We start from the raw sequence: 57,671 nt of genomic DNA, 5'->3' as shown, positions 1-57,671 counted from the left end.
GTTCGTCAACGCTGTCGTGCCGCTGCTTCCGCCCCACCTGACCATCGCCGTCGCCGGCCAGATCGCCGTGCCGCCGGTCTCGACCCATCCGGGCCTCTCCTTCGTCGGCCGTGTGGCCGATGCCGGCGAATTCCTGGCCTCCGTCCGTCTCGTGCCGCTCATCGCGCGCGCCGGCAGCGGCGTGCAGCTGAAGACGATCGAGACCTTCGAACGGGGCCTGCCCTGCGTCGCGACACCGGCGTCCGTGCGGGGCATCGATGCGCTTCCGTCCTTCTGCCGGCTGGCCGACACGCCGGAGGCTTTCGCAGCCGCCATTCTGTCCGTCCTCGCCGGCACGGATCTCAGCGCCGATGCTGAGGCGGGCCGCCACTTCCATTCGGCCCAGAAGGCACGCCTCCAGGCCGTCCTCGGCGATGGCCTTGCCCATCTCGGTCAACCGGCCGACCGGCGCGCCGCCGCCTTGCAGCTTTCCACCTCTCCGGCCGCCTCTGCGTCCGGTGTTTCCTTCGCCACCCCCGCACCCTTCGGAGGACAGTGATCATGAAGATCCCGCCCACCACCTCCATCACCGCCTCGCAGCGCGAGATCCTCGGTCTCAATGTCTGCGATCTCGGCTGGGCCGATGCTCTGGCCTTTGCCGATGAACTCCTGTCCATGCCGATTGGCCAGACAGTCGTCTCGTTCCTGAATGCCAACAACGCCAACCTGATGATGAAGAACCCCGACTACCGGGTCATTCTCGAGCGTCAGCTGGTGTTTCCGGATGGCTATGGCGTCGATATCGCCAGCTGGATGCGTTACGGATCCATGTTCCCGGCCAATCTGAACGGCACGGATTTCGTGCCGGCGCTTCTGACCTATGTGTCGCGCCCGCTGAAGGTCGCCATGATCGGCGCCCGCCCAGAGGTGCTGGCCCGCGCCGCAGAAGCCTTCCGTCAACACGCGCCGTGGCATGAGTTCATCCCGGTTTCCGACGGCTTTTTCGCCGAGGAGGAATCCGATGCGGTCATGGCGAAGGTTCGCGACGTCCGCCCCGATCTCCTGCTGATCGCCATGGGCAGCCCGAAGCAGGAAAAATGGGTCGATACCTATGTCGGTCCGGGTCATGCGCGTCTCGTCATGACGGTTGGCGCACTGTTCGATTTCGTCGGCGGTGCCTTCCCGCGCGCGCCGGCCATGGTGCGTCGCCTGCGGCTCGAATGGCTTTACCGTCTCGTGCAGGAGCCTAGCCGTCTGTGGCGGCGTTATCTTCTGGGCAACCCCCTTTTCCTGCTCAACGCCCTGAGGCATTCTCTGCTGGGCGGTGAACCCGGCCGCCTGCCGGAAGCCAATCTGCGTCGGTGAAGCCGGCGCCCATCTCCTCGCCCGCCATCGGCGGCCCGTACAACCGGAAACGACCGCATGAACCCGATGCGAACCGCCATCGTCACGGCGTCTTACTCTCGTGATTTCGAGCGCTGCCGCATGCTGTGCGCCAGCATGGATCGCCACATGCAGGGCGACTGGGTGCATTACCTCCTCGTCGCCTCCTTCGATGTCGCCCTCTTTCGCGAACTGGAAGGACCGCGCCGTCGTGTCATCGATGAGCGCGAGATCCTGCCCTTCTGGGTGCAGGCCGTCACCGATCCCTTCTCCGGCGGCGGGCGGAAGATGTGGCTGACACCGTTTTCGCTGCCCCTGCGCGGCTGGCACGTCCAGCAGCTGCGCCGTCTCGGCCTTGCCCGGATCATCGAGGAACCGGCCATGCTGGCGCTCGATTCCGATGTCGTGCTCCTCCGCCCCTTCGATCCTGCCACGCTCTGGCAGGATGGCGACCTGCGCTTCTATCGCAAGGACAATGCCATCACGGCCTCGGCCCGCTCCAACCATCTGGCATGGCTTGCCCACACCGACCGCCTCTTCGGCATCGGCCCCCACCGCCTGCCTGCCCACGACTACGTCAACACCATGATCGCCTGGCGCACCGATACGAGCCGCGCTCTGCTCGATTACGTCGAGCAACGCAGCGGACGGCACTGGGTGCGGGCCATCACCGCCAGCCGCGCCTATTCCGAATGCATCATCTATGGCCGGTTCGTGGATGAGGTGCTGGGCGGGAAGGGCCATGCGCGCAATGATCGCCCGCTTTGCCACGTGCTGTGGGAAGCCGGCGACTATCCGAAGGGGCCGGAAGGGCTGCGTCTCTTCATGGCCGATCTCGCGCCCGACCAGTATGCCGTCGGCATCCAGTCCTTCATCGACCATGATCTGGGTGCAATCGACGCGGTGGTCCGCGAGGCGGCCTGATTGGCCGGAGGCTTGAGGCAGGCTGGACGCTGTCCGAGCGTGTCAGATGACCCGGCGAACAGGCCGCCTCAGCGCTTCATAGGTCAGCAGGAAGGAGAGTGCGTAGACCGCGCCATAAAGACCGTTCAACGCCGGCGCCCAGGTCGCGACATCGCTGCTGGCGGACAGAAGAAGCGCCAACAGCCCGATCTTTGCGCCGCCGGCAAAGACGAGATTGACCATGCGCCGCGCCGTCCGGCCGGTCGCATAAAGCAGCTCCGACTGGTACTCCACCAGATTGCGGAAGGCCGGTACGAGCAGGATCAGCGCCACATAGGGCGAGGCTTCTGCCACGTTGCGGCCGAGCCCGGCCGGGAAGATGTGCAGATAGATCGCCATGGAGGCAATGGCCGCCAGCGATACGCCGAAGACGCCCGCCTCGATCAACAGCCGCGTACGCCAGCTGGCGATCGTCTGCGGCGCGCGCATGATGCGCTGGACCAGCAGCGTGTTGAACGAGCGCACGGGCAGGGCCGTGAGGTCGGCAAGCCGCATGAGGATGGCGTAGAGCCCCGATACCGCCGGTCCGCCGATCGCCAGCACGACGATCTTGTCGAATTCCGACTGCACGTAGAACAGAACCTCGGCGCCCGCGACAGTGACGGAGTCCTTCCAGCGCCTCAGATAGAGTTCGGGCCGCCAGCGCAGCCGCACGCGCGGGTAAAAGGCGATGAGCCCTACGGCGAGGCTGGCGATATTGGCCGCGAGATAATGCAGCGACCAGCCGGCGAGATCGTGGGTGGCCGAGAGGCTGAAGGCAAGCGCTGCCAGCGTGCGCAGCCCCGTGCCGATGATGACGAGCCATGCGCCGGCCCCGAACCGTCCGGTGCCGTTCAGCACGATCACGACCGTTTCGAAGCCGCGCCAGAAGATCACTTCCGACAGCATGAAGGTGACGAAGACGGTGGGCGACATATCACCCGAAAAAGTCAGCCAGTAGATCAGGGCGCCGAACGGCACGAGCAGCGGCAGCGATACGGCCGCCCCTGCCAGAAAACCGAGACTGTAGGTGCCGATGAGATGCGGCTTGACGGTCGCGACCCGGTAGAGCGGCGACATGAAGCCGAAGGCAAGCCCGCGGGACAGAATGATGCCGGCTGCCGATGCCGTCGCGAAAAGGCCGAACTGGTCGATCGGAAGCGTGTTGGCCACCGAAATAAAGTAGACAAGCGACAGCACCAGCCGGCCAGCAGAGCCGCCCGTCATGGAGATGTATGCCCGGATAACGCTCCGGTTGCGCTCGTAGGCCGTGGTCAGGAAGGACAGCATCATCAATCGCTTGGCAAGATTGCGACGTTCTATCCGCAAATGCTTAACGTCGCGTTTGGCGCCACGCGCCATCCGCATGGGAAAAGCCGTGTCGGAAAGCTGCGGTTAACGGTTTGTTTTCCATAAAAATCTACAGTGCGTAAACGAATGGCCGGGAATGCCGGCGGCACAGGTGCGTGAATGAGAGAACTGCCACCGAACAGGACGAAGCCGGCGCGCGGTTCGCTGCTGGACAGCGTGGAGGCCGCAGGCGTGTCCGCAGACGCGCCTGCGCCATCCCTGCTCGATGCCGCCCTGCGTCCGAAGCGCACGCCCCGTCTTGACGTCGGGTCCTATGCGCCGCGAAGCCGCCCCGATCCTGTCGAAGAGCCAGCGCCTCAGCGAGCCGCCTATGGCCGTGAACGGCAAGAGGGTTGGGACGATCACCGCTTGCCGCCGCTCACCACCCGCGCCACCCGCGAGCGCCAGACCCGCTATGCCGAGGAGCAGCGCGACGACTGGCGGGCGGAAAGCCGCAACGAAGACGCCTATGCCGATGAAGGGGCCGCTGGCCGCAAGCCCTCCTGGTTCGGCCGCCTGTCCGCACGGTTCTCCAGCCAGGATCGAGAGGATGAGCGGGCAGCCGAAGCCGAACGCCGCCCGGTCATGCCGGAGCGTCGCGCGATCCAGGCCACTATGGAGCGCCGCGCGACCCAGGCCGCCACGGAGCACCGCCAGTCATCGCCGCTGTCGGACGAGACGCCCACGGTCGAAGCGCCCGCTGCGAGCGCCGACCGCCCGCTGGTCGATTTGCGGGTCGTCATCTCCTCCGTCTGGAAACTGCGCTATGTCATCCTCGCCACCACGTTGCTCGGCGCGATCGGTGGCGTCATGCTCGCCGTCGCGACCCCGAACAAATACGTCGCGACGAGCAAGCTCTATGTCGATCCGCGCGAGGTGCGCCTGACCGATTCCGACCTCTCCAAGCAGAGCCTGGCGACTGAGGGCATTCTGGCCCTCGTGGACAGCCAGCTTGAGGTGCTGCGCTCGCGCGGCGTGCTGGAAAAGGTCGTCACCGATCTCGGTCTCGAACGCGACCCGGAGTTCGGCGCAACGGGCAGCGGTCTCCTTGGCAAGCTGACGGGCCAGTCGTCTGCCCCGGCGCCCTCCAGCAGCGCGGTTGCCAACCGCAGCCTCGATGCGCTCGCCAAAGCCATCGCCGTCGGCCGCGATCCGAAGACCTTCATCATCACCGTGGATGTGGCCAGCCGCGATCCCGCCAAGTCGGCGCTGATTGCCAACCGGCTGGTCGATACCTTCCTGGCGGAGGAACAGTCCGCCCAGTCCGCTTTCTACCGCCGCACCACCGAAGCGCTCGATGCGCGGCTGGAGGAACTGCGCAAGGAGCTCGACACGGCCGAGAATGCCGTCGAGGACTTCAAGGCCACGAACGACATCGTCGGCGCCAATGGCCAGCTGATCTCGGAAAAGGAGCTCTTTTCGCTGAATGACCAGGTGTCGGCCGCCAGAAGCCGCATTGCCGATGCCAAGGCCAAGGTCGAGGTCGCGAGCCGCGTGAGCCCGAGCGCGGTCATCGGCGGCAACTTCCCCGAAGAGGTCAACTCCCTGACGCTGACCGAGTTGCGCAAGCAATATGCGAGCGCAAAGACGAGCCTTGGCGCGCTCGAGGCCAATCTCGGTCCCCGCCACCCGCAGCGTCTGGCCGCCGCGCAATCGGTCGAGACGGCGCGCAACGAGATCGCCAACGAACTGAACCGCATCGCCGCCAATGCTCGCGCCGAACTGGCCCGTGCCGAACAGGCCGAACGCGACCTCGTCAACCAGCTCAACACCCAGAAGAACCGCCAGATCACGGCGTCCTCGTCCTATGTCGAACTGCGCGAGCTGGAACGCACTGCCAGCGCCACCCGGGCCATCTACGAAAGCTTCCTGAAGCGTGCGCGCGAGACGAGCGAGGAACAGAAGCTTTCCGACCGCAATATCCGCGTCATCTCCAAGGCCGAGCCGCCGCTGCAGCCGGTCGGTCCCTCGCGCAAGCTGATCGCCATCGCCGGCGTCATCGGCGGCCTGTTCCTCGGCATCGGAATCGGCATCCTGCTGGGTGTCGTCCGGTCCATCCGCCCACTCTTCGACCCCGCCACGCCCGGTGGCCGACGCTCCGAAAGGCGCGCCGCGCCGGATCGCGCCCGCCATCGTGATCCGACACCCCGCGACCGGGCAGAGCGCGAGCCCTACCATCCGCGTGACGCCTACGCCCGGCAGTCCGCTCCGCCGGAAACGCGCGAAGAGCGCATCCCGTCGCATCGCCGCACGACCGCCCCGTATCGCGATGACCTTCACCGGGAGGACGAGGCAACGCACTGGCGTAACCACGACGGGCGCGACCGCGATCCCCGCGATGCCCATCAGCGCGATCTCCACTCCCGTGACCCCTATGCAAGGGACTGGCAGGATGACCCCCGCGATCCCTATCGCGCCGATACCCGCCGCTTCGATCGGCCCGCCCCGCAGGCCGTGGCATCGCAGGATGCCGTCGAGGCACTGATGGCGGCCCGCCGCATCGTGGAGGCCGAGCGTCTGCGCGAAGACGCGGCCTACCGCCCGGGCGCGCGCCAGAACGAGCCGCTGGATGGCGTGGAAGATGGCATGCGGGCCCTGCGCCACCGTGTCGAGGCCTTCGTCAGACGCAAGGCAGGCGGCCGCGGCTAGCACATCATCCGATCGGCTCGACACGAGGATCGACAGGATTCTGCTTCAAACAGAAGAGCTTGGGGTGCCGATCCGATGATGTCGGATCGAACGGCGCGCCACGCTCCGGCATCCCGATTTAACCCTCATTTTCATCGTCATGCGGTTCGCGCTTGCATTTGCTCGCGCTGGACAGCATAGGGCGCAGAAAGGCCATCCTGCCGGCCATGCCCGGTGAGAGTGTGGCCGCGGGTCGAGACCTGAACGGGGAGAAATGCCATGGCCACCCTCATTGATGGCAAGACGGTTGCGAAGTCGGTCACGGATGCGGTGAAGACCGCCGCCACGACGCTGGAGGCGGAAGCCGGCGTCAAGACGGGTCTTGCCGTCGTCATCGTCGGCGATGATCCGGCCAGTCACGCCTATGTCGGCGCCAAGAGCAAGATGGCCAAGGAATGCGGCTTCACCTCCGTCCAGCACACGCTGCCGGAAGAGACCACGCAGGAGGAACTGGCCGCTCTCGTCGAGACGCTGAACGCCGATCCTTCGATCCACGGCATCCTCGTGCAGCTCCCGCTGCCGAAGCACCTGAAATCCGATCCGATCATCCAGTCCATATTGCCGGAAAAGGACGTGGACGGCCTGCACGTCGTCAATGCCGGCAAGGTCGCGACCGGGGATCTCGATGGCGGTCTCGTCTCCTGCACGCCGGCCGGCGCCATGGTCTTCGTGCGCCGCACCCATGGCGAGGACCTATCAGGCCTGAACGCCGTCGTCATCGGCCGCTCCAACCTCTTCGGCAAGCCCATGTCGGCCCTGCTGCTTGCGGCGAACGCGACCGTCACCACGGCCCACTCCCGCACGAAGGATCTGGCTGCGGTCTGCCGCAATGCCGATATCCTCGTCGCGGCGGTCGGTCGTCCCGAGATGGTGAAGGCCGACTGGGTGAAATCTGGCGCGACCGTCATCGATGTCGGCATCAACCGCGTGCCCGCGCCGGTAAAGGGCGAGGGCAAGTTCCGCCTCGTCGGCGACGTCGCCTTTGCCGAATGCGAGAAGGTCGCGGGCGTGATCACACCGGTGCCCGGCGGCGTCGGTCCGATGACGATTGCCATGCTGATGGCCAACACCGTGATCGCCGCCTATCGCAAGGCCGGCCGCAAGCCGCCGAAGTTCTGAGCTTCGGCGCTTCAGGGAGCAGGGCAGGGCGCGCGCGTCTCCCGCGACCGTGCCTGTCAGGCGCTGCGGATTGTCTTGCCGCCGCGCCCCGGTGCCGCGCCGGTCGAGGCGCGCACAATCAGTTCCGTCTTCCACAATTCCTGGATCGGCGTCTTCTGCTGACGCGAGACCGAGGCGATCAGGTGCTGCGCTACCCGCGCACCGGCGGCCCGCAGCGATGAGCGCGTGGTGGTCAGCGGCACCGAGAAGTTCTCCGGCTTCAACATGGGCAGCACGTCGTCATGGGCGATCAGCGAGATATCGCGCCCGAGCACCAAACCGGCCTGGTTGATCGCGCGCACCGCGCCGAGCGCCAGCACAGTACTGGAACACAGGACGGCCGTCGGCGGGTTCGCCGAGGACAGGAACCGCTGCATGCTGCGATAGCCATGCTCGTCGGTCATCGGCACGTGATCCTGCAGGGCGGAATCGAGGCTGATGCCGGCCTCGCCGAGCGCCCGTTCCATGCCCTTTCGCCGGCGAATGGCAAAGGTCAGGTAATCGGGACCGTTGATCAGCGCGAAATCCCGGTGCCCGAGCTGCAGCAGAAGCCTCGTTGCGTCGTAGAAGGCGCCGGTATTGTCGATGTCGATGAAGGGATAGTCGAGCTCGACCCCGATCGTGCGCCCGTGCACGATGAAGGGAATGGACAGCGACTTCAGGATATCGATGCGCGGATCTTCGGCCCGCATATAGGCGATGAAGATCGCGTCCACATTGCCGCTCGCCGCCAGCCGCCGGAAGGTCGCTTCCTCGTCGGCCGGCGAGGCCGGATTGATGACGAAGTGGAAGTCGTGGCGCACGGACTCCTCGGCAAGACCGGCCAGGAACTCGCCGAAATGGATGTCGGAATCCATGCCCGGCGCAATCGGCATCACGAGCCCGATGGAATACGCACGTCCCGTGGCCAGCCGCTGGGCGGCGCGGTTCGGCCGGTAGCCGGTTTCCCGCACGGCCGCCAGCACGCGCTTTCGCGTCTCCGCATTGACCTCAGGATAGCCGTTCAGCGCCCGGCTGACCGTGGTCTGCGAGAGGCCGAGCAGTTCTGACAATTGGCGCAGATTGACCGCCATTTCGGAACGCCCCTCCCCAAAGCGCTTTGATGTTTGCTTCAAACCGGCCGCAATCCGGTTACGGCCGATAGCTGTAACACTCCCGTTATTGATCCCCAAAGCGAAATTTTGTCTGCTGCGCCGCAGAAATTTCGCCGCAGAGCAGCATTCTACGCGGGCATGTGCGCAAGTTTTCGAAAGCTCTTGACTCCTCTTCGGCCTTGATGATTTGTAAGGGCAACCAAAGCGCTTTGAAAATGAAGCGCTGACGGTGGGAGATCATGGGGTTTGTTCGGCTGTGCCGACAGCTTTTCGGGAGGAAGACATGAAGAAGGCATTCCTGATGGGAGTGGCTGCGCTGGCGCTGTGCGCCGGCGTCGCGCATGCGCAGGAACTGAAGTTCAAGCCGGGTGAGGATGCCCGCTTCAACTGGGCGAGCTACGAAGATTTCAAGAAGGCGCATGGCGACCTCAAGGGCCAGAAGCTGACGATCTTCGGACCGTGGCGCGGCGAAGACCAGGCGCTGGTCGAATCCATGCTCGCCTATTTCAAGGACGCCACCGGCATCGAGGTTTCCTACTCCTCGTCGGAAAACTACGAGCAGCAGATCGTCATCGACACCCAGGCCGGCAGCCCGCCGGATATCGCGGTTCTCCCGCAGCCGGGTCTCTTCGCCGACCTCGCCTCCAAGGGCTTCCTCGTGTCGCTCGGTGACGACACCGGCAAGTGGATCGAGGACAACTATGCGGCCGGCTCCAGCTGGCGCAAGCTCGGCACCTACAAGGGCAAGGACGGCAAGGAACAGTTCTTCGCCTTCCCCTACAAGGCCGACCTGAAGTCGCTCGTCTGGTACTCGCCCGAAAACTTCGAGGACGCCGGCTACGAAGTGCCGAAGACCATGGAAGAGCTGAAGGCGCTGACCGAGAAGATCGCCGCCGACGGCGAGAAGCCCTGGTGCATCGGTCTCGGCTCCGGCGGTGCGACCGGCTGGCCGGCGACCGACTGGGTCGAAGACATGATGCTGCGCACGCAGACGCCGGAAACCTACGACAAGTGGGTTACCAACGAGATCAAGTTCAACGATCCGGCCGTCACCGGCGCGATCGACGAATTCGGCTGGTTCGCCCGCAATGACGCCTATGTCGATGGCGGTGCGGCGGCCGTTGCCTCCACCGACTTCCGCGACAGCCCGAAGGGTCTCTTCTCCTCGCCGCCGAAGTGCTACATGCACCGCCAGGCGTCGTTCATCCCGTCCTTCTTCCCGGAAGGCACGAAGCTCGGCGAAGATGCCGACTTCTTCTACCTGCCGCCCTACGCCTCCAAGCCGGAACTCGGCAATCCGGTTCTCGGCGCCGGCACGCTCGTCGCCATGACCAAGGACACGGCTCCGGCCCGCGCCTTCATCGCCTGGCTCGAAACGCCGATCGCGCATGAAGTCTGGATGGCCCAGTCGGGCTTCCTGACGCCCTTCAAGGCTGCCAATCCGGAAGCCTATGCCAATGCGCCGTCCAAGAAGATGGGCTCAATCCTCACCAGCGCCACGACCTTCCGTTTCGACGGTTCGGACCTGATGCCGGGTAAGATCGGTGCCGGCGCTTTCTGGACGGGCATGGTCGATTATGCCGGTGGCAAGTCGTCGGCCGATGTCGGCGCCGAAATCCAGAAGGCCTGGGACGCCATCAAGTAAGATCGGCAGATCCGATGATGACATCCGGGGGGACCGCAAGGTCCTCCCGGCTCTATCCGCAGGTCTTCGGCCAGCGGCAGACTGCTTCTTGATACTGGCGGCCAAATACGGAAGGCGCAAAGCCCATCCGGCCGCACCTGGGGGAGGGCCAATCATGCAGCAATTGTTCGTCGCCATCGCGACCATGGTCGCGGGGGTTCTGGGATGCGCCGCCTATTTCTGGGGCACGAATTTCATCCTCGACCGGATCTTCCCGTCAAACGGGCCGAGCGCCGTCAAGGCCTCGCAAAATCTGCGCATCGCCAATTCCATCCGCCCCTGGCTCTTTCTCGCGCCCGCGATCTTTGCCCTCGGCATCTATCTCGTCTACCCCGTGATCGAATCCGTCTGGCTGAGCTTCCATGACAAGTCCGGCATCAATTTCGTCGGCGTTTCCAACTATCTCTGGCTCGTCAACGACGGCGAATTCCGCCAGTCGATCTTCAACAATTTCCTCTGGCTGCTGGTCGTTCCCGCCGCCGCCACCTTCTTCGGCCTGATCATCGCCGCGCTCACCGACCGCATCTGGTGGGGCAACATCGCCAAGACGCTGATCTTCATGCCGATGGCGATCTCCTTCGTCGGCGCCGCCGTCATCTGGAAGTTCATCTACGACTACCGCGCCGCCGGGCAGGAGCAGATCGGCATCCTCAATGCCATCGTCGTCTATTTCGGCGGCGATCCGCAGGCCTGGATCACGCTGCCCTTCTGGAACAACTTCTTCCTGATGGTCATCCTCATCTGGATCCAGACCGGCTTTGCCATGGTCATCCTCTCCGCGGCACTCCGCGGTATTCCGGAAGAGACGATCGAGGCCGCCGTCATCGATGGCGCCAATGGCTGGCAGATCTTCTTCAAGATCATGGTCCCGCAGATCTGGGGCACCATCGCCGTCGTCTGGACGACGATCACCATTCTCGTCCTCAAGGTCTTCGACATCGTGCTCGCCATGACCAACGGCCAGTGGCAGAGCCAAGTTCTGGCCAATCTCATGTTCGACTGGATGTTCCGCGGTGGCGGCGATTTCGGACGCGGAGCGACGATCGCCGTCGTCATCATGCTGCTCGTCGTTCCCATCATGGTCTGGAACATCCGCAACGCCCGCCGCGAGATGGGAGGTCACTGAGATGATCGGTTCGAAGCGCTCGCCCCTTGCCTGGGCCGTCCACCTCTCCGTCGCCCTTCTCGTCATCCTCTGGACCCTGCCGACCGCGGGCCTCCTGATCTCCTCGCTGCGCGACAAGGACCAACTCGCCGTCTCAGGCTGGTGGACGGCTTTGTCCACCTCCTCGCAGAACCGCCAGACGCGTGCCGCCGGCCCTGAAACCCAGCGTGAGGAAAACGGCAAGTTCGTCATTTCCGGCAATGTGCTGGAGGGCGATAGCGCCAAGGTTTCCGCCTTCGGCTTCAACAGCCGCGAGCCGGCCGCCTTCCTGCCGGGCTCCACCGCCACCATGAATGACGGCGAACAGCTGACCGTTCAGGAAAACGGCGACTACACCATCGTCTCCGATACGAAGATGGAAGGGTCGCGCGGCCAGCGCATCTTCTTCACCGCCTCCGTGCCACCCCGCTTCACCTTCGACAATTACCGCGAAGTGCTGAATGCGGAAGGCATCGGCCAGTCCTTCATCAACTCGCTGACGGTGGCCATCCCGGCCACCATCATCCCCATCCTGGTTGCGGCCTTCGCGGCCTATGCGCTGGCCTGGATGCCGTTTCCGGGACGCTCGCTGCTCATCGCCATCGTCGTCGGCCTTCTGGTCGTTCCGCTCCAGATGTCGCTGATCCCGCTTCTGAAGCTCTATAACGGCGTCGGCGCCTTCCTCGGCGTTCCCGCCAAGACCTATGTCGGCATCTGGCTTGCCCATATGGGCTTCGGCCTGCCGCTCGCCATCTATCTCCTGCGCAACTACATGGCCGGCCTGCCGCGCGAAATCATGGAGTCGGCCCGTGTCGATGGCGCCAGCGACTTCGAAATTTTCGTCAAGATCATCCTGCCGCTCTCCTTCCCGGCGCTCGCCTCCTTCGCGATCTTCCAGTTCCTGTGGACCTGGAACGACCTGCTCGTCGCCATGGTCTTCCTCGGCACGGGCAACAACGAGCTGGTGCTGACGGGACGCCTCGTGAACCTGCTCGGCTCGCGCGGCGGCAACTGGGAAATCCTGACGGCCTCCGCCTTCATCACCATCATCGTGCCCCTGATCGTGTTCTTCAGCCTGCAGCGCTACCTCGTGCGCGGTCTGCTCGCTGGCTCCGTCAAGGGCGGTTGATCCAGACAACAAGGACGCAAAGACTTCCATGAGCATGACCGAGGCAACCGGCTCGATCCTGACCCCCGACCGTGACTGGTGGCGCGGCGCCGTGATCTATCAGATCTATCCGCGCTCCTATCAGGACAGCAACGGCGACGGCATTGGCGACCTGGCGGGCATTACCCGCCGGCTGCCTTACGTCGCCTCGCTCGGCGTGGATGCGATCTGGATCTCGCCCTTCTTCACCTCGCCCATGCGCGACTACGGCTACGACGTCTCGAACTACCGCGATGTCGATCCGATCTTCGGAACGCTGGCCGACTTCGACGCCCTGATCGCCGAAGCCCACCGCCTTGGCTTGCGCGTGATGATCGACCTCGTCATCTCGCATACCTCCGACCAGCACCCCTGGTTCGTCGAAAGCCGCTCCAGCCGCTTCAACGCCAAGGCCGACTGGTATGTCTGGGCCGATGCCAAGCCCGATGGCTCGCCGCCCAACAACTGGCTCTCCATCTTCGGCGGTTCCGCCTGGCAGTGGGACCCGACCCGCCTGCAATACTACATGCACAACTTTCTGACTTCGCAGCCGGATCTCAACCTGCACAATCCGGAAGTCCAGGAAGAACTGCTCGCCGTCGAGCGCTTCTGGCTGGAGCGCGGCGTCGATGGCTTCCGCCTCGACACGATCAACTTCTACTTCCACGACCAGCTTTTGCGCGACAATCCGGCGCTCGCGCCTGAACGGCGTAACGCCAACACCGCGCCGGCCGTCAACCCCTACAACTACCAGGAACATCTCTACGACAAGAACCGCCCGGAAAACCTCGCCTTCCTGAAGCGCTTCCGCGCCGTGATGAACGAGTTTCCGGCCATCGCCGCCGTGGGCGAGGTGGGCGACAGCCAGCGCGGTCTCGAGATCGTCGGCGAATACACCTCCGGCGGCGACAAGATGCACATGTGCTACGCCTTCGAGTTCCTGGCGCCCGATCCGCTGACGCCGAAGCGTGTCGCCGAGGTCATGCACGACTTCGAGCGCGCCGCTCCGGAAGGCTGGGCCTGCTGGGCCTTCTCCAACCATGACGTGACCCGCCATGTCAGCCGCTGGGGCGAGCATGTCGCCGACACGGACGCCTTCGCCAAGGGCCTGGCGAGCCTGCTGATGTCGCTGCGCGGCTCGGTCTGCATCTATCAGGGCGAGGAGCTCGCGCTGCCCGAAGCCGAGATCGCGTTTGAGGATTTGCGTGACCCCTATGGCATCCAGTTCTGGCCCGACTACAAGGGCCGTGACGGCTGCCGCACGCCGATGGTCTGGGAAAAGGATGCGTTGAACGGCGGCTTCGGCGCCGGCCGACCCTGGCTGCCGGTGCCGGCCGCACATCTGCCGCGCGCGGTGGATCAGCAGGAGACGGACATGCGCTCCGTCCTGCACCACTATCGCCGCTTCCTGGCCTTCCGCGCCGAGCATCCTGTCTTCGCCAAGGGCGAGATCGAGTTCCTGGGCGTCGAGGCGCCGATGCTGGCTTTCATCCGCAGCCACGGCAATGAGAAGATCGTCTGTGTCTTCAACATGGGCGGCGAGCCGCATGCGGCTCCCGTGCCGGCCGATCTCGGCACCATCGAGCCGCTTGGCGGCCACGGCTTCGATTCGTATCTCAGCGACGGAAGCATCGTGCTGCCGGCCTGGAGCGGCTTCTTCGCGCGGCTGCTGTAAGGCAACCGGTGACATAACAAGACAAGAGGGAAGGGGAGAGAACCGATGACCGGGCTTCAACTCAAGCAGATCCGCAAGTCCTACGGCGCCGTGGATGTCATCCACGGCATCGACCTGGAGATCAGGGAGGGCGAGTTCGTCGTCTTCGTCGGCCCCTCCGGCTGCGGCAAGTCTACGCTGCTGCGCATGATCGCGGGTCTCGAGGATATCACCGGCGGCGACATGTTCATCGACGGCGAGAAGGTCAACGATGTCCCGCCATCGAAGCGCGGCATCGCCATGGTCTTCCAGTCCTACGCGCTCTACCCGCACATGACGGTCTACGACAACATGGCCTTCGGCATGCGCATCGCCAAGGAAAGCAAGGAGGAGATCGACCGCCGCGTGCGCGCCGCAGCCGATATCCTCCAGCTCACCAAATATCTCGATCGCCTGCCGAAGGCGCTCTCGGGCGGCCAGCGCCAACGCGTGGCCATCGGCCGCGCCATCTGCCGCAATCCCAAGGTCTTCCTCTTCGACGAGCCCTTGTCGAACCTCGATGCGGCCCTGCGCGTCGCGACCCGCATCGAGATCGCCAAGCTCCACGAGCAGATGTCGGATACGACGATGATCTACGTCACCCACGATCAGGTCGAGGCCATGACGCTCGCCGACCGCATCGTGGTGCTCTCCGGCGGCCATATCGAGCAGGTGGGTGCGCCGCTCGACCTCTACGAGCGTCCCGCCAATCTCTTCGTCGCCCAGTTCATCGGCTCTCCCGCCATGAATATCATCCCGTCCACCATCCGCGCCACCGGCGCCCAGACAACGGTCGAACTGTCCGGCGGCAAGTCAGTCACCCTCGACATCCCGACCGCCGTCGGCGACATGGGCAAGGCGGCAAGCTTCGGCGTGCGCCCTGAAGACCTCGAAGTCAGCACCGGCGAAGACTTCCTTTTCGAAGGCACCGTTGCCATCGTCGAGGCGCTCGGCGAAGTGACGCTGCTCTACATCGAAGGTCTCGTGAAGGACCAGCCGATCATCGCCAAGATCCCCGGCATCCTGAAGGTCGCCCGCGGCGAAAAGGTGCGCTTCACCGCGCCGCGCGCCAAGCTCCATCTCTTCAACGCGGACGGCAAGACCTACCGCGTCTGATCGCTGTGCTTGAATTTGTGGGTAGCTTTGCTATTCTGCCGGAGTGATGCCGGGCTGCTGTCACAGCCCGGCATCTACGTTTAGCTCATCAGATTGACCCGCACGGTGATTGACCACGTCGTGCGGGTTTTCTGTATCCTAAACGTGACGCTGATGGGGATGAACCACATCGTCGACACCTCCGGTTCGCAAAGCGAGGCTTTCGCCCAAGCCGGCGCAGCCCATCCCCGCCGGTGCGCCCCGTGGCCCGGGCGCATGCTGCTTCCGCTTGCGAACTCTGCGGCGGCCCTTCTGACCGCCGTCTTGAAATTGTAGGCCTTTCTGTTACTCTACTGGAGTGATGTCGGGCTGTTCCAGCAGCCCGACATCGGTTGCTTAGGCTATCAGTTGGACCCGCACGGTGATTGACCACGTCGTGCGGGTTTTCTGTATCCTAAACGTGACGCTGATGGGGATGAACCACATCGTCGACACCTCCGGTTCGCAAAGCGAGGCTTTCGCCCAAGCCGGCGCAGCCCATCCCCGCCGGTGCGCCCCGTGGCCCGGGCGCATGCTGCTTCCGCTTGCGAACTCTGCGGCGGCCCTTCTGACCGCCGTCTTGAAATTGTAGGCCTTTCTGTTACTCTACTGGAGTGATGTCGGGCTGTTCCAGCAGCCCGACATCGGTTGCTTAGGCTATCAGTTGGACCCGCACGGTGATTGACCACGTCGTGCGGGTTTTCTGTATCCTAAACGTGACGCTGATGGGGATGAACCACATCGTCGGCACCTCCGGTTCGCAGAGCGAGGCTTTCGCCCAAGCCGGCGCGGCCCATCCCCGCCGGTGCGCCCCGTGGTCCGGGCGCCTGCTGCTTCCGCCTGCGGACGGCACGACGATAGATTTGCAGCTTTCGGTTGTCCATGGGGTGTGCGTCTGAATTCTCAGGCGTCTTTGCCTGCCAACCATTCGCGCCGCAGGATCGACATGACGACGAGATCCGCGCGGTGGCCGTCGGGGAGCGGGTAGTGCTCGCGCAGGATGCCGTCCTCGCTCATCCCGCAGGCGGCATAGACGTGGCGGGCGCGGCTGTTCGTCACGAAGGCGTCGAGCCAGAATTTGGCAGCGCCGAACTCTTCGAAGGCCATCCGGATCAGCGACAGCAGGAAGCGCTTGCCGGAGCCCTGTCCCGGCGAAGCCACCGCGATGCGTTTCAGATAGACGAGGCCGTTCGCATGGCCGATGCCTTGCAGGATCGCAAAGGCGAGCAGCGTGCCTGCCGCGTCCTCAAGGAGAAAATAGCGGTTCTCGCCGCTGTCGATATTGGCCGCGTGCTGCTCGGCGCTGGAGCGGCCGACGAGATCTGCGTAACCGGGCCTGCGCTCGATGGCCATGATGGCCGGGATGTCCTCCCGGCCGGCTGGACGGAGCGTGAAATCCGTCACGGGCGCGCGTCAGTGGAAGAAGACGCTGGCGCCGTTGTCGGCCGTGCCGGTCGCGGCGCGGAAGGGCTGAAAGAGTTCGCGGCCCATGCCGAATTCATTGCCGGAAAGGTCCGCCGTCGCGGCCGGGCGTGCGGCAAGCTCTTCCGCCGGCACCAGCACCTCGATCGTGCCGGCGGTGGCATCGAGCCGGACGATGTCGCCTTCCCGGATGCGGGCGATCGGTCCGCCATCGACGGCTTCCGGCGTCAGGTGGATCGCGGACGGCACCTTGCCCGAAGCGCCCGACATGCGCCCGTCGGTGACGAGCGCCACCCGCTGGCCGCGGTCCTGGAGAATGCCGAGCACGGTGGTCAGCTTGTGCAGTTCCGGCATGCCGTTCGCCTTCGGCCCCTGGAAACGCACGACGGCGATGAAATCCCCTTCGAGCGTGCCGGCCTTGAAGGCGGCCTGCAACTCGCCCTGATCGTGGAAGATCTTGGCTGGGGCTTCGATGACATGGCGGTCGGCCTTGACGGCGGAGATCTTGATGACGGCCTTGCCGAGATTGCCGGTCAGCATCTTCAGGCCGCCGGTGGGTTGGAAGGGCTTGTCGACTGTGGTCAGCACCTTCGGGTCAGCGCTTTCGGCCGGGATTGGCTCGCGCCGCACGGTGCCGTTCTCGCCGAGCTTCACGTCGATGGCGTAGGCGTCGAGCCCCTGGCCGAAGACGGTGCGCACATCCTGGTGCAGATAGCCGGCCTTCAGGAGCTGAGCGATCAGGAAGCCCATGCCGCCGGCGGCGTGGAAGTGGTTCACATCCGCAAGCCCGTTCGGATAGACGCGGGCGAGCAGCGGCACCACGTCGGAAAGCTCGGAAATATCCTGCCACGTCAGCGCGATGCCGGCCGAACGCGCCATGGCGACGAGGTGCATCGTGTGGTTGGTCGAGCCGCCGGTGGCGTGCAGGCCGACGACGCCATTGACGATCGAGCGCTCGTCGATCATCTCCCCGGCCGGCGTGAACTCGTTGCCGAGCGCGGTGATCGCGAGTGCACGCTTGGTCGCTTCCCTGGTCAAAGCGTCGCGCAGCGGCGTGTTGGGGTTGATGAAGGAGGCGCCCGGCATGTGCAGGCCCATGATCTCCATCAGCATCTGGTTGGAATTGGCCGTGCCGTAGAAGGTGCAGGTGCCCGGCCCGTGATAGGACTTCGATTCCGCCACCAGCAGTTCGTCGCGGCCGACCTTGCCTTCGGCAAAGAGCTGGCGCACCCGCGCCTTCTCGTCGTTCGGCAGGCCCGATGTCATCGGTCCTGCCGGGATAAAGATCGCCGGCAGGTGGCCGAAGGTCATGGCGGCGATCATCAGGCCGGGCACGATCTTGTCGCAGACGCCGAGGTAGACGGCCGCGTCGAACATGTTGTGCGACAGGCCGACGCCGGCCGCCATGGCGATCAGGTCGCGGGAAAAGAGCGAGAGTTCCATGCCCGGCTGTCCCTGGGTCACGCCGTCGCACATGGCCGGCACGCCGCCGGCCACCTGCGCCACGCCGCCGGCTTCCTTGGCCGCCTCGCGGATCAGGGCCGGATAGGTTTCGAAGGGCTGGTGGGCCGAGAGCATGTCGTTATAGGAGGTGATGATGCCAAGGTTCGGCACCTGGTCGCCGGCCAGCGCTTCCTTTTCGGCGGGGGAACAGACCGCAAAGCCGTGGGCGAGATTGCCACAGCCGAGCACCGAGCGATGCACCGATTTCGAGGCCGCATTGCGCAGGCGCTCCAGATAGGGCTCGCGATAGGGCTTCGAACGCTCGACGATGCGGGCGGTGATCGCGGCAATACGGCTATCGACGGACATGATCCAACCTTTCCGGAAGCGATCGGCGCTTCCTCAGACATCAGAAACAGGCAAATGCGGGCTCAGGCGCCGAAGGCGCTCAGGGAGCCCAGTAAATTTCGACCGGCGAGGCGGCGCGCCTGAGCACGGCCCGGATCGGCATCTCGGCTTCCGGCCCATCAGTCTCGGCCTTTTCCAGCACGTCCTTCTTGCCGTTGCCTTCGATGTGCAGCACCAGAAGGCGGGCATCGGCAAGGGCGCTGAAGGTAAAGGTCAGGCGCGGCTCACCGGCGCCTTCGGCTTCCATGGTGATCACGCCGCGTGCCGTCGTCGGGTCGAGCGCTTCGGCAAGGCGCGATCCGCCGGGGAAGAAGGACGCGGTGTGCCCGTCCGTCCCCATGCCAAGGATCGCCACATCGAAGGGATGGGAGATATCGGCCGTCGCCCCGCTGGCGTCGGCTGCGGCTTCCTCTGCCGTCTCGCCGGCATGGTAGAGCGGCACGAACACGGCGGCGCCGGCGGCATTCTGCAGCAGGTTTTCGGCCACCAGCTTGTGGTTGGAGCGGTCGCTGTCCGGCGGCACGAAGCGTTCGTCCACCAACGTCACCGTCACCTTCGGCCAGTCGATGCCGGCCGAAGAGAGCGCCTTGAAGAAGGCTTTGGGCGTGGAGCCGCCGGAAACGGCGAGCGAAGCGCGGCCGCGGGCGGCGATGCCGGCCGACAGCGCTTCCGCCACGCGGGTGGCCAGAGCATCCGCGAGCGCCGCTCCCGTATCGAAAGAATTCAGCTTCGCCGTCATTGTCCCTGCCTCAGATCACTTCATGCCATGTGCGGCCGTCGCGCTCGATGAGCGCGATCGACTGGCTGGGGCCCCAGGTGCCGGCCGTATAGCCCTGCACCTTCTGCCCGGTTTCGTCCCAGGCCTTCAGGATCGGATCGATCCACTTCCACGCGGCTTCCACTTCGTCGCGGCGCATGAAGAGCGTCTGGTTGTTTCGGATGACATCGAGCAGCAGCCGCTCATAGGCGTCCGCATTGCGGGCCGCGAAGGCCTCCGCAAAGCTCATGTCGAGCGAGACGTTGCGCAGGCGCATGCCACCCGGGCCCGGATCCTTGATCATCAGCGACTGTTTGACGCCTTCGTCCGGCTGCAGGCGGATGATCAGCTGGTTGCTCTCGATGCGGCCGGCCGCCGCATCGAAGATCGAATGCGGGATCTGCTTGAAGGTGATGACGATTTCCGACATGCGGCCCGTCATGCGCTTGCCGGTGCGGATGTAAAAGGGCACGCCCGCCCAGCGCCAGTTGCCGATCTCGGCCTTGATGGCGACGAACGTCTCCGTGTTGGAAACACCGCCCTCCAGCTCGTCCAGATAGCCCTTGACCGCGCCGCCCGAAGACGCGCCGGCGCGATACTGGCCGCGCACCGTCAGGCGCTCGACATTTTCGGCCGTGATCGGCTTCAGCGCCCGCAGCACTTTCAGCTTCTCGTCGCGCACGGCGTCGGCAGCCATGGAGGAGGGGGTTTCCATGGCGACAAGGCAGACGAGCTGCAGAATGTGGTTCTGCACCATGTCGCGCAGCGCCCCGGCCTTGTCGTAATAGCCGGCCCGGCTTTCGAGGCCGACGGATTCGGCAACGGTGATCTGCACGTGGTCGATATACTGTGCGTTCCACAGCGGCTCGTAGAGCGCGTTCGCAAAGCGCAGCGCCATCAGGTTCTGCACCGTCTCCTTGCCGAGATAGTGGTCGATGCGGAAGATCTGCTCTTCCTTGAACACCTTGCCGATCGTCTCGTTGAGTTCGAGCGCCGAGGCGAGGTCGCGGCCGATCGGCTTTTCCACCACGATGCGGGTCTGCTTGGTGATCAGCTTGTTGTCGCGGATGCGTTCGGAAATATCGCCAAAGATGGCCGGGGCGACGGCGAGATAGAAGGCGCGAACCTTCTCCTTGCCGCCATCATCGAGCAGCGCCTTCAGCTTGTCCCAGCCGCTGTCCGACTTGGCGTCGACGGAAACGTAGAAGAGCTTGGAAACGAAGGCTTTGACCTGGGCTTCCTGGTACTCGTCCGCCTTCAGGTGCTCCTTCAGCGCGTCGGTCGCAAACTTGCGGTATTCCTCATGCGTCATGGGGGTGCGCGAGGCGCCGATGATGCGCGTCGGATCACTCAGCTGGCCGGCCAGCTGGCGCTGGTAGAGCGCGGGAAGGAGCTTGCGCTCGGCAAGGTCCCCGTTGCCGCCGAAGACGACGTAATCGAAAGGTTCAACGGGAATGATCTGGCTGCTCATGGGCGTTTCTGTCCCCTGCTGTTCGGAACGATATATAATCTAATCGATTTAAAGACGCTAGTGCTGCGACGCAAAATTTTCGCCGGCGCTCAGAATCGGTCGCGCAGGGCGTACCAGCTGAGCGCGACAAACAGAAGAAGCGGCCGGAAACCTGGACCGCCCGGAAAGGCGGGAATTTTCATCTCGGCCAGCATGTCGAGTTCGGTCGTCTTGCCGGCCACCATATCGGCATAGAGCTTGCCGCAATAATTTGACAGCATGACGCCGTGGCCGGAATAGCCGCCGACCGACATCACGTTCGGCATGACCTCCTTGACGGAGGGCCGCCGCGACATGGTGATGCCGACGGACCCGCCCCAGGCATAGTCGATCTCGACATCCTTCAGCGCCGGATAGATCTCCGCGATCTGCCGGCGGATCGGTCCGTCCATGTCGGCGGGATTGTCGGCGGTGTAGGCCTCGCGCCCGCCGAACAGCAGGCGGCCATCCCGCGACTTGCGGAAATAGCGCACGACGAAGCGGGAGTCGGAGATCGATTCATTGCCCGGAATGACATCGGGATGGTCGCCGAGCACGCGTGTGGCGCCGATGAAGGAGCGGATCGGCATGACATGGCGTGCCGTCACCGGCTCCAGCCGGCCGATATGGCCGTTGCAGGCGATCAGCGCCTTCTCGGCCGTGATGGTGCCGTTTGGCGTGGTGATGACGACCTTGCCTTCGACGGTGCGAATATCGGTGGCCGGCGTCTGTTCGAAGAGCGCAACGCCGGACGCCGCCGCCACGCGCGCCAGTCCCACGGCCAGCTTCATCGGGTGGATATGGCCCGTACCGGCATCGCGGTTGCCGAAATGGTAGAAGCTCGATCCGGTGCGCTCCACGGTTTCGGCGCGCTCCATGAACCTCAGATGAGGATAGTCGTAGCGCTCGGCGAGGATGCGGGCGTTTTCGCGATAGTCCTTCTCATAGGCCGGCTTGTGGCTGACGGAGAGATGGCCGGGCATGAAGTCGATGTCGATCGCATGGTTGCGGGCAAAGTCGAGCAGGTGGCGCTTGGCGTTCTCTGCCATGGCAAAGAGCGCGCGGGAGCGCTCCAGCCCCAGCTCCGCTTCCGCCTCTTCCGGCCACCAGCGCTGGCCGGTTCCGAGCTGCCCGCCATTGCGACCGGAAGCGCCGTCGGCAATCCGGTGCGCCTCGATCAGCGTCACGTCGATACCGTGGCGGGCAAGGTTCAGCGCTGCCTGGAGGCCGGTGAAGCCGCCGCCGATGACGGCGACCGAGGTCTGGCGCGAACCGTCCATGGCCGGATAGGCCGGGCGATCGGGAACCGTCGCCTCGTACCAGGAAATGCCGGGTGAAATCGGGCTTTGCCATGCCATGGGTCTGATATCCTTCACCGATGCGGCGCGCGGCGATGGCCGTGCGTCGCCGGGATGTGGTCTTTCCGCCGATGTAGAGGCTGGATGTCCCGGCCGCAACCGGCGGCCGGGAACGCTCCACATTTACACGTTCAGCAGCAGGAATTCGCGCTCCCAGGGGCTGATCACCTGCATGAAGGTCTCGAATTCGCCGCGCTTCACGCCGGCATAGAGGCCGATGAATTCAGGGCTCAGAACCTCGCCCAGCCGGTCGTCGGATTCGAGAAGGGAGACGGCTTCCAGCAGGCCGCGCGGCAGCTCGATCGTGCCGGCATTGGCCGTGTCTTCCGTCGGCGGGCTTGGCTCCACTTCGTGGATGATGCCGAGAAGGCCGCAGGCAAGGGACGCAGCCAGCGCGAGGTAGGGGTTGGCATCCGAGCCGGGCAGCCGGTTTTCGATGCGCCGCGCCGCCGCATCCGAGATCGGGACGCGGAAGGCGGTGGTGCGGTTGTCGTAGCCCCAGGCGTTGTTCACCGGCGCCGACATTTCCGGCATCAGGCGGCGATAGGAGTTCACATAGGGCGCCATCATCGACAGCGTCTTCGGCACGAAGGCCTGCATGCCGCCGATGAAGTGGAAGAAGGCGTTGGATGCCGTGCCGTCGGGGTTCGAGAAGATGTTCTTGCCCGTCTTGATGTCCACCACCGACTGGTGGATGTGCATGGCAGAGCCTGCCTGTCCCTGCATGGGCTTGGCCATGAAGGTGGCATAGATGCCGTGCTTCAGCGCCGCCTCGCGGATCGTGCGCTTGAACATGAACACCTGGTCGGCAAGCTCGATCGGATCGCCGTGGCGCAGGTTGATCTCGAGCTGGGCCGGGCCTTCCTCGTGAATCAGCGTGTCGATCTCCAGACCCTGCTTTTCCGAGAAGTGGTAGATGTCGTCGATGAGTTCGTCGAACTCGTTGATGCCGGCGATCGAATAGCCCTGTCCGCCCAGGATGGAGCGGCCCGAGCGGCCCTTCGGCGGATGCAGCGGGTAGTCCGGATCCTCGTTCTTCGCGACGAGGTAGAATTCGATTTCCGGCGCCACGACGGCCTTCCAGCCGCGCTCGGCATAAAGGCGCATCACGTTCTTCAGCACGTTGCGCGGCGTATAGGCCACATGGTGCCCCTCGGTGTCGACGACGTCGCAGATCACCTGTGCGGTGGGGTCGGTCTCCCATGGCACGACGGAGAGCGTCGAAAGGTCCGGCATCAGCTTCAGATCGCTGTCGCGCGGCTCGTAGCGGAAGTTGCCGGTCTCTTCCGGATATTCGCCCGAGATCGTGTGGCGATAGAGCGCGGAGGGCAGCGCCAGCGAGGTGTTCGAGGTGAACTTGGAGGACGGCATCATCTTGCCGCGGGCAACGCCGGCAAGGTCGGGCGTGATGCATTCGATGTCTTCGATGCCGCGGTAGCGCAGCCAGTCGGCCGCATCCTTCCAGGTCTTGACGCCGCGGGGTGCAAGAAGCGTCGCAGCAGGGGTTTTCGAAGTCTTTGCCGCCGGGTTCTGGGCAGTTTTCTTCGAGGGCATAAATCACCGTTTGTTGTTGCGGATGAGCTCATCATAGCCAGAGTTCCGGCCTTGGCTAGGGTCATTCCGCCGCGTAAGGAGGCGCTTGACGGCGAAATCGGCGCAAAAACGCGCGCGGCAGGCGAGACGACGGGACATGGTAAAACAGCACGATATCGTGATTATCGGGGCCGGTGCGGCGGGCATGATGTGCGCCGTCGAGGCCGCCCGCCGCGGTCGTTCCGTACTCGTCATCGACCATGCGAAAGCGCCGGGCGAGAAGATCCGCATCTCCGGCGGCGGACGCTGCAACTTTACCAATATCCACTGTTCGCCGAAGAACTTCCTTTCCGCCAATCCGCATTTTGCGAAGTCGGCGCTCGCCCGTTACACCCCGCAGGATTTCATCGCCCGTCTCGCCGGCCACGGCATCGCCTGGCACGAAAAGACGCTCGGTCAGCTCTTCTGCGACGACAGCGCCCGCCAGATCGTCGATATGTTCGTGGCCGAGATGCGGGAAGCAGGCGCCGAGCTTCGCCTCGCCACCGCCGTGGAGCAGGTGGAGGCCCGCGACGGCCGCTTTCATCTGCGTCTTGCGGATGGCGTGGTGACGGCCGAAAGCCTTGTCGTGGCCACCGGCGGCAAGTCCATCCCCAAGATGGGGGCGACCGGCTATGCCTACCGGCTGGCAGAGCAATTCGGCCTCGCGGTCACCGAGACCCGGCCGGGCCTGGTGCCGCTGACGCTCGATCCGGCTCGGCTGGCCGACTGGGCCCCGCTCGCCGGTCTCGCCCTGCCGGTCACGGCCCGCGCGGCGAAAGCTTCATTCCGCGAGGCCATGCTCTTCACCCACCGCGGCCTCAGCGGCCCGGCCATCCTCCAGGCTTCCTCCTACTGGCGCGAGGGAGAGGATGTCTTCCTCGACATTGCCCCCGATATCGACCTTGCCGAGGGTCTGCGCCAGGCCAAGAAGGCAAACGGCCGCCAGACGCCGCTGACCGCGCTCTCCGATCTCCTGCCGCGCCGTTTCGCCGAATGGGTCGCCGCCGACGCCGGCCTGCCGCAGAAGCCGCTGGCCGATATGCCCGACCGCGCGCTTGAAGCGCTCGCCGCGCGCCTCCGTCCGCTGGCGGTCCGTCCGGCAGGTTCGGAAGGCTATCGCACGGCAGAGGTCACGCTGGGCGGTGTCGATACCGCAGGCCTCGATTCCAGAACGCTGCAGGCAAAGGCAGTGCCCGGCCTGTTTTTCATCGGCGAATGCGTGGATGTGACGGGCTGGCTTGGCGGCTATAATTTCCAGTGGGCCTGGGCATCGGGCCATGCGGCAGGGCAGGCGGCCTGATCGTCAACACTGGCGGTGTCCGGGTAGGCGCGCGTTCAAACTATTTTAAGGTTCAAGGCACAGTCTGGATGTCTGCCGGTGCGGCCGGCTGACGAAAGCGGAAACCTGTGGCGGTGCGAGGCCGCTGCGACGAAGGTTCCCCTTGCGGCTTCGGGCCGAGCATGATGTGCTGCCGGATACGCCGGATGAACCGGTTCGGTGTAAACCTGTTCGCCAGAGCCAGGAGAGACGCATGACCACCCGCCGCAAGCCCCGTGCCATTGCCATTGCCCGCACCGACGACCGCCGCGACCGGGTGCAGCGCCTCTATCTCCTGACGGTTCTTGCCGGCGTCACGCTGGCTGCTGTCGCCATGCTGGTGACCGGCTGACCACTAAAAATTAAGTACGAACTTAGACAATTATTAAGCGCACCAGTCGATCCTACCTTTGACTGGGACTCCTGACCGGCCGGTGACAGGCCGCGCGAGCGCTGCACGCATCGGTTGCCGGGCTGGAGTTCGCAGAGATTGGCGTGGCGCAAGCCACGCGCGAGAAAGGAAGCGCGGCTGCTGCGCTTTCGGTAGGAGCGACACATGCTGATCGACAAGGTTCTGGCGCGTTTCCGGATCCACACCAAGGTCATCTTCTTCATTCTGCCCTTTGTCATCAGCATCAGCGCTGTCGGCATCACCGGGCTTTATGCGTCCGGCATGCTGCAGGGACGCATGGAGATTTCCAACAGCGTGCTGCAGTCGCTGAGCGGCTTCAAGGCCGTCTATACGGGCATGAGCGACTTCCTGCGCAACACCACCGAAGACAACCGCAAGGCCGTTGCCGACACGATCGCGACCCAGCGCGGCGTGCTCGAGGAGACGCTGGCGCAGGTCACCGACGAAAAGAGCCGCGCCGAGCTGCAGCAGGCGATTGCCGGAAGCGACAAGATTGGCGGCAGTGTCGATGGTCTCTGGAAGCTCTACGAGGACGAGCGCGCCCTGCGCGAAACCGTGACCGCGACGCTCCAGAAGCTCATCGCCGCCCAGCAGAGCATTCTTGCCTCCGCCACCAGCCTGGAGACGCAGGTTCGCCTCGACGAAAGCGCCGCCAAGGACAGGCTGCGCGAAGCGGAGCGGCTGAATGCCGGTGCCGAGACGCTGTCCACGCTCGCCTCCGATTTCGCCAAGCAAAAGGCGCCGGACGCCAAGATCAAGCTTGTTGTCGACCAGCTTCCCGCCCTCGAGAAGCTGCATCGCCGTGTGGCGCCGCTGATGCCCGACAACCAGAAGGCCGTCGCCGACACGCTGCGCAAGACACTGGACGAGATGAAGACGCTTGCTGCCTCGGGTGACCTCAGCGAGGAAAACGCCCAGGCCATCGGCAAGCTGATCGCCCGCTTCCGCCAGACCACGATCCAGCTCCAGTCGGCCGCCGTCGTCAAGATGCGCGACGCGACGAAGACCTTCCGCGAGCTCGATCAGCCGCTGGAAAAGGCTGCGGCCGTGCTTTCCGGAACGCGCAGCGTGGTCGACGCAACCTTCAACATCCGCATTGCCGCTGCGAGCTTCCTCGACAGCGTGACGGCAGAAAACCGGGCTCGCCTCGTCACCGAGTTCAACCCGCTGAACATGGAAATCGACACGCTGGCCCAGGCCGCCGGTGATCTGCCCTTCTTCAACGAGCAGGTGCGCCCGATCAAGGAACTGGTGCTGACCCTCGACAAGAATGCCGAAGCCCTGGTCGCCATCAGCGCAGCCCGCCAGAAGGAATTTTCCGCCGCTGCCGACGAGATCAACACGATCTGGGGCCTGCTGACCACCTTTGCGGAAAACCAGAAGCAGACGGCATCGGTTGAATCCGACAAGGCCAACCAGGTCTCGCTGGCGGCAACCATTGCCGGCGTTCTCATCGCCATGCTCGCCGGCGGCGCGCTTGTTCTCACGCTCAAGGGGCCGATCGGCCGGATCACCGACGCCATGCGCCGCCTGGCGGAAGGCCGCCTCGACACGGCCATCGACGATGGCGCCCGCAGCGACGAGATCGGCGACATGGCCCGCGCCCTCGGCATCTTCAAGGAAAATGCCCTCTCCAAGGTGCGCATCGAGGCCGAAAGCGCCGAGCAGCGTGACCGCGCCGACGCCGAGCGGGCCCGCAACGACGCCGAAAAGCGGGATCTGGACGCCCAGATCGACTTCGCCGTCAGCCAGCTTGCCGCAGGCCTTGGCCGCCTGGCGCAGGGCGACCTTTCCGAGAAGATCGAAACGCCCTTCATGACGCGCCTGGAGCCGCTGCGCATGGACTTCAACGGCTCGCTCAATCGCCTGCGCGACACGATCGGGCAGATCCAGACCAATGTGGCGGCCATCCAGGGCAATGTCCGGCAGATGTCGTCCTCCACCGACGATCTCTCGCGCCGGACCGAAACCCAGGCCGCCTCGCTCGAAGAAACCGCCGCAGCGATCAATGAAGTCACCACCAATGTCCGCTCCGCTGCGGAGCGGGCCCGCGAGGCCAATGGCATCGTGGCTGAGACCCGCCAGCAGACGGATGGCTCCATCGTCATCGTGCGCGACGCCGTATCCGCGATGGGGCGTATCGAAGCCGCGTCTGAAAAGATCGGCCAGATCACCGAAGTGATCGACGCCATCGCCTTCCAGACCAATCTTCTGGCCCTGAATGCCGGGGTGGAGGCTGCCCGCGCAGGCGAAGCCGGCAAGGGCTTCGCCGTCGTCGCCCAGGAAGTGCGCGAACTCGCCCAGCGTTCGGCCGGTGCCGCCCGCGAGATCAAGCAGCTCATCAGCGCCTCGACGGCAGAGGTGGCCGGTGGTTCGCTTCTCGTGCAGAAGACCGGCGATGCGCTGGCAACGATCGGCGACCAGGTGCAGCGCATCTCCACGCAGGTGGAAAGCATTGCCGCCGCCTCCCGCGAGCAGTCCTCCGCCTTGCAGGAGGTCAATGGCGCCGTCAGCCAGATGGACCAGCTGACCCAGCAGAACGCCGCCATGGTGGAAGAGACCAGCGCCGCCAGCCGCCAGCTTGCCGATGAGGCCGACCAGTTGATGGTGCTCGTCGAACAGTTCCGCCTTGAGCGCGCAGGCGTCCGGGATTCCAGGCGCTACGCCGCCTGACAGGCGTGCCGCCTTGGCCGCGGCATGCACAACCTTATGGCACAGTCGTGCTGCCTACCAAAAACAGGGGTGGCACATTAGTGGATTTTAATCAATTTTGACGGACCATCTGGCGATACTTCGACTGTGGGAGTAACCCGATGAATCAATTCCTGCCGAAATCGATCGTCACGCGAAACGTCACTGTGACCATCTCCTTGATTGTGCTCAGCACCGTCATCGTACTGGCTGTCCTGTTCCAGAGCCTGAAAACCTCGGTGATGGCAGAATCGGTCCGCGATGCGCGCAGTGCGATGCGCACCATGGCCGTCCTCTATGCCAGCGAAGCGTCCGACGCGACCGTCTCCCTGAAGGATGGTGAGGTGACGGGCTTCGTTCAGGACCAGGTGAAGGCTGATCCGCAACACACGCTGGTCGATCAGACCGCGCAGATGATCAGCGGCGTCTCGACGGTCTTTGCCAAGCAGGGAGACGCCTATGTACGTCTCTCGACGAACGTGAAAAAGGAAAACGGCGAACGCGCCATCGGCACCAAGCTTGCACCGGACCATCCCGCCCAGGCCTTCCTGGCACGCGGCGAGCCCTATTTCGGGCCGGCAGTGCTCTTCGGCCGCGATTATGTCACCGGCTACTACCCGATCAAGAATACGGCGGGCGCGATGACGGGCGTTCTGTTCATTGGCATGCCGTCGGGAGGATATCTCGAGCGTATTGCGGAACTGAAGAGCCTGACGCTCGTGACCGGTCTCGCGGTCGCCTGCGGTCTCGGCCTTGTCGCCCTCATCTTCGTCCGCCGCCAGATCAATCCGCTGCGCAGCCTGACTGCCTCGGTCCAGGCGATCTCCGAGGGGCGTCTGGATACGCCGGTGCCGTGCCTGGAGATGACATCCGAATTCGGTGATATCGCCCGCGCACTTTCTGTGTTCCGCGACAACGCGATGGCGAAGGCCCGCATCGAACGCGAGACGGAAGAGGCCCGCGCCGAAGCGGAAGCCGAGCGGCGGGCGCGCGACGCCGAAAAGCGCAGCATCGATACCGAGATCGACCGCGCCGTTCACGCCCTGGCGGAAGGCATGGAGCGTCTGGCGCGCGGAGACCTGTCGCTCTCGATCGACACACCCTTCTCCGGCCAGATCGAAAAGCTGCGCATCGATTTCAACACCGCCATCGGCGGCCTGCGCGAAACACTCGCCGAAATCCGCGCGGGTGCCGAGACGATCCAGGCGCGCGGCGGGCGCATGCGTGATGCCGCCGACAGCCTGGCCCGACGCACCGAAACCCAGGCGGCCTCGCTGGAAGAGACCGCCGCCGCCGTCGAGGAGATCACGGTCACCGTCAGGTCCGCCGCCGAGCGCGCCGGCCAGACCAATGCGATCGTCCTCGACAGCAAGAAGAGCGCCGACAGTTCCTCCGGCGTTGTCTCGAATGCGGTTGCCGCCATGGGCCGTATCCAGGACGCGTCCAGCCAGATCGAGCAGATCATCGAGGTCATCGACGACATCGCCTTCCAGACCAACCTTCTGGCGCTGAATGCCGGCATCGAGGCGGCACGCGCCGGGGAAGCCGGCAAGGGCTTCGCCGTCGTTGCGCAGGAGGTGCGTGAACTGGCGCAGCGGACCGGCGAGGCGGCCCGGCAGATCAAGGATCTCATCGGCAAGTCGGCACGCGAGGTCGAGGCGGGTTCGCAGCTTGTCGAGGAGGCAGGCCAGGTCCTGCAGTCGATCAGCAACCAGATCGTCACGATCAGCCAGCATGTCGGTGTCATTGCAACGGCATCGGCCGATCAGTCCTCGGCCCTGCAGGGCGTCAATAGCTCCGTGGCGCGCATGGACCAGATGACCCAGGAAAATGCGGCCCTCGTGTCCGACACGGCCAATGCCAGCCAGCAACTGTCGGCCGAGGCCGATCGCCTGATGGACATCGTCGACCGCTTCCGCGTCGCCCCCGAAACCACCCGCCATCGCCGCGCCGCGTGACGTCGGAGTAAAGCCCGGGGTCATGCCCGGCACCGCAAACAAAACCGCCGCTGCCACATCCGTCGCAGCGGCGGTTTCGTCTGATCGGCAGTACGGTCAAAGCATGTCTCCTGAAAGCGTAGAGCTGTTTCACGAAAAGACATGCTGTCGAGCTGGCGCCTCGGTCGGGCGGCACCGCCAGTCCTGACGAGATGCGGAACGTCAGGTCCACGCGAGGGGCTCCTGTCGTGCGCAGGGCCCTGACGGAGAAAAGGCCGGAAAACCGTGAGGTCTTCCGGCCGTTCGGGCTTCGTTTGTCACCTCTGCTCACAGCCTCTTTCGGCCAAGCAAGAGGAACCGGGCGTCAGCCCTGGCCCTGTGTGACGATGACCGGGACCATCAGGTCGCCCCAGTTGCCGGCGCCGCCATGGTGGCGCGCGGAGCGGATGAGTTCGACGGAAACCCCGGCATCGACCGCCTTCATGATCGACTGGTTGAGGCGGTGCAGGTCGTTGGCGACCATGCGGATGGTGGCCTGCTGGTCGCTCGTCATGGCGCTGGCCTGCTCTTCGGCGCGTTCCTTGACGTGGGTCTTGATCGGGGCGGGATTGGTGTTGAGGGCTGCGGCCTGGATGGACATGGTATTTCTCCTCTCGTTGATATCAGGGGGTTCTTGATGGCTTTCGGGGAGCCTCCGCGCCGGGCGCGGAGGGGATTGCATCGGGCCGCCTGCCGCCGCGTGGGACGATCGGCAGGCGAGGGCAGGGATCATTCCGCAGCCGGGCGGAACTGCTCGTGCTCGGTCGATTCATGCATGGCGGTCGTGGACGACTTGCCGCCGGTGATCGCCATGGAGACAGCGTCGAAATAGCCGGTGCCGACTTCGCGCTGGTGCTTGGTCGCGGTGTAGCCGTTGACCTCGGCGGCGAATTCCGCCTCCTGCAGCTCCGAATAGGCCGCCATCTGGCGCTCCTTGTAGCCACGGGCCAGCTCGAACATGCCGTAGTTCAGCTGGTGGAAGCCGGCGAGCGTGATGAACTGGAACTTGTAGCCCATCGCGCCCAGCTCGCGCTGGAACTTGGCGATCGTCGCATCGTCGAGGTTCTTCTTCCAGTTAAACGACGGCGAGCAGTTATAGGCGAGCTTCTTGCCCGGATGGACCTTGTGCACGGCTTCGGCAAACTTGCGGGCCTGTTCCAGATCCGGCTTGCCGGTTTCCATCCAGATCAGGTCGCAATGCGGGGCATAGGCGATGGCGCGGGCAATGCACGGCTCGATGCCGTTCTTGACCTGGTAGAAGCCCTCTACCGTGCGGCCGGCATCGTAATCGACGAAGGGACGGTCGCGCTCGTCAATGTCGGAGGTCAGAAGCTTGGCGGCTTCCGCATCCGTGCGGGCAACGATCAGCGTCGAGACACCCATGACGTCGGCGGCAAGGCGCGCGGCGTTGAGGTTGCGGATGTGCGCGGCGGTCGGGATCAGAACCTTGCCGCCGAGATGGCCGCACTTCTTTTCCGAAGCCAGCTGGTCCTCGAAGTGAACACCGGCAACGCCTGCTTCAATGAAAGCCTTCATGATCTCGAAGGCGTTCAGCGGACCGCCGAAACCGGCTTCGGCATCGGCGACGATCGGGGCGAACCAGGTCTCGACCGAAAGGCCCTTGCCTTCCTGCGTCTCGATCTGGTCGGCACGCTGCAGCGTGCGGTTGATGCGCTTGGCAAGCTCCGGCGCGGCGTTTGCCGGGTAGAGCGACTGGTCGGGATACATGGCGGACGCCGTGTTGGCGTCGGCGGCAACCTGCCAGCCCGAGAGGTAGATGGCCTTCAGCCCGGCGCGAACCATCTGCATGGCCTGGTTGCCGGAGAGCGCGCCGAGCGCGTTGACGAAGTCTTCCTCGTGGATCAGCTTCCACAGGCGGGCAGCACCCTTTTCGGCCAGCGTATGCTTGATCTCGACGGAGCCGCGCAGGCGCTTGACGTCTTCGGCCGTGTAGGGGCGCTCGATGCCGGCGAAACGGCCCTGCGGTGCGTTCGGGATCAGCGTGTCAAAATCAGTCATAGTCGGGCTCTCCTGTCCTTTTCACCGGCGTTAGACTTTCGTCGAGGCGCCGTGTGTTGCGTCGATCTGATGTATGGGTATTTACATCGCGCTGCACAATTCGGCCAGAAGCAAAGCGAAAATCAGACTTTGAAAGGGGTTAGGATGTCTTGCCATTGACAATGATGCGCTGTAAAAAAGTAAAAATTGTAAATGCGGCAAGACGGCGCCTGAGTGTAAAGACTGTTACAAATGGCAGAAAACAAGATCTTTGCCGGCGCCCGCGTGCGCCGGGTTCGCAACGGGCTTGGCCTGACCCAGACGGCCATGGCCGAGGCGCTGGGCATTTCGCCCTCCTACCTCAACCTCATCGAGCGCAACCAGCGCCCGCTGACGGTGCAGCTGCTCCTGAAGCTCGCCTCGGTCTACAAGGTCGATCTCGACGATCTCCAGGGCGAGGCTTCCGGCAGCATCAGTGAGCTGAAGGCGGTCTTTGCCGATCCGCTGCTGGCCGGCGAACTGCCGGGAGACCAGGAACTGGTGGAGATCGCCGAGGCAGCACCCAATGCCGCCAAGGGCATGCTGAAGCTCTACCGCGCCTATCGCGAACAATCCGCCCGCCTGCGCGACCTCACCGACCTTCTCGCCCGGCAGGGCCACCAGACCGCGCTGGCCGAGGCGCGCCTGCCGATCGACGAGGTCCGGGAAGCCTTCGAAACGCGGCCGGCCTATTTCGCCCGTATCGAGGAAGCGGCCGAAGCCTTTCATGCCACGCTGGAGCAGGCCGAAGATGTCGCGGCGGCCTTGAAGGCCTGGCTGAGGCGCGAGCACGGGCTGGCCGTTCGCACCCTGCCAATCCATGCCATGCCGACCCTGCGCCGTCGCTTCGACCGGCATTCCATGCGGCTTTTCCTCTCCGAACGCCTGTCTGCGGCCGATCAGGCCCGCGAAGTCGCCATGGAGGCCGCTCAGATCGCGCTGCACCAGCCGATCCTCGCCGAACTCGATGCGCTGTCGCTCACCACCGGCGAGGCGCGGCGCATCGCCCGTTTCGAGCTGGCGCGGCTGGCCGCCCACGCGCTGATGATGCCCTACGGCGCCTTCCTTCAGGCAGCCCAGCGCGCCCGCTATGACGTCGAGGTTCTGGCGGCGCGTTTCCATGTCTCCTTCGAGCAGGCAGCAAGCCGCCTCGTCGCCCTGCAGCGACCGGGCAGCGCCGGCATCGCCTTCTTCACGCTGGAAATCGACAGTGCCGGCAACAGGCTCAGGCGCGCGGGTGCTCAAGGCTTTCCGCTCGCCCGCTTCGGTGGCGACTGTCCGAAACTTGCCGTCACCGCCGCCTTTTCGCAGCCCGGACAAGTGCTGGCGGAAACCGTGGAGATGGAAGACGGCACGCGCTTCCTGACCGTCGCCCGCACCGTGGAAGGCCCGCGCGCCGGCTTTCGCGAACGTGTCCGGCGCACCGCCATCCTCGTCGGCTGCGATGCCGGGGCCGACACGATCTATGCCGATCCGCAGGGTCCGCCGGTTCTCGCCGGCACCGCGTGCCGGCTCTGCGAACGGCAGGGCTGCCTGGCGCGCGCCGAGCCGCCGGTCACCCGTCCGCTTGGCCTCGACGAGATGGTCGCCGGCCTCAGCGTGTTTGACTTTCAATAACTTCGTTCCATCTCACGCGATGGATTTCGCGCCTGCGAAATCGCTTGAGCTTGCCCGAAAACCTGCCTAACCTTTTACCGCGTGGTCAAGAACCCGGCCGCATGAGGGCACGTTGAAGGCCCCGGCAACCGTGGCCGCGCCGATCGATACAAGACGAAAAAAGGGGAATGGGATGAAGAAGATTGCAACTGCCCTGGCCACCGTCCTGCTGGCGGGTATCGCCGGTGTGGCGCAGGCGCAGGAACGCGTCGTCAACGTCTACAACTGGTCCGACTACATCGACCAGAGCATCCTTGAGGACTTTACCAAGGAAACCGGCATCAAGGTCGTCTACGACGTCTTCGACTCCAACGAAATCCTCGAGACCAAGCTTCTTTCCGGCGGCACCGGCTATGACGTCGTGGTGCCGACGGCGCACTTCCTCGCCCGCCAGATCCAGGCCGGCGTGTTCCAGAAGCTCGACAAGTCGAAGCTCCCGAACATGTCCAACATGTGGGACCTCGTCAACGAGCGCACCGCCAAATACGATCCCGGCAACGAATACTCCATCAACTACATGTGGGGCACGGTCGGCATCGGCTACAATGTCGACAAGGTGAAGGCCGCGCTCGGCGTCGACAAGCTCGACAGCTGGAGTGCCGTGCTCGATCCCGCCAATGCCGAAAAGCTGGCCGGTTGCGGCATCTACATGCTGGACTCCTCGTCCGACATCCTGCCCTCGGTCCTGAATTATCTCGGCATCAGCCCGGAAACCACGTCGCAGGACGATCTCGCCAAGGCCGAAGAGGTGATGATGAAGGTGCGGCCGTCCATCCGCAAATTCCACTCCTCCGAATACATCAACGCGCTCGCCAACGGCGACATCTGTGTTGCGGTCGGCTTCTCCGGCGACATCTTCCAGGCCCGTGCGCGCGCCGAGGAAGCCAAGCAGGGCGTGAAGATCGACTATGTCGTGCCGAAGGAAGGCGCGGAAATGTGGTTCGACCAGATGGCGATCCCGGCCGATGCGCCGCATGTGGAGGAGGCGCACGCCTTCCTCAACTACATGATGAAGCCGGAAGTCATCGCCAAGGCCAGCAACTACGTCTTCTACGCTAACGGCAACAAGGCGTCGCAGCAGTTCATCGACAAGGCGGTCCTCGACGACCCCGCCATCTATCCGGACGATGCCATGCTGAAGAAGCTCTTCACCGTGTCGCCTTACAACCCCAAGGTCCAGCGCATCATCACGCGGCTGTGGACCAAGGTGGTCTCCGGCCAGTAACGACGCAGGAAATGCCCGGATCGTCTCCGGGCATTTTTCTTTCCTGCCGATGGAAAGGCGCGGCTGACCATTCTGGGCGCGGCCTGGGCCTTCCGGCGGTATCCGGTTTGACAAGCAGGGACGTGCACGGCGGGGAACCCGACCGGCCGGCACGCCCGCAGGAATGGGGAACCTCGCATGAAATCTCTCGGCAGCATCCGTCGCTCCTTTGCCCCCTGGGCCGATCCGACGGCAAAGCCTTACATTTCCTTCCAGAACGTCACCAAGCGCTTCGGCGATTTCACCGCCGTCGACAATCTGAGCCTCAACATCTACCAGCGCGAATTCTTCGCGCTGCTCGGCGCCTCCGGCTGCGGCAAGTCCACGCTGCTGCGCATGCTCGCCGGCTTCGAGGACCCGACATCGGGCGACATCATCCTCGATGGCCAGAGCATCAAGGGCATTCCGCCCTATCGCCGCCCGGTCAACATGATGTTCCAGTCCTACGCGCTCTTCCCGCACATGTCGGTGGAGAAGAACATCGCCTTCGGCCTCAAGCAGGACGGCATGCCGAAGACCGAGATTGCCGAGCGCGTCGCGCAGATGCTGAAGCTCGTGAAGCTCGAGAAATTCGCCGCCCGCAAGCCGCACCAGCTCTCCGGCGGCCAGCGCCAGCGCGTGGCGCTCGCCCGCTCCATCGCCAAGCGCCCGAAGGTGCTGCTGCTCGACGAGCCGCTCGGCGCGCTCGACAAGAAGCTGCGCGAGGAAACCCAGTTCGAACTGATGGACCTCCAGCAGGATCTCGGCCTGACCTTCGTCGTCGTCACCCACGACCAGGAAGAGGCCATGACCATGGCCGACCGCATCGCCGTCATGAGCGCCGGCAAGGTCATCCAGGTCGCAACGCCTGCCGAGATCTACGAGGCGCCGAACTCCCGCTTCGTGGCCGACTTCATCGGCGACGTGAACATCTTCGAAGGCAAGGTCAAGGCCGCGACAGGCACCACGCTGGAAGTCGCCGCCAAAAGCGGCTTCACCGTCGACGTGGCGACGCCGGAAACCCAGCCGGTCGGCGCCGATGCCGCTATTGCCGTGCGGCCGGAAAAGCTGCGCGTCTCCTCGCAGGCTCCCGCCAACACGACCGTCAATGCGGTCGAGGGCGAGATCTGGGATATCGCCTATCTCGGCGACATGACCGTCTTCCACGTGCGCCTGTCAGACGGCAAGGTGGTCAAGGCCTCCATGCTGAACGCCGCACGCGAAATGGACGATCCGCTCGCCTACGAGCAGAAGGTCTGGGTCTCCTTTGCCGCCAATGCCGGCGTTGTCCTGAAGGGGTAGCAGCATGTCCAAGGCCCTTTCCGCCGTTACCAGCCGGCTCGTCATCATCATCCCCTTCGTCTGGCTGCTGATCTTCTTCCTGGCGCCCTTCTTCATCGTCTTCCGCATCTCGCTGTCGACGACGGCGATCGCCATGCCGCCCTACACCCCGGTCTTCGACCTCGCCGGCGGCTTCGCCGGCATTCTGGACGGCATCCGCGAATTCTCCTTCGACAACTATGTCTGGCTGACGGAGGATGCGCTCTATTTCAACGCCTACATCTCCAGCCTGACGATCGCGGCGATCTCGACCTTCCTGACGCTGCTGATCGCCTATCCCGTCGCCTACGGCATGGCGCAGGCGCCGCGCTCGATCCGCCCGACGCTGTTGATGCTGGTCATCCTGCCGTTCTGGACGAGCTTCCTGATCCGCGTCTACGCCTGGATCGCGATCCTCAAGCCCGAGGGGCTGCTCAATCAGCTGCTGCTCTTCCTCGGCGTCATCGATACGCCGCTCGTCATCCTCAACACCAACACGGCGATCTATATCGGCATCGTCTATTCCTACCTGCCCTTCATGGTGCTGCCGATCTATTCGGCGCTGGAAAAGATGGATGGCTCGCTGGTGGAGGCCGCGCAGGATCTCGGCTGCACGCCGACCACGGCCTTCTGGAAGGTGACCTTCCCGCTGTCGCTGCCGGGTGTCATCGCCGGCTGCATGCTGGTCTTCATTCCCGCCGTCGGCGAATTCGTCATTCCCGACCTGCTCGGCGGATCCGAAACGCTGATGATCGGCAAGACGCTCTGGAACGAGTTCAACGCCAACCGCGACTGGCCGGTGTCCTCGGCGGTGGCGATCATCCTTCTGATGATCCTCGTCGTGCCGATCATGTTCTTCCAGAACGCCCAGTCCAGAAACGAGGGGAGATAGACATGACCCGCTGGTCCCGTTTCAACATCGCCTCGATCGTCCTCGGCTTTGGTTTCCTCTACCTGCCGATCGTGCTTCTGGTGATCTTCTCCTTCAACGAATCGAAGCTCGTCACCGTCTGGGCAGGCTTCTCCACCAAGTGGTACGCCTCGCTCTTCCAGAACCAGGCGCTGATGGACGCCGCCTGGGTGACGATCCGGGTTGCGCTGCTGTCGGCAACGCTTGCCACCATCCTCGGCACGCTGGCGGCCCTGGCGCTGACACGCTACCGCCGCTTCCACGGCCGCGTGCTGTTCTCCGGCATGGTCTATGCGCCGCTCGTCATGCCCGAGGTCATCACCGGCCTCTCGCTGCTGCTGCTGTTCGTGGCGCTCGGGCTTGATCGCGGCTTCTGGACGATCACGCTCGCGCACATCACCTTCACCATGTGCTTCGTCGCCGTGGTGGTGCAGTCCCGCCTCGTCACCTTCGACCGCTCGATAGAGGAGGCGGCGCAGGATCTCGGCGCGACACCGGTCGCCACCTTCTTCCAGGTGACCCTGCCGGTCATCGCGCCGGCGGTCTTCTCCGGTTGGGTTCTGGCCTTCACGCTGTCGCTCGACGATCTCGTGATCGCGAGCTTCACCACGGGTCCGGGCGCCACCACGCTGCCCATGAAGATCTACAGCCAGGTGCGCCTCGGCGTCACGCCGGAGATCAACGCGGCCTGCACCATCCTGATCGGCATCGTCGCCTTCGGGGTTCTGGTCGCCTCCATCGTCACCCGCGCGCGCGAAAATCAGCGCGAGCGCGACGAGCGGGCGGCGGCCGCGATGTAGTCTGGACGGATGTCACGGAAGGCGAGGGGCCGGACCGAAAGGTTCCGGCCCTTTGTCTTTTCGCCTCAGGCGTCGCCGCGCGGCGGCAGGAAGATGTAGGTCAACAGCCAGACGGGCACGACGATCAGCGAGCCCAGCAGGATGTTCGGCACCGCCCAGTTCACCGCCCTGACAAGATAGGCCCAGACCTCTTCCGGCGTCATGCCGATCCGGGCGAGAAGCTCGGCCGAGGAGAGGTCGAAGAAGGAAAGTCCGGCCCCGGTGATGAGCGAGGCAAGCAGGATCTTGAAGGTGGCGGCCAGAAAGCGAAGCACAGACGTCCCCAGGTCGATGATTCGGCGCAGTTGAGACGAGCATAGACCAGCGCGCGGAAAACTGCGCGCAGCCATTTTCGGGCGACCGGATCCCCCTAAAGAGGAAAGGCGCTCGTCCTCAGCGCTCCGGCGAGAGAACCGAAAGCGGAGTGACCACCGCCTGCGGCCAGTTTCCGCCGACGAAGAAACGGGCTCCGGAGGTCAGCGGCACGGTCTCGGCCGGTGCTGCGGATGCTCCGGACGCTGAAGCCGGAACCGCCAGCGGATCGTAGCGTCCGGCAAGCGCGAGCCCGCTGGTCGGCAGGTCGATCACTCCGCGCAGGTTGAGCGTACCGGCCGAACCGGTCAGGCCGCCATGCTCCACCCGAAGCCGCCCGCCTGCAATCCGGGCGTCGATATCGATGGTTTCGAAGGGAAAGGTGCCGCTGGTGGCGCTGGCGAGCGAAAAGACGGTGCCCGCCTCCATCATTTCCGAAAGGCGTTGCGGATCGAGCCCGCGGATCGAGCCTGCCCCGGTTGTCACCGTCAGCGTTCCGGTCACGGAGGCCGGCGGTGCGATCAGGATTGGTTCCGGCGACTGCAACGACAGGGAAATTGCGGCGCGCCCTCGCGAGACGGGGCCACCGATGGCGAGGGCTGTGGCGAGCGTTTCCATCTCGGCATCGCGCAGATGGATGTCCACGCTGCCGCGCGTCGCCTCGCCGGGCGGAGCCGCAACGAGAATGGAGCCTGACAGGCGCCCGCCTGCCACCGTCGCATCGCCGATATCGAGGGACAGCCGCCCCGGACTGCCGCGCAGGCCCGCCGCGACCCGGCTTGCCGTCAGGCTGGCGAAGTGAACGTCGTCGGCCGAAAGCCTGAGGTCCGTGCGGATGCGGGCCGACACCTGATCGGCGATCGCGGCGCCCAGAAAGGCGCGTTCCACCTGCAGGCCGCCAATCACCGGCAGCACGGTGGAAAGATCGATGCGATCAAAGGCGAGCGTGCCCGACAGTTTCGGCATCTGCCCTGTCGGCAGCCCGAGGTCCAGCACGCCGCGCCCGCTGGTGTCGCCAAGCGTCAGATCCACATTGTCGAACTTCAGGTCATCGCCGGCCGTCGACAGGCGCGCCTCGATCGCGACCGGGCCGAGCGGGTTGCGTGCCAGTTCCTGCGCGCCGACGAGCCGCGCCAGCCCGCCGACCGAAGGTGCGGTGACGGACAGCGCGCCGGAGACGAAGGGCTGCGCCGACAGCATGCCCACGCCGTCGAAGGCAAGGCTCGCAGGCGTGCTCGTCAGGCCGAAGGAGAGGGGCGCACTGTGCCCTGTCAGAAGACCGGCCGCATCATTGCTGCGGAAGGAAAGCGTCGTCGCTACCCCGTGCAGCATGCCGGTGAGGTCGCCGGACATCGTCGAGCCAGTGCCGGGCAGCACCACAGTACCCCAGACATCGTCGATCGCAAGACCGGGTTTCGCGTCCGCCCCGAGGACGCGAAGCCGCGCGCCTTCGAAGACCGCTGTGCCCGATAGCACCGGCGATCCGCTCTCGGCACGGATCACCCGCAGGAGGCCTTCGCCGGCGCGGCTGGCCCGCTCGGTGCTGAGCGTGATCGTCGCATTGGTGAGCCGCAGGTTTTCGTAGTCGGGATGTCCGAACAGGACACCGGCCACATCGAAGCCCACCTGCACCGCGCTCGCGGCTATCGTCACCGGCCCTGCCGAATCGCCTTCGCCATGGCTGGTCAGCGTGACGTCGGAAAGGCGAAGCACCGGGCTCGGCCACAGGCTGAGATCTGTCTCGCCCTTCACGGTGAGTGTTGCGCCGCTCGCCCCTACAATCGCTGCCGTGAAGGCGGACGCCAGATCTTCAGGCCCGACCAGCAGCGGAAAGACGAGCCGGGTGGAAAGGGCAAGGAGAAGCACGAGCCCGATCACGCCAATCGTGACGCGCCGCACGAGCCAGAGACGCGCCGACAGCAGCAAGGCACTGAGCTTGCGGGCCGCCATCCGCAGGCGTGCGAGAAAAACGGCAGGCGTCGTCCGCTGCATGCAGTCTCCTCTCGCTTCCGATGACCTGCGCCCGTCTGCGCCCCTCATGGTGCTCTGGATAGGCGCGGGCGCTGGCAAAAGCAATTGTCCAAACCCCGCGAACCGGACGCCTGTGGACGGGCGACCGCCGGCGCTGCCCAGCTCTTCAGGCCAGCCGCTTCCGAGCGTCGAAACCCAATCAGAAAGGTGTTCTGATCGGGTTGTGACCCTAGACGATGGACCAAGACACGCGGCGCGATCCATGCCATTCCTTTCGCGTTGCAGCATGCTATACAAATCGCCTGTGCGAGTGGAGGAAGTGATCATGCAGCAGGATGCGCCGCTCTGGACACCGAGCCAGACCATTCTTGCAACGAGCCCCATGGCCCGCTTCATGGCCGCCGTGGCCGGGCGTCACGGTCTGGTCTTCGACGGCCCGGATGCCTTCCATGCCTGGACGATCGCCCATCCGGATCTCTTCTGGACGGCGGCCTGGGACGATTGCGGCGTGATCGGCGACCGCACGGGTCCGGCGCTGGTCGATGGCGACCGCATGCTCGATGCCCGTTTCTTCCCGGAGGCGCGGCTGAACTTTGCCGAAAACCTTCTGGCCCATGCCGGCAAAGGTCCGGGCGACCGGCCGGCGATCCTCTTCCGCGGCGAAGACAAGGTCCGCTCCGCGCTGAGCTGGGACGACCTCACCGCGCTCGTTTCGAGGCTCCAGCAGGCCTTCGCGGCGATGGGCATCGGCGAGGGCGACCGGATCGCCGCCATGATGCCGAACATGCCGGAAACGGTGGCGCTGATGCTGGCCGCTGCCTCGCGCGGCATTATTTGGTCATCCTGCTCTCCCGATTTCGGCGAGCAGGGCGTGCTTGACCGCTTCGGCCAGATCGGTCCCAAGCTCTTCATCACCTGTGACGGCTACTGGTACAATGGCAAGCTGCAGGATGTCTCGGCAAAGGTCGCGGCCGTTGCCGGCAAGCTCGGGGTTCCCGTGCTCGTGGTGCCCTATGCGGGCGACGCCGCCACGCTGGCGGCAGTCCTGCCCGATGGCCGCACCTTGCCGGATTTCATCGCACCGTTTATCGCAGCGCCGGTCACCTATGCGGCGCTCGCCTTCGGCCACCCGCTCTACATCCTCTTTTCCTCCGGCACGACCGGCGTTCCGAAATGCATCGTCCATTCGGCCGGCGGCACGCTGCTGCAGCACCTGAAGGAGCATCGCTACCACTGCGGCATAGAGCCCGGTGAGCGGCTGTTCTACTTCACCACCTGCGGCTGGATGATGTGGAACTGGCTGGTGTCCGGTCTCGCCGTCGGCGCCACGCTCTGCCTCTTCGATGGCTCGCCCTTCTATCCCGGCGGCGAGGTCCTGTTCGATTATGCCGCGGAAGAGCGCTTTGCCGTCTTCGGCACCTCGGCCAAATATATCGACGCGGTGCGCAAGGCTGGCATCGTCCCGAAGGACACCCACGACCTTTCCGCCCTGCGGCTGATGACGTCCACCGGTTCGCCGCTGTCGCCGGAAGGCTTTTCCTTCGTCTACGAGGGCATCAAGCCGGATGTGCACCTCGCCTCCATCTCGGGCGGCACCGACATCGTCTCCTGCTTCGTGCTCGGCAATCCGCTGAAGCCCGTCTGGCGCGGCGAGATCCAGGGTCCGGGCCTCGGCCTTGCCGTCGATGTCTGGAACGACGAGGGCCAGCCGGTGCGTGGCGAAAAGGGCGAGCTCGTCTGCACCCGGCCGTTCCCGTCCATGCCGCTGATGTTCTGGAACGACCCGGACAAGGCCAAGTACCGCGCCGCCTATTTCGAGCGCTTCGACAATATCTGGTGCCATGGCGATTTCGCCGAGTGGACCGCCCATGGCGGCCTCATCATCCACGGCCGCTCGGATGCGACGCTGAACCCCGGCGGCGTTCGCATCGGCACCGCCGAGATCTACAACCAGGTGGAGCAGATGCCCGAAGTAGCCGAAGCGCTCTGCATCGGCCAGGACTGGGACGACGATGTCCGTGTCGTGCTCTTCGTGCGGCTTGCGCCGGGCGTGTCGCTGACGCCCGACCTCGACAAGGCCATCCGCACCCGCATCCGCACCGGCGCCTCGCCGCGTCATGTGCCGGCCAAGATCATCGCCGTAACCGACATTCCACGCACCAAATCCGGGAAGATCGTCGAGCTTGCCGTGCGCGAGGTGGTGCATGGCCGACCGGTGAAGAACAAGGAGGCGCTCGCCAATCCAGAGGCGCTGGGATTGTTCGAGAACCTGCCTGAGTTGCAATCGTGATGCCACGCACGCGTTAACCGGACGCCTGTGTCTGAATTAACCAACCTCCTGATCTCGCGGGGAAACCGGTAAAATGCGGGATAGGAAATTAAGGTTTTGTTTACGGGTCAGGCGGCATTCTGGCCCCAACTTGAGACCGATCCATGACGGAAAGGGCCGCAGCGTCGCTGCATCAAGGCATGAAGCCGGCATCTCCTCCAGTTGGTTTTCAGCTCAATTATGACGAGGCAGCTTCGGCTGCCTCTTTTTTTATACCGACTTTCCGGTGCGCCTCTTGTCCAGCGAGCGCGAGACGAGGATCACCGGGATGAGGCCGGCCAGAACGATGATGACCGCCGGCACGGAGGCATCCTCGATCTTGGCGCGCGACGCGTCCTCGTAGACCAGCGTGGCCAGCGTGTTGAAGTTGAAGGGCCGGAGCATGATCGTTGCCGACAGTTCCTTCAGCGTCTCGATGAAGACGAGCAGGGCGGCCGAAAGGGTCGCGGGCCGCATCAGCGGCACCAGCACGCTGAAAAGCGCCTGCGTGCCCGTCCGCCCCAGCGTGCGCGCCGCCATGTCGAGATGCGGCGAAAGCTTCTGAAAACCAGCCTCGACCGTGCCTTCCGCCATGGTGAGGAAGCGTACCGAGGCGGCGTAGACGATGGCAAATCCGGTGCCGGTCAGCAGCAGCCCCGTCGAAAACCCCGCATACTGCCGCATCAGTCCGTCGAGCCCGTTGTCGATGGCGGCCAGCGGGAAGAGCACGCCGATGGCGAGCACCGTGCCCGGCACGCCGTAGCCCATCGCCGAGACCCGCGCCGCCATGGCAATCGGCCGCGAATGGGTGGTACGCGTCGCATAAGCCAGCAGGAAGCCGATCAGCACGGTGATCAGGGCCGCCATGCCCGCCACGAACAGGCTGTTGCCGAGCGCACTCAGCAGCCGCTCGGAGGCAAAATCGTCGAGCCGGCGCAGCGCCGAGGAACCCAGCACCAGAAGCGGCACCGCAAAGCCGAAAAGCACCGGCAGCAGGCAGGCAAGCGTCGCACCCCACTTGCGCCAACCGGAGAGCTTCAGGCGGATGCTGTCATTGACGGCGGTGGTGGTCTTGTTGCTAGTGAAGCGCTGGCGCCGCCGCGCCGCCCGCTCGATGGCCATCAGCGCCACCACGAAGACGAGCATGATGCAGGCGATCTGCGCGGCGCCCGCCAGGCTGCCGCGGTTCAGCCAGGTGTCGAAGATCGAGAAGGTCAGCGTCTGCACGCCGAGGAATTCCACCGCGCCGATGTCGTTCAACGTCTCCATGGCCACCAGCGTCAGGCCCACCATGATCGCCGGCCGCGCCATGGGGATCTGCACCGTCAGGAAGACCCGCAGCGGCGAGGCGCCCAACGTGCGCGCCACATCCGCTGCCGCGCGCCCCTGCATCAGGAACATCGAGCGGCAGGCGAGATAGATGTAGGGATAGAGAACCGAGCTCAGCACCAGCACGGCCCCGCCCATGGAGCGGATATCGGGAAACCAGTAGTCGCGGCTGGTCTTGAAGCCGAAGAGCGCGCGCACCGCCGTCTGGAGGGGTCCCGTGAAGGTGAAGACCTCGCCGAAGGCGTAGGCCGCGAGATAGGCGGGGATGGCAAGCGGCAGCACCAGTGCCGCCGCCAGCGCGCGCCGCAGCGGAAACTCGCAAGAAGCGACCAGCCAGGCGGTCGAGACACCCGTGATCGCCGTTACAAGCCCCGTCAGCGCGATCAGTTGCAGCGTGCGGCCCGTGGCGCGGGGAATGACATTCTCGAAGAGATGCGGCCAGTCCGCAACGCCACCGCTGACCGCCAGCCAGACGATCGCCACGATAGGCAGCACCACCAGCCCGGCCACCAGCATCGCTGCCGTCGTCAACAGCGGATGGGTCGGCGCCCGGCGCGGCTCGGCAGCCGCCGCGCTGCGGCCTTCAGGGCGCGTGGCAAGTGTGGTCACGATCGCAGTCTTTCCTCGTCAGTACCGGCGCATCGGCGCTCGAAACAGGAGCGCGCGTCTCATGTTTGCTCTAGCGCATCGTGACGGGAATCAAAACGGATTTTCTGTAGCGGGTCGCGCTGAAACGCAGCAGGGGACGACCTGCGCAGAACGGTGCGACGACACCATCCTGCGCCGTCCCTGTCCTCAATCGGCCAGCACGCGCTGCGAGGGGAAGGTGATTTCCACCAGCGTGCCCTCGTTGGGGGCCGAGGTGATGGAAAACTGCGCCCGGTTGGCCTCCACCATCGCCTTCGTCAGCGGCAGGCCAAGGCCGGTGCCGTCGCCGCGCTTGCGCGCACCGGTCGTCACCTGCCGGAAGGGCTTCATCGCCTGCTCCAGTTCGCCACGTGTCATGCCGACGCCGGTATCGCGGATGCGCAGGATGACGCTGCCGCTGGTTTCGTAGGCGCAGGACACCACGATCTGCCCGCCCGACGGCGTGAAGCGGATGGCGTTGGACAGAATGTTGAGCGCGATCTGCTTGACCGAGCGCTGGTCGGCCACCACCCGCGGCACGGCGCCGGAAAGCGAGGTGCGGATGATGACGCGCTGCGCATTCGCCTGCGGCTGCACCAGCGACACCGCTTCCGCGATCGCCTCGTTCAGCTCGACGGCGGAAAACTCCAGCTCCATCTCGCCCGCCTCGATCTTCGAGATATCGAGGAGGTCGTTGACGATGTCGAGCACGTGACGGCCGGAACGGCCGATGTCGCTGGCATATTCCACATAGCGCGGATTGCCGATTGCGCCGAAATGCTCGCTCGCCATCATGTCGGAAAAGCCGATGATGGCATTAAGGGGGGTACGGATCTCGTGGCTGACGCGGGCCAGGAATTCCGTCTTGTGGGCGTTCGCCGTCTCGGCGGCGCGCTTGGCGGTGCGCAATTCGTCTTCTGTCCGCTTCCACTGGGTGATGTCGCGGATGACGGCGCAGAAGCCGTTCGATGCGGTGAGCCGGCCCATCGTCATGAAGAGCGGCAGGAAGCCGCCGGATGCCTCGCGGCCGATCACCTCGCGCCCGTCATTCAGAACGCTCGCCACGCCATGGCCGGAAAGGCCGGCGATGTAATCCATCACCGCCCGCTGGCTTTCATGGGCAAAGAGGATGGCAAAGGGTTTGCCGCGCGTTTCGCTCTCATCGTAATTGAACAGGGCGGACGCCGAGCGATTCATCGAGCGGATCTCGCCCTCCGGCCCCAGAATGACCACGCCATCCGTCGCCGTCTCCAGAATGGAGCGCAGCTCTTCCACCTCCGTGCGCAGCGCCATCACCTGCGCGCTGTCGAAGCTCGCCACCGGTGCCGAAGCAACAGTCGGCAGGGGCGCCTCGTCCTCGATGATTTCGTCGGTGTCCGCGTCGTCGAGATCGACGGCCGGCGCCAGTGCCAGAAGCAGCGCATGCCCGTCGTGCCAGCGGATGGAGCGAAGGCGCGCCGTCACGGCCAGCAGCCGGCCCTCCGGGCGGATGAGCTGCATCGTGCCATCCAGCAGGCCGTCCTCGTCATCTTCTGGAGCTGCAAACAGCGCGTCCAGCCCGCCTTCCTCTTCCAGTTCGGCAAGGGAGGCGTAACCGGTCAGGCTCAGGAATTCGCGGTTGGCGTGGAACAGGCTGTCGCCATTGTGCACCAGCAGTGCCACCGGCAGCGCATCGATGAGCGACTCGTCCAGCCCGCTGCCACGCGACGGGCCGTCGGGAGAAACTGTGCCGTCCTCGTGTTCAGCATCTGCATGCAGGGCCGCATGATCGTCCGGCAACGGTTCATGGCCCGCTTCGAAGAGATCGGCAGGGGTGGCCTCGTCCGTCTCGAAAAGCCGGGTCGCTTCCGTCGGGGGCGGCGTGTCCGCAATATCTGCATCGGCCAATGGAGTGTCCGTCCCGGACGCAACCGCATCGACACCTGCAGGCTCCTGATCCCCGTCACGGGCGAAATCGGCGACCTCCGCCGTCTCCAGAACGGCGTGATCGGTGTCTGCCCCATCCTCTGCGTTCGTCGTCTTGTCCGGTTCGGCTTCCGTCTCCGCATGCGTCCAGGCGGCGTCCGCCACCGGTGCGTCCGGCAGCTGCTCGGCCGGCGCCTTCTCATCGGCAGGGCCGGGCTCCACCGCGCTTTCGGACGTCGTATCCTTCGCGACCGGCGCCGCCTCCAGCCGTTCGCCAAGCCGCCGGGCGATTTCGCGGAAGGCGGCCTCCTCGCCACGCGTCAGCGGTGTGCGGACCGGCTGGCGAATGGACGACAGGGGGATGACGTTTTCTCCCACAGCCGGCTCGGGATCCGCCGCGGGCTGAAGGGCAGGGCGCTCGCCCTGGAACGGGTCGGCCGTCGCCGGTGCCTCGACAGCATCATCAACGCTTTCAGGCACGCTGACAGGTGCGGGCAGATCTTCGGCCGCCGCGACATGTCCGGCGTCCTGCTCCATATCGACAATGGTTTCGGTCGCATCCGGATCAACAGGGGTTTCGATCACGTCCGGCGTGCCCGCCTCCGGCTCGGGAGCAGTTGCCGGCACGAGTCCGAGCCCGATCGCTTGGGGATCGTCCACCACATCCGAGACGCGCACGATTCCGAAGCCGCGGAAACCGTCGAAGCTGCGGGCGCGCGAATAGGTCGGCAGGGCGGCGAGGTCCACCGGCACCTTCAGGCGCGTGCCTTCGATCGGCCAGAGCACGGTCTTGCCCGACCAGGTGTCGCGCCGTTGCAGGAGGCCCGTGATGATGCCCTCGGGGTCAAGCTGGAAAGCCTCGGCCAGCGACGCAAAGGATTTCCCGATCACGTCGCCCGCATGCGGACCGACGGTTGCGGCGAATTCGTTCGACACTTCGCTGAAATGCCCGTCTGCATCGATCTTCCAGACGAAGCGCACGGCCCGACCGCCGGGCTCGAAATGGAAAGCCGGTGTCGGAAGCGGTTCGGCCTCGAGGGCCGGTGCTTCGGTGATGGCGGCCTGTTCGGGTGTGTCCGCCTGTTCCGGTTGCATGGCGATGTCGCCCGCCGCTTCGGTTTCCTGCTCTGCCGAGGTTTCGCTCGTCCCGGCCTCGGGGAAAACCGGGCCGTCCGCATCGGGCCCGGAGAAAGCGGCGGCCGCGCTCTCGTCGGCGCTGTTTTCAACCGCAGCCGTCGGCAGGATGGTCGTCGGGTCGTGCGCCTCACCGGCAGGCACCAGCGTCGCCACCGGCTCCTCTTCTGCCTCGGGCGGGCAGGTCAGCAGCACCGGATCCTCATCGCTGCCGGGCAGCGCATCGATATCGACATCGAGACGGTCGCCGGGCGCAAAGCCGATATGGTTCCCGGAGGGCGACGACAGCTCGGCCGGCAGTTCATCGCCTTCCGCCAGCGGTGCCATTGCTTCCGTTGCCGCCTCAGCCTCTTCGTCCGGCGTATGGACCGACGGCTCTGCGATCGGCTCGAGAATGTCGGCGGCCGGCGACAGCATCGCCACCGGCTCTTCAAAGGCTTCGGGCGGTGCAGTCAGCAGGACAGGGTCCTCATCGCTGCCGGGCAGCGCGTCGATGTCGGCGTCCAGATGGTCCTCTGGCAGGAAGGCGATCGCCGGATCGGCCGCCGGCGTAACGGGCTCCGGCTCCGCGCTCACGCTTTCAACAGGGGCCATGGTCGACGTTGCTTCCAAGGCCGGTGCCGGCTCATCCTCGATCGGATCCATGCGGCCGAGAATGGTCTCCACCGCAAACAGCAGGTTCATGTCGTCAGAGACGCGGCCAATGGCCGCCGGCAGCGTGCCGCGAACCGTGGTGATCGGGCGCTTCACGAGCCGGTCGGTATGCCGCCCGGCTGCCGCGATGAGTGCCTGCGCCGTATCCGCCCGCAGGCCGAGCGCCGCAAACCCCTCGGATGCGGCGAGCACCATGCCGTCTCCATCCAGCACGGCCATGTGCGTGTCGGGGTCGTCGAAGCCGGAGATCATGCGGACAGCGCAGTCGCGCGCCGCCGGCGCCGTGGCCGAAACGGGGGCGGCGAAGAGCACGGCGCGTTCGCCGGCATGAATTTCCACAAGCGACAGCGTCGCCACCACCACCGTGCTGCGAAATCCGCTGGCGATGCGCAGGGACACGCTGCGCGTATCGCCGGTCACCGACAGCTGCCGGGCCGCCGCCTGCAACTGCCGCGTCATCACGTCGGCTGCCGGCAGGCCCGCATCGATGAAATCGTAGATGTTGCCCGTGCTGAACAGGCCGGCCGCGGCCCCGTTGGCCCACAGCACGCGCGAAAGGTCCGTCGACAGGAGCGCCACCGCCGATCCGCTGGCAAAATGCGCCCGAACGGCCGGATGAACGGCGATATCGATGAAAGGATACTGTTTGGCGGCCATGGACGGTCTCATTGGTCGATGCTCCACCCGGAAGGCGGGCTCTCATTAACACTCTATTAATACCTTCATGCGGCAAAAGGGTCCATCATCCCCGGTGGCTTCACGGCCGCTTTCGCGCCCCAGGGTTAACAGCAGGGCCGATTTCTGATTATGTTGCACTGCACAATGATATTGCAATGCACCATAAGGCGTGCTATATGATCGTCATCAGAGGAAACGGGGCCGTCACCATCGGCCCGCAAGGAGATCAGAATGGCTACGAAGAAGAACGACGACGTATTTGCCTTTGCCGCTTTCGACCCGGCAAAGCTCACTGAAAATTTCCGCGACTTCGCCGAAAAGGGCGCTACCCAGTCGAAGGAAGCCTACGCCAAGATGAAGGTCGCCGCCGAAGACGCTGCCAAGACCGTCGAAGCCACGATGGAAAGCGCCCAGGCCGGTACCGTCACCCTCGGCCTGAAGGCAATCGAGGCGCTGCGCGTCAACGCCGAAAGCTCGCTCTCGCACATGGAAGCCCTGCTCGGCGTCAAGTCCGTCTCCGAGCTGATCGAGCTCCAGACCTCTTTCCTGCGCAAGCAGGCCGAACTGGCCGTTGAACAGGCCAAGACCATGCAGGAAGCCACCCGCAAGGTTGCCGAAGACGTCTCCAAGCCGGCCAAGTCTGCCGCCGAAAAGACCTTCGCAAGCTTCCAGAAGTAAGCCTTCCCTGTCCTTGTGTGCCGCCGGTTCCCCAAGCCGGGCACAGAGGGAGGACAGATGGATTGGAAAGGCCCGCCCGCGCCGTCCAGGCCGCGGCGGGCCTTTTGCGTGACCGCCTCCCAGGTGCGATTTGCCCCGGATTGCGCCCCACGCGCCACCGCATTTTTCTCCTGCCATTCCGAACTTAAGACTTGCAAAAATCCCCCTCCCGCCGTATGTGACCCCCCGTGCGACGCCGTTGGCGTGCGCATGATCGTGCGGTTGTAGCTCAGTTGGTTAGAGCGCAGGTTTGTGGCACCTGAGGTCAGTGGTTCGACCCCACTCAACCGTACCATTCATTGCCGGAAGGCTCCTCGAAAAATCATCATCGCTGTGACGGGTTCAAAATCCGTCGTGACGCTTCTGCGCGCAGACTCTTGCACTGCCCGGGCGCAGCCGCCTGTGGTGTAACGGCAGGCAGGCCATCCGTTCCGGGATCTCCGTGCAACATCGTCCGTCGGGCCTGAGGCCAGAGCTGATACGGTGTCGGATCGAGCAACGCTTCAACGAGCGCGGACGATACGTCCACCGGTTCCCTGCGGTTTCCTGTTGTAAATAGAGATATTCGTAGAATTATGTATTTTTATATGAATGCCATTTTGTATATAGAACGCGTGTAGCGTCGGAGGTTTATTTCAAGTTGCATTCTTCGATAAAATAACAATTGATAATTGGAATATTGCGACAAAAATTATTTTTTGTTTCGATGTGATCTGAATATAAAAATCATTCGTATTGGGATTTTTCCGCGTCGCAAAATATACGCTCATAGTATCAATAATACAGCGGGTTAAACGGAAATATACTTTTAATAATTTACCCCGATAACGTTCTGGTGATGATCGTTTATGCGATTGTTCAGAGGGGGTATGCATGTTTTCTGGTCGTAAGGTCGAGGCGCAGCTTCAGGCGCTGAATGCAATCCGCGCGAACGTCATGGTGGCGGATGCGTCGCTGAATATTACTTATATGAATCCTGCGGTGGTCTCGCTGCTCGAAGAGGCCGAGGCTGATCTGAAGAAGGAGCTGCCGCGCTTCAGCGTCGCCTCGCTGATCGGCAGCAACATCGACATTTTTCACAAGAACCCGTCCCACCAGCGCAACATGCTGGCCGCGCTGAAGGAAACCCACAGTGCCACGATCCGTGTCGGCACCCGTGTGTTCGACCTGATCGTGACGCCCCTGAAGAAGGGTAGCAAGGTGACGGGCTTCGTGGTGGAATGGGCCGATGCGAAGGCGCGGCTGCTCAACATGGACTATGCGGCGCAGATCGCTGCGATCAGCCGTTCACAGGCCATCATCGAATTCGAGATGGACGGGACGATCATCACCGCCAACGACAACTTCCAGGCGCTGATGGGATATTCCCTCAGCGAACTGCGTGGCAAGAAACACGCCATCTTTGTCGAGCCCGCTTTTGCAGCCAGTGCCGACTATACGGCCTTCTGGGAGACGCTGCGCTCCGGCCGCCATGTTGCCTCCGAATTCCGGCGCCGCACCAAGGCCGGAGACGAGGTGATCATCTCCGCCTCCTACAATCCGATCCTCGATCATCAGGGCCGTGTGGTGAAGGTTGTGAAGTTCGCCACGGACGTGACGCAGCGCGTGCGCACGGTCGCTGCGCTCGGCGATGCGCTGAAGAAGCTCTGCTCGGGCAATTTCGGCTTCCAGCTGGAAACGCCTTTCTCCCCGGAATTCGAGGCGTTGCGCCACGATCTCAACCGGTCCGTCAACCAGCTCTGCGAGACCTTCCTGGAAATCACCGGCAGCGTTCATACGATCGGTGTCGGCAGCGAAGAGATCCGCGAAGGCGTGCAGGATCTGTCCCGTCGCACCGAGGCGCAGGCGGCAACGCTGGAAGAGACCGCTGCTGCCCTTGACGAAATCACCGCAAACGTCACCGCCTCGACGCAGCGCGCCGCCGACGCCCGCCATGTCGCGGCCGAGGCCAATGCCAGCGCCCACAAGTCCGGCGAGGTCGTGGCGCGCGCCGTGGAGGCCATGAGCCGCATCGAGGATTCCTCGTCGAAGATCTCCTCGATCATCTCGGTCATCGACGAAATCGCCTTCCAGACCAATCTTCTGGCGCTGAATGCCGGCGTCGAGGCGGCACGCGCCGGCGAGGCCGGTCGCGGCTTTGCGGTCGTGGCGCAGGAGGTGCGCGAACTCGCCCAGCGCTCCGCAAAGGCTGCCAAGGAGATCAAGGATCTCATCCGCAACTCCACCGATGAAGTCTCGAGCGGCGTGAAACTCGTCAGCGAAACTGGGCAGGCGCTGAAGACGATCAGCGATTTCATCTACCAGATCCATGCCCACATGGAGGCGATCTCCACCGCCTCGAAGGAGCAGTCGATCGGCCTCGCCGAGGTCAATACCTCCGTGAACAGCATGGACCAGACGACCCAGCAGAATGCCGGCATGGTCGAACGCTCCAGCGCCGCCGCGGGCTCCCTGGCCGCCGAAGGCCAGAAACTGCGGACCATGATGGGCCAGTTCCAGCTGGAACGGGAGACGCGCGCTCCCGCCCATGCGACCACGCGCGATTACAGAACCAGTCGAGCCGCCTGATCCGACAGGCGACCCCCGCTCGACCGCCCGGCACGGCGCCAGCGCCGTGCCGGGCTTTCTGCTGTCAATCCCTGCGCTCCTTTGTGGATATGTGCGGAAAGCACGCTGCTAAGGGGTGGCGGGACGGTCGCTGCGCCCTCAGCCGTGGTAAGGCTCGGGGCAGCGAAGCCCGCAAGCACGGGATTCCGCCACGCCAGCCGGCACGAGGGGAGCGACCACATGACCATCGCGACGAAGCAGACCGCCGAGACCGACGTCGCCTTCCAGTCCATGCGCGAGCTCGCCCGCACCCAGCGGCTCGCCGTTCCCGAACTTCTCCAGTTTGCCGAAGGCCTTGCCGCCGTCGGACGGCGAGGCGAGGCGGCGGAAATCTACAAGGTCTGGATCGCCTACAACGAAGCGCATCCCCACGCCCATCTCGTCCTTTTCAACTACGCAGTCGTGCTGCGGCAACTGAACGATGTCGCCGGCGCCATCCATGCGCTCAGGGCCTGCCTGAAGATCGAGCCGCGCTTCGGCCAGGCCCATATCAATCTCGGCCGCGCCTACGAGGATAGCGGGCTTGCCACGCTCGCGATCCAGCAATGGCGAGCCTTCACCGAGATGACGGCCGAAAGCTCCGCCGACAAGGTGGCGCACCGGCTGATGGCGCTGCAGCACATCGGCCGCGTCATGGAAAATGCCGGCCTGATGGAGGAAGCCGAAACGGCTCTCTGGCAGGCGATCGAGCTGCGTCCGGACAAGACGGAAGCCGGGCAGCACTGGAGCGCGCTGCGCCAACGCCAGTGCAAGTGGCCGGTGCTGATCCCCTCCGAGCATGCGCCGCTCAGGGCACTGATCGATTCCATGTCGCCGCTGGCGCTCGCCTGCTACGCCGACGACCCGCTCTTTCAGTTGGCGCGCGCTTACCGATATAACAAGTCCTTCGTCGGCCGGCCCGACATCAGCGGCTTCCCGCGACGTCCGGTGCGGCAGAAGACCGGCACGGGCGCGCGGCTGAAGGTGGGCTACGTCTCCTCCGACCTGCGCGATCATGCCGTCGGCTTCGCGCTGCGCGAGGTGCTGGAACTGCATGACAAGCAGAGCGTCGAGGTCCACGCCTATTACTGCGGCGATCCGGTTGCCAACGATCCGACGCAGGCGCGCATGAAGGCGGCCGTGGATGTCTGGCGCGATATCGGCGCCTTGAGCGATGCAGAGGCGGCCCGACAGATCGCCGCCGACGAGATCGACATCCTCATCGACGTCAACGGCTACACCAAGCACGCCCGCACCCGCATCTTCGCCTACCGGCCCGCGCCGGTCATCGTCAATTTCTGCGGCTATCCGGGCTCCATGGGCAGTCCCTTTCACCAGTACATGATCTCCGACGGCCGGATCGTTCCGCCGGGCAACGAGATCTACTATTCGGAGAAGGTGCTGACGCTGGCCTGCAGCCAGCCCGTGGACCGTAAGCGCGTCATTGCCGAAACGCCGTCGCGCGCCGCGGCCGGACTGCCGGAGGATGCCTTCGTCTTCGCCTGCTTCAACGGCATGCAGAAGATCACGCCCTCCACCTTCGCCCAGTGGATGGAGATCCTGAGGGAAACGCCCGGCAGCGTGCTCTGGCTTCTGACCGGCGGAGAGGCCGTGGACGAGAGGCTGCGCCATCTCGCCACCGCCGCAGGCATTGATCCTGCCCGCCTGATCTTTGCGCCGAAGGCCGCCAATGCGAACCATCTCGCCCGCATCGCGCTCGCCGATCTCTTCCTCGATACCTTCCCTTACGGCGCCCATTCCACCGCCGCGGATGCGCTGACCATGGGGCTGCCGGTGCTGACCTTTCCCGGCAAGGGCTTTGCCGCGCGCTTTTGTGCGAGTATCGTCGCAGCCTCAGGCGTGCCGGAGCTCGTGGCGTCCGATCCCGCCGACTACACCGCCAAGGCCATCGGCTTTGCCCGCCGCCCGGAGATGCTGAAGGCGCTGCGCGCCACGCTCGCCGCCCGCCGCGAGACCTGCGAACTGCGCGACACCGATGGCGTCGCCCGCCGTCTGGAAGAGCTCTTCTGGCAGATGCAGGGCGAGGCCGAGCGTGGCGAAACGCCCGTGCCGGATCTCGCCAATCTCGACATCTATTACGACATCGGCGCCGAGCTTCTCACCGACCACATCGTGCCCGTCGATGACGACACCTATCGCGCCCGCTACCGGGAAAAGCTTGCCGCCTGGCACGCCTTCTCGCCGATCGCGCCCGACCGTCGGCTGTGGCGTGTCGGGGACACGGCCGAATGACCGGGGCCGCCCCCATTGCCATCGTCGGCGCCGGCCTATCCGGTGCCGTCATTGCCCGCACGCTGGCCGATGCCGGGCACAGGGTGGAGGTCTTCGAAAGCCGCGACCACATCGCCGGCAACTGCCACACGGCGCGGGATGCCGAGACCGGGGTGCTGGTGCATGTCTACGGGCCCCACATCTTCCACACCGACGACGCCGAGGTCTGGGACTACGTCAACCGCTTCGCCCGCTTCCGGCCCTATCGCAACCGGGTGAAAACGACGAGCGGCGGCCAAGTCTATTCGCTGCCGGTCAATCTGCACACGATCAACCAGTTCTTCGGCCGCACCTTCCGTCCCGACGAGGCCCGCGCCTTCATTGCGCAAAGGGCCGAGCGCGGCACTACCGACCCCGTCACCTTTGAGGAGCAGGCGCTCGCCTTCGTCGGCCGCGAACTCTACGAGGCCTTCTTCAAGGGCTATACTGAAAAGCAGTGGGGCTGCCCGCCCTCCGACCTGCCGGCCTCGATCCTCAAGCGCCTGCCGCTGCGCTTCAATTATGACGACGACTATTTCTTCCATCGGTTCCAGGGCATGCCGGAAGAGGGCTACACCGCCATGGTCGCCGCGATCCTAGACCACCCCGGCATCGCCGTGCATCTGAATACGCCGTTTTCCCGCGCCGATGCTTCCAGCTTCGCCCATGTCTTCTCGTCCGCGCCGCTCGATAAATGGTTCGATATTACTTACGGTTCGCTCGGCTATCGCACGCTGGATTTCGAGCGCTTCACCTATGAGGGGGATTATCAGGGCTGTGCGGTGATGAACTATGCGGATGCGGCAGTGCCCTACACCCGCGTGACCGAGCACAAGCATTTTGCCCCCTGGGAAAGCCATGCCGGCTCGGTCTGCTACCGCGAAACCGCGCGCGCCTGCGGTCCGCTCGACATTCCCTACTATCCGATCCGGCTGGTGCGGGAGAAGGAACAGCTTGCCCGCTACGTCGCGCTGGCCGCAAGCGAGACGCGGACCACCTTTGTCGGTCGCCTTGGCACCTACCGCTATCTCGACATGGACGTCACGATCCGCGAGGCGCTGGATTGTGCCCGGCGCTATCTCGCCGGCACGGCCAGCGGCCAGCCCATGCCGGCCTTCGTCACGCCGCCCCTTTGATCCTCAATGCGTTTGCTTTCTCTTACGCATTGAGGAAGGCGTTGATGACGGCGGCGATCTGGTCGGGGTTGAGATTGCCCATCTGGTGGTCCATCAGCGCGCCCAGCTGATCCCGCGACAGGCGGGAAATGTCGGCGGTCGATATGCCCTCGAGCCCCGATCGGCTGAAGGAGGCCACGTCCTCGGCGGAGAAGGTGGCAAGATCCTCGTCCTCCAGCGCCGCGACCTGCGCCGAGGTCATGGCATTCACCTGCGCCGGGGTCAGCGCCTTGGCCTGGTCGGTGCTCAGCCCCGCGACGGCAAGCGTGGTGAGGCCCGAGACGGCGCTGGTCGAAAGCGCCGCGATCTTTTCCGTCGAGAGCAGGGCGATGTCGTCGGTGCCGAGCGCGGCCGACTGGATGGCCGTCATCGCGCCGATCTGCGTGACCGAGAGCGCGCCGATCTGCGCCGTCGTCATCGCGAGCACCTGATTGTAGCCGAGCGCCGCGATCTGCTCCGCCGAGAGACCGCCGATCTGCTCGGTGGTCAGCGACGCCACGATGCCGGTGGAAAGTCCGCGCAGCGCCGCAGGCTTGATCAGCGCCAGCTCGGCGAGGGAGATCGTCGTCATGTCCTCGGCCTGCAGGCCCGCGACGCCGTCGGCACTGAGCGCCGCGATCTGGCTGGTCGTGAAGGCCGCGATCTGGTCGAGCCGCAGCGCGGCCACCTGCTGACTGGTCAGCCCGCTGATCGCGGCCGAACCGAGCGACTGGATTTCCGTTGCCGAAAGGCCTGCGAGGAAATTCGTCGGCAGTCCGGAGACTCCCGCAGAGCCGAGGGCCGCGAGGTCTGCGGTGGAGAAGGTTCGCAGATCATCCGCTTCGAGACCGGAGAGCGCAGAGGAGGTGAGGGCTGCGATCTGCGTGGTCGTGAAGGCGTCGATCTGGTCGGCACGCATGGCGGTGATCTGGGCGCTCGTAAGCGCGCCGACCGCCTTGGTGCTGAGCGCGGCCACCTGCGACGTCGTCAGCGCAGCGATGTCGTCCGTACCGAGGGCCGCCAGTTGCTGCGCCGTAAGCCCTGCGACCTGCGCCGTCGACAGCGCCCGGATCTGATCGCTGGAAAGAGCCGCAATCTGTGCCGTCGACAGGCCCGAAATGCCGTTCGCCGACAGCGCGCCGATCTGGTCCGGCGTAAACGCTGCGATCTTGTCCGTGGAAAGGCCGGTAATCGCCAGCGAACTGATCGCTGCGATATCCGCCGTCGAGAAGGTTTCGAGCTGGGCCGTCCCAAGGGCGGCGATCTGACGGGAGGACAGCGCCGAAATCTGCGCCGTCGAGAAGGCGTCGACCTGATCGGGGCTGAGCGCTGCGATCTGTGCCGTCGTCATCCCGCCCACCGCCGCGCCGCTGAGCGCGGCGATCTGCCGTGTCGTCAGGCTGGCGAGCGTTGCGCTGGAAAGCCCAAGGATCGCGGAGGAGCTGATGGCGGCAAGATCGGCCGTCGAAAACAGGTCAAGCTTGTTCGATGCCAGCGCCGCGATCTGGCTGGAGGTGAGGTTTGCCACCTGCGTGCTCGTCAGGGCTTCCACCTGGTCGAAGGACAGGAGCGCCATCTGGTCGGAAGACAGGCCCGCTATGGCAGCGGTGCTCAGCGAGGCGATCTGGCTGGTGCGCAGCGCGGCAAGGTCGCCGCTCGACAACGCGGCCACCTGTCGCGCAGTCAGCGCCGCCACCTGGCTGCTCGTCAGGTGGCCGATCTGGTCGGCGGAAAGTGCGGCAATCTGGGTCGTGGAGAGGCCGCCGATCCCGGAC

The 57,671-nt window shown here is 64.8% G+C and carries 39 protein-coding genes and 1 tRNA gene (2 of these 40 cut by a window edge); 25 read left to right on the top strand and 15 right to left on the bottom strand.

Translation table 11 applies throughout. The annotated features are described in order from the left end of the window. The 3 genes in view from ACED18_RS16045 to ACED18_RS16035 are tightly spaced (at most 57 nt apart) and all read left to right on the top strand, a layout consistent with a single transcriptional unit that may run on beyond the window. A protein-coding gene (locus ACED18_RS16045; RefSeq protein WP_377294032.1) for a glycosyltransferase crosses the window boundary here: on the top strand, nt 1-538 show its final stretch. Its footprint begins 725 nt before the window's first position; 538 of the gene's 1,263 nt are visible here — the last part of the coding sequence; its start codon lies off the left edge, out of view; it ends in the stop codon at nt 536-538. A gap of 2 nt (nt 539-540) precedes the next feature. Further along, nucleotides 541-1,344 (top strand): WecB/TagA/CpsF family glycosyltransferase, encoded by an 804-nt coding sequence (locus tag ACED18_RS16040; RefSeq protein WP_377294030.1) that lies wholly within the window; start codon nt 541-543, stop codon nt 1,342-1,344. Nucleotides 1,345-1,401: 57 nt separating this feature from the next. Further along, a complete protein-coding gene (locus ACED18_RS16035) occupies nt 1,402-2,286 on the top strand; it encodes a DUF6492 family protein (protein ID WP_377294028.1) in 885 nt (294 codons plus the stop codon). A 42-nt stretch (nt 2,287-2,328) separates the two neighbouring features. On the opposite strand, the gene ACED18_RS16030 is transcribed toward ACED18_RS16035, so the two are convergent. Beyond that, on the bottom strand, nt 2,329-3,597 hold the full coding sequence (locus ACED18_RS16030; RefSeq protein ID WP_377294026.1) for a lipopolysaccharide biosynthesis protein: 1,269 nt from the start codon (nt 3,595-3,597) through the stop codon (nt 2,329-2,331). A 177-nt stretch (nt 3,598-3,774) separates the two neighbouring features. Here ACED18_RS16030 and ACED18_RS16025 point away from each other — a divergent pair, with 177 nt between their 5' ends. Further along, nucleotides 3,775-6,303 (top strand): Wzz/FepE/Etk N-terminal domain-containing protein, encoded by a 2,529-nt coding sequence (locus ACED18_RS16025; protein WP_377294024.1) that lies wholly within the window; start codon nt 3,775-3,777, stop codon nt 6,301-6,303. Between the two features lie 258 nt (nt 6,304-6,561). Beyond that, the gene (folD, locus tag ACED18_RS16020) at nt 6,562-7,461 is read left to right on the top strand and encodes a bifunctional methylenetetrahydrofolate dehydrogenase/methenyltetrahydrofolate cyclohydrolase FolD (protein WP_377294022.1); all 900 of its coding nucleotides are present in this window, start codon (nt 6,562-6,564) and stop codon (nt 7,459-7,461) included. A gap of 56 nt (nt 7,462-7,517) precedes the next feature. Here the strand turns inward: folD and ACED18_RS16015 are convergent, their stop codons facing one another. Beyond that, a complete protein-coding gene (locus tag ACED18_RS16015) occupies nt 7,518-8,573 on the bottom strand; it encodes a substrate-binding domain-containing protein (protein ID WP_377294020.1) in 1,056 nt (351 codons plus the stop codon). A 304-nt stretch (nt 8,574-8,877) separates the two neighbouring features. Here ACED18_RS16015 and ACED18_RS16010 point away from each other — a divergent pair, with 304 nt between their 5' ends. From ACED18_RS16010 to ACED18_RS15990, 5 genes are all read left to right on the top strand, one after another. Further along, on the top strand, nt 8,878-10,239 hold the full coding sequence (locus tag ACED18_RS16010) for an ABC transporter substrate-binding protein (RefSeq protein ID WP_377294018.1): 1,362 nt from the start codon (nt 8,878-8,880) through the stop codon (nt 10,237-10,239). A 154-nt stretch (nt 10,240-10,393) separates the two neighbouring features. Next, the gene (locus ACED18_RS16005) at nt 10,394-11,404 is read left to right on the top strand and encodes a carbohydrate ABC transporter permease (protein WP_377294016.1); all 1,011 of its coding nucleotides are present in this window, start codon (nt 10,394-10,396) and stop codon (nt 11,402-11,404) included. Between the two features lies 1 nt (nt 11,405). Next, nucleotides 11,406-12,551, top strand: a complete 1,146-nt coding sequence (locus ACED18_RS16000; RefSeq protein WP_377294014.1) for a carbohydrate ABC transporter permease — start codon at nt 11,406-11,408, stop codon at nt 12,549-12,551. A 28-nt stretch (nt 12,552-12,579) separates the two neighbouring features. Continuing rightward, nucleotides 12,580-14,244, top strand: a complete 1,665-nt coding sequence (locus tag ACED18_RS15995; RefSeq protein WP_377294012.1) for an alpha-glucosidase — start codon at nt 12,580-12,582, stop codon at nt 14,242-14,244. A gap of 45 nt (nt 14,245-14,289) precedes the next feature. Continuing rightward, complete coding sequence (locus ACED18_RS15990) at nt 14,290-15,378, top strand: ABC transporter ATP-binding protein (protein ID WP_377294010.1); 1,089 nt, start codon at nt 14,290-14,292, stop codon at nt 15,376-15,378. Between the two features lie 921 nt (nt 15,379-16,299). Here the strand turns inward: ACED18_RS15990 and ACED18_RS15985 are convergent. The 6 genes from ACED18_RS15985 to ACED18_RS15960 form a co-directional block, all read right to left on the bottom strand. Beyond that, complete coding sequence (locus tag ACED18_RS15985) at nt 16,300-16,749, bottom strand: GNAT family N-acetyltransferase (protein ID WP_377294008.1); 450 nt, start codon at nt 16,747-16,749, stop codon at nt 16,300-16,302. 60 nt (nt 16,750-16,809) lie between these two features. After that, complete coding sequence (edd, locus tag ACED18_RS15980; protein ID WP_377294006.1) at nt 16,810-18,630, bottom strand: phosphogluconate dehydratase; 1,821 nt, start codon at nt 18,628-18,630, stop codon at nt 16,810-16,812. 79 nt (nt 18,631-18,709) lie between these two features. Beyond that, the gene (gene pgl, locus ACED18_RS15975) at nt 18,710-19,408 is read right to left on the bottom strand and encodes a 6-phosphogluconolactonase (protein WP_377294004.1); all 699 of its coding nucleotides are present in this window, start codon (nt 19,406-19,408) and stop codon (nt 18,710-18,712) included. Between the two features lie 10 nt (nt 19,409-19,418). Next, nucleotides 19,419-20,897: a glucose-6-phosphate dehydrogenase gene (gene zwf / locus ACED18_RS15970; RefSeq protein ID WP_377294002.1), complete on the bottom strand. Its 1,479-nt coding sequence runs from the start codon at nt 20,895-20,897 to the stop codon at nt 19,419-19,421. Between the two features lie 89 nt (nt 20,898-20,986). Then, a complete protein-coding gene (locus tag ACED18_RS15965; RefSeq protein ID WP_377294000.1) occupies nt 20,987-22,273 on the bottom strand; it encodes an NAD(P)/FAD-dependent oxidoreductase in 1,287 nt (428 codons plus the stop codon). Nucleotides 22,274-22,396: 123 nt separating this feature from the next. Next, complete coding sequence (locus tag ACED18_RS15960) at nt 22,397-23,827, bottom strand: glutamine synthetase family protein (RefSeq protein ID WP_377293998.1); 1,431 nt, start codon at nt 23,825-23,827, stop codon at nt 22,397-22,399. Between the two features lie 136 nt (nt 23,828-23,963). Here ACED18_RS15960 and ACED18_RS15955 point away from each other — a divergent pair, with 136 nt between their 5' ends. The 4 genes from ACED18_RS15955 (at nt 23,964) to ACED18_RS15940 (ending at nt 30,227) form a co-directional block, all read left to right on the top strand. Next, nucleotides 23,964-25,148: an NAD(P)/FAD-dependent oxidoreductase gene (locus tag ACED18_RS15955; protein WP_377293996.1), complete on the top strand. Its 1,185-nt coding sequence runs from the start codon at nt 23,964-23,966 to the stop codon at nt 25,146-25,148. A gap of 232 nt (nt 25,149-25,380) precedes the next feature. Then, nucleotides 25,381-25,518 carry a hypothetical protein gene (locus tag ACED18_RS15950; RefSeq protein WP_377293994.1) on the top strand — a complete coding sequence of 46 codons (138 nt, stop codon included), beginning with the start codon at nt 25,381-25,383 and terminating at the stop codon, nt 25,516-25,518. A 204-nt stretch (nt 25,519-25,722) separates the two neighbouring features. Then, nucleotides 25,723-28,251 carry a methyl-accepting chemotaxis protein gene (locus tag ACED18_RS15945; RefSeq protein WP_377293992.1) on the top strand — a complete coding sequence of 843 codons (2,529 nt, stop codon included), beginning with the start codon at nt 25,723-25,725 and terminating at the stop codon, nt 28,249-28,251. 140 nt (nt 28,252-28,391) lie between these two features. Beyond that, nucleotides 28,392-30,227 (top strand): methyl-accepting chemotaxis protein, encoded by a 1,836-nt coding sequence (locus ACED18_RS15940; RefSeq protein WP_377293990.1) that lies wholly within the window; start codon nt 28,392-28,394, stop codon nt 30,225-30,227. Nucleotides 30,228-30,570: 343 nt separating this feature from the next. On the opposite strand, the gene ACED18_RS15935 is transcribed toward ACED18_RS15940, so the two are convergent. Continuing rightward, the gene (locus ACED18_RS15935) at nt 30,571-30,846 is read right to left on the bottom strand and encodes a hypothetical protein (RefSeq protein WP_377293988.1); all 276 of its coding nucleotides are present in this window, start codon (nt 30,844-30,846) and stop codon (nt 30,571-30,573) included. 128 nt (nt 30,847-30,974) lie between these two features. Beyond that, nucleotides 30,975-32,264, bottom strand: a complete 1,290-nt coding sequence (gene aceA / locus ACED18_RS15930) for an isocitrate lyase (protein WP_377293986.1) — start codon at nt 32,262-32,264, stop codon at nt 30,975-30,977. 231 nt (nt 32,265-32,495) lie between these two features. On the opposite strand from aceA, the gene ACED18_RS15925 reads away from it, so the two are divergent. From ACED18_RS15925 to ACED18_RS15905, 5 genes are all read left to right on the top strand, one after another. After that, complete coding sequence (locus ACED18_RS15925; RefSeq protein WP_377293984.1) at nt 32,496-33,899, top strand: short-chain fatty acyl-CoA regulator family protein; 1,404 nt, start codon at nt 32,496-32,498, stop codon at nt 33,897-33,899. A 172-nt stretch (nt 33,900-34,071) separates the two neighbouring features. After that, nucleotides 34,072-35,163: a polyamine ABC transporter substrate-binding protein gene (locus ACED18_RS15920; RefSeq protein WP_377293982.1), complete on the top strand. Its 1,092-nt coding sequence runs from the start codon at nt 34,072-34,074 to the stop codon at nt 35,161-35,163. 177 nt (nt 35,164-35,340) lie between these two features. Then, the gene (locus ACED18_RS15915; protein ID WP_377293980.1) at nt 35,341-36,483 is read left to right on the top strand and encodes an ABC transporter ATP-binding protein; all 1,143 of its coding nucleotides are present in this window, start codon (nt 35,341-35,343) and stop codon (nt 36,481-36,483) included. A 4-nt stretch (nt 36,484-36,487) separates the two neighbouring features. Next, nucleotides 36,488-37,393, top strand: coding sequence for an ABC transporter permease subunit (locus ACED18_RS15910; RefSeq protein ID WP_377293978.1), 906 nt, complete (start codon nt 36,488-36,490; stop codon nt 37,391-37,393). Nucleotides 37,394-37,395: 2 nt separating this feature from the next. Beyond that, nucleotides 37,396-38,211, top strand: coding sequence for an ABC transporter permease (locus tag ACED18_RS15905; RefSeq protein WP_377293976.1), 816 nt, complete (start codon nt 37,396-37,398; stop codon nt 38,209-38,211). A gap of 65 nt (nt 38,212-38,276) precedes the next feature. Here ACED18_RS15905 and ACED18_RS15900 read toward each other — a convergent pair whose 3' ends face one another. Together ACED18_RS15900 and ACED18_RS15895 are read right to left on the bottom strand one after the other, a co-directional pair. After that, nucleotides 38,277-38,525 (bottom strand): DUF6460 domain-containing protein, encoded by a 249-nt coding sequence (locus ACED18_RS15900; RefSeq protein ID WP_377293974.1) that lies wholly within the window; start codon nt 38,523-38,525, stop codon nt 38,277-38,279. 118 nt (nt 38,526-38,643) lie between these two features. Next, nucleotides 38,644-40,554: an AsmA-like C-terminal region-containing protein gene (locus ACED18_RS15895; RefSeq protein ID WP_377293972.1), complete on the bottom strand. Its 1,911-nt coding sequence runs from the start codon at nt 40,552-40,554 to the stop codon at nt 38,644-38,646. Nucleotides 40,555-40,858: 304 nt separating this feature from the next. Between ACED18_RS15895 and ACED18_RS15890 the strand changes: the two genes are divergently transcribed. Further along, complete coding sequence (locus tag ACED18_RS15890; protein ID WP_377293970.1) at nt 40,859-42,823, top strand: acetoacetate--CoA ligase; 1,965 nt, start codon at nt 40,859-40,861, stop codon at nt 42,821-42,823. A 249-nt stretch (nt 42,824-43,072) separates the two neighbouring features. Here the strand turns inward: ACED18_RS15890 and ACED18_RS15885 are convergent, their stop codons facing one another. Both ACED18_RS15885 and ACED18_RS15880 read right to left on the bottom strand, forming a co-directional pair. Further along, nucleotides 43,073-44,686, bottom strand: a complete 1,614-nt coding sequence (locus ACED18_RS15885; protein WP_377294216.1) for an ABC transporter permease — start codon at nt 44,684-44,686, stop codon at nt 43,073-43,075. Nucleotides 44,687-44,965: 279 nt separating this feature from the next. Then, nucleotides 44,966-49,147: an ATP-binding protein gene (locus tag ACED18_RS15880; RefSeq protein WP_377293968.1), complete on the bottom strand. Its 4,182-nt coding sequence runs from the start codon at nt 49,145-49,147 to the stop codon at nt 44,966-44,968. Nucleotides 49,148-49,399: 252 nt separating this feature from the next. Here ACED18_RS15880 and ACED18_RS15875 point away from each other — a divergent pair, with 252 nt between their 5' ends. The 5 genes from ACED18_RS15875 to ACED18_RS15855 all read left to right on the top strand — a co-directional run bounded on the left by ACED18_RS15875 (nt 49,400) and on the right by ACED18_RS15855 (nt 55,878). Continuing rightward, on the top strand, nt 49,400-49,846 hold the full coding sequence (locus ACED18_RS15875; protein ID WP_377293966.1) for a phasin: 447 nt from the start codon (nt 49,400-49,402) through the stop codon (nt 49,844-49,846). A gap of 257 nt (nt 49,847-50,103) precedes the next feature. Further along, a tRNA-His gene (locus tag ACED18_RS15870) sits at nt 50,104-50,180 on the top strand. 578 nt (nt 50,181-50,758) lie between these two features. Continuing rightward, nucleotides 50,759-52,453 carry a methyl-accepting chemotaxis protein gene (locus ACED18_RS15865; RefSeq protein WP_377293964.1) on the top strand — a complete coding sequence of 565 codons (1,695 nt, stop codon included), beginning with the start codon at nt 50,759-50,761 and terminating at the stop codon, nt 52,451-52,453. Nucleotides 52,454-52,672: 219 nt separating this feature from the next. Continuing rightward, a complete protein-coding gene (locus ACED18_RS15860) occupies nt 52,673-54,724 on the top strand; it encodes a glycosyl transferase (protein ID WP_377293962.1) in 2,052 nt (683 codons plus the stop codon). Continuing rightward, nucleotides 54,721-55,878, top strand: coding sequence for a UDP-galactopyranose mutase (locus tag ACED18_RS15855; protein WP_377293960.1), 1,158 nt, complete (start codon nt 54,721-54,723; stop codon nt 55,876-55,878). Before ACED18_RS15860 ends, ACED18_RS15855 begins: the two co-directional genes overlap by 4 nt. Before the next feature lie 22 nt (nt 55,879-55,900). Here the strand turns inward: ACED18_RS15855 and ACED18_RS15850 are convergent, their stop codons facing one another. After that, nucleotides 55,901-57,671, bottom strand: the final stretch of a protein-coding gene (locus ACED18_RS15850; protein ID WP_377293958.1) for a beta strand repeat-containing protein. 5,309 nt of this gene lie beyond the right edge of the window; 1,771 of the gene's 7,080 nt are visible here — the last part of the coding sequence; its start codon lies off the right edge, out of view; its stop codon occupies nt 55,901-55,903.

The sequence above is a fragment of the Rhizobium sp. SG2393 genome (assembly GCF_042610495.1).
Taxonomy (GTDB): domain Bacteria; phylum Pseudomonadota; class Alphaproteobacteria; order Rhizobiales; family Rhizobiaceae; genus RU20A.
This window is presented reverse-complemented; position numbering and strand designations above follow the sequence as displayed.

Excerpts from the sequence above, each read along its gene's own strand:
- ACED18_RS15920 (WP_377293982.1), top strand. The coding sequence starts at position 34,072 with ATGAAGAAGATTGCAACTGCCCTGGCCACCGTCCTGCTGGCGGGTATC.
- ACED18_RS15895 (WP_377293972.1), bottom strand. The coding sequence starts at position 40,554 with ATGCAGCGGACGACGCCTGCCGTTTTTCTCGCACGCCTGCGGATGGCG.
- ACED18_RS16035 (WP_377294028.1), top strand. The coding sequence starts at position 1,402 with ATGAACCCGATGCGAACCGCCATCGTCACGGCGTCTTACTCTCGTGAT.
- ACED18_RS15995 (WP_377294012.1), top strand. The coding sequence starts at position 12,580 with ATGAGCATGACCGAGGCAACCGGCTCGATCCTGACCCCCGACCGTGAC.
- ACED18_RS15910 (WP_377293978.1), top strand. The coding sequence starts at position 36,488 with ATGTCCAAGGCCCTTTCCGCCGTTACCAGCCGGCTCGTCATCATCATC.
- ACED18_RS15905 (WP_377293976.1), top strand. The coding sequence starts at position 37,396 with ATGACCCGCTGGTCCCGTTTCAACATCGCCTCGATCGTCCTCGGCTTT.
- ACED18_RS16010 (WP_377294018.1), top strand. The coding sequence starts at position 8,878 with ATGAAGAAGGCATTCCTGATGGGAGTGGCTGCGCTGGCGCTGTGCGCC.
- folD (WP_377294022.1), top strand. The coding sequence starts at position 6,562 with ATGGCCACCCTCATTGATGGCAAGACGGTTGCGAAGTCGGTCACGGAT.
- ACED18_RS15915 (WP_377293980.1), top strand. The coding sequence starts at position 35,341 with ATGAAATCTCTCGGCAGCATCCGTCGCTCCTTTGCCCCCTGGGCCGAT.
- ACED18_RS15935 (WP_377293988.1), bottom strand. The coding sequence starts at position 30,846 with ATGTCCATCCAGGCCGCAGCCCTCAACACCAATCCCGCCCCGATCAAG.
- edd (WP_377294006.1), bottom strand. The coding sequence starts at position 18,630 with ATGTCCGTCGATAGCCGTATTGCCGCGATCACCGCCCGCATCGTCGAG.
- ACED18_RS15865 (WP_377293964.1), top strand. The coding sequence starts at position 50,759 with ATGTTTTCTGGTCGTAAGGTCGAGGCGCAGCTTCAGGCGCTGAATGCA.
- ACED18_RS16030 (WP_377294026.1), bottom strand. The coding sequence starts at position 3,597 with ATGATGCTGTCCTTCCTGACCACGGCCTACGAGCGCAACCGGAGCGTT.
- ACED18_RS15855 (WP_377293960.1), top strand. The coding sequence starts at position 54,721 with ATGACCGGGGCCGCCCCCATTGCCATCGTCGGCGCCGGCCTATCCGGT.
- ACED18_RS15950 (WP_377293994.1), top strand. The coding sequence starts at position 25,381 with ATGACCACCCGCCGCAAGCCCCGTGCCATTGCCATTGCCCGCACCGAC.
- ACED18_RS15945 (WP_377293992.1), top strand. The coding sequence starts at position 25,723 with ATGCTGATCGACAAGGTTCTGGCGCGTTTCCGGATCCACACCAAGGTC.
- zwf (WP_377294002.1), bottom strand. The coding sequence starts at position 20,897 with ATGAGCAGCCAGATCATTCCCGTTGAACCTTTCGATTACGTCGTCTTC.
- ACED18_RS15880 (WP_377293968.1), bottom strand. The coding sequence starts at position 49,147 with ATGGCCGCCAAACAGTATCCTTTCATCGATATCGCCGTTCATCCGGCC.
- ACED18_RS16025 (WP_377294024.1), top strand. The coding sequence starts at position 3,775 with ATGAGAGAACTGCCACCGAACAGGACGAAGCCGGCGCGCGGTTCGCTG.
- ACED18_RS15885 (WP_377294216.1), bottom strand. The coding sequence starts at position 44,686 with ATGCTGGTGGCCGGGCTGGTGGTGCTGCCTATCGTGGCGATCGTCTGG.
- ACED18_RS16000 (WP_377294014.1), top strand. The coding sequence starts at position 11,406 with ATGATCGGTTCGAAGCGCTCGCCCCTTGCCTGGGCCGTCCACCTCTCC.
- aceA (WP_377293986.1), bottom strand. The coding sequence starts at position 32,264 with ATGACTGATTTTGACACGCTGATCCCGAACGCACCGCAGGGCCGTTTC.
- ACED18_RS15940 (WP_377293990.1), top strand. The coding sequence starts at position 28,392 with ATGAATCAATTCCTGCCGAAATCGATCGTCACGCGAAACGTCACTGTG.
- ACED18_RS15965 (WP_377294000.1), bottom strand. The coding sequence starts at position 22,273 with ATGGCATGGCAAAGCCCGATTTCACCCGGCATTTCCTGGTACGAGGCG.
- pgl (WP_377294004.1), bottom strand. The coding sequence starts at position 19,408 with ATGACGGCGAAGCTGAATTCTTTCGATACGGGAGCGGCGCTCGCGGAT.
- ACED18_RS15925 (WP_377293984.1), top strand. The coding sequence starts at position 32,496 with ATGGCAGAAAACAAGATCTTTGCCGGCGCCCGCGTGCGCCGGGTTCGC.
- ACED18_RS16040 (WP_377294030.1), top strand. The coding sequence starts at position 541 with ATGAAGATCCCGCCCACCACCTCCATCACCGCCTCGCAGCGCGAGATC.
- ACED18_RS15960 (WP_377293998.1), bottom strand. The coding sequence starts at position 23,827 with ATGCCCTCGAAGAAAACTGCCCAGAACCCGGCGGCAAAGACTTCGAAA.
- ACED18_RS15985 (WP_377294008.1), bottom strand. The coding sequence starts at position 16,749 with ATGGCCATCGAGCGCAGGCCCGGTTACGCAGATCTCGTCGGCCGCTCC.
- ACED18_RS15860 (WP_377293962.1), top strand. The coding sequence starts at position 52,673 with ATGACCATCGCGACGAAGCAGACCGCCGAGACCGACGTCGCCTTCCAG.
- ACED18_RS16015 (WP_377294020.1), bottom strand. The coding sequence starts at position 8,573 with ATGGCGGTCAATCTGCGCCAATTGTCAGAACTGCTCGGCCTCTCGCAG.
- ACED18_RS15955 (WP_377293996.1), top strand. The coding sequence starts at position 23,964 with ATGGTAAAACAGCACGATATCGTGATTATCGGGGCCGGTGCGGCGGGC.
- ACED18_RS15890 (WP_377293970.1), top strand. The coding sequence starts at position 40,859 with ATGCAGCAGGATGCGCCGCTCTGGACACCGAGCCAGACCATTCTTGCA.
- ACED18_RS15875 (WP_377293966.1), top strand. The coding sequence starts at position 49,400 with ATGGCTACGAAGAAGAACGACGACGTATTTGCCTTTGCCGCTTTCGAC.
- ACED18_RS16005 (WP_377294016.1), top strand. The coding sequence starts at position 10,394 with ATGCAGCAATTGTTCGTCGCCATCGCGACCATGGTCGCGGGGGTTCTG.
- ACED18_RS15990 (WP_377294010.1), top strand. The coding sequence starts at position 14,290 with ATGACCGGGCTTCAACTCAAGCAGATCCGCAAGTCCTACGGCGCCGTG.